Source organism: Ideonella alba (assembly GCF_018069875.1).
Classification (GTDB): Bacteria; Pseudomonadota; Gammaproteobacteria; order Burkholderiales; family Burkholderiaceae_C; genus Ideonella; species Ideonella alba.
In genome coordinates this window covers 56,226-113,022 of sequence record NZ_JAGQDF010000006.1, presented here as the reverse complement: position 1 = coordinate 113,022, position 56,797 = coordinate 56,226, and the positions used below count along the sequence as shown (strand labels likewise).

Below are 56,797 nucleotides of genomic sequence, written 5' to 3'. Positions count from 1 at the left end.
GCAGTTCGTCGCCTGAGTCCCGCTCAGCGCAGGTCGCCGTCCACGTAGTACCAGCGCGGCGCGCCCTCCAGGGCCGCGCGCTCGAAGCGGCTGGTCTCATGCAGGCGGTGCGCCCGCCCGCCCAGCTTGCTGCGCGCGACGAACTCCACCTCGGCATGGTCCGGCGCCGTGACACGGTGCCGGCGCACCTCCAGGCCCAGCCAGCGCAGCCCGGCCGGGTTTGGCGACAGGTCACCGGGCCGCGTGCGCGGATGCCAGGTGTCCCTCAGGTAGTCCAGCCGGTCCAGCACATAGGCGCTGTAGCGTGAACGCATCAGCGACTCGGCATCGGGGGCCTGCAGGTACAGCGGGCCAGCATGCCAGCGGCCACAGCAGTCGGCCAGCGGTCGGCCGCTGCCGCAGGGGCACGCGGTGGGGAGGGTGTCAGGCATCTCGGGCGGGGTGGGCGAAAAGTTGCGCTAGAATGCGAGGCTTCACCCAGACAGACCACGGGTGCATCGCTTACCAGGAGAGGTGGCAGAGTGGTCGAATGCGCCGGACTCGAAATCCGGTATACGGTTATACCGTATCGAGGGTTCGAATCCCTCCTTCTCCGCCAGATCAGGGCCTTCGCCACGCGAAGGCCCTTTTCATTTCCGGGCTGCCGGCGCGTCCCCCACGATCTAGTGGGGAGGCCCCCCGGCGGTGCCGTTACTGGCTCAGAATCCCCGCGAAAGAGGGAGCTGCACCATGCACCATGCCGCCACGACGGCGCACCGTTTGACCAGGCCGGCCCGTCGCCGGCCAGGGCTCGGGGCTCGGCCCGGGCCTGCACTGGCGCTCGCTGGCGCCCTGCTGGGCCTGTGCGTCGCGCAGGCGGGGCCGCTGCGGGATCTGTCGCAGACGCCGGAGTGGATGCCGCCGCGCCTGGATGGCCCGGTGGACTGGGGCCCGGGCCCGGGGTGGCCCAAGGCGTTGGGGATGCAGACGCCGGTGCTGCGGCCGTTTGCCGTGCCCATCGGGCCGCCGGACGCGCACCTCAAGGGGGTGTTCGGCCCGGCGTTCGCGTGGTCGCTGATTCCGCTGCACAGCGTGCTGCTGGCCGATGGGCGGGTGCTGTCCTTCGGCACCGGCCCGGATGGCCTGCAGGGCGCGTTGATGAACTATGCGGTCTGGGATCCGGCCCAGGGCACGGGGGAGACCTCGATGCAACTGCTGCCCAACAGCACCGGCACCGACATCTTCTGCGCCGGCCAGACCCTGTTGCCGGGCAGCGGCGACGTGCTGCTGGTGGGCGGCGACCGCACCGTCAAGGGCGTGCGCAACTACGGCAACAACGACGTCAACCGCTTCAGCCCGCTGAACAACAGCCTGACCAAGGAGTCGCCGATGGTCTGGCAGCGCTGGTACGCGACGCTGCTGACGAACACCAAGGGCGAGCAGGTGGCGCTGGGCGGCCTGATCGACCGCGCCTACAACTTCGACGACGGCACCTCCACCGTGGCCAGCCATGCCTCCACGCCCGAGGTCTACCTCAGTGGCGGCGGCTGGCGCACGCTGTTTGCGGCCACCAGCGAGCTGGCCTACGGCAGCATCAGCTCGTCGTGGAGCTACCCGCGCGCCTGGCTGGCACCGGACGGCCGGATTGCCATCCTCACGCCCAAGGGCGAGATCTACGCGCTGGACACCGAAGCGGGCGGCACGCTGGAGCGCACACTGGCCAGCGGCCTGGGGGCCGGTCGGCACATCCTGCCGGCGGTGATGTACCAGCCCGGCAAGGTGCTGAGCCTGCGCGTGGGTGGTGTGGCGAAGCTGGTGGATCTGAACGTGACTCCGCCGGTGGTCAGCGCCACGGCCAATCTGTCTCTCGAGCGCCAGTACGGCAATGCCACGGTGCTGCCCAATGGGCAGGTGTTCGTCAACGGCGGTTCGTCCACCGGCAACAGCCTGGCCGGTGCGGCCTATCACTCCGAAACCTGGGATCCGGCCACCGGCACCTGGACCACCACGGCCAGCGCGGCCAAGCCCCGGCTGTACCACTCCACCGCGATGCTGCTGCCCGACGCCACGGTGCTGACCAACGGCGGCGGGGCGCCCGGTCCGGTGAACAACCTCAATGGCGAGATCTACTACCCGCCCTACCTGTACCACCCCGACGGCAGCGGCCGCCCGGCGCGGCGCCCAGTGATCGCGTCGGCGCCTCAGGCAGGCACCTGGGGGCAGGCGCAGCAGCTCGAGATGGCCGATCCGAGGCCGGTGGCCCGGCTGACCCTGGTGCGCTTCGGCGCGGTGACCCACGCCTTCCACAGCGACCAGCGCTTCCAGGAACTCAGCTTCGCGCAGCGCGGCAAGCGGCTGAGCTACCAGCTGCCGGCCTCGGCCGCGGTGGCGCCGCCGGGCTTCTACATGCTGTTCGCGCTGGATGCGGCGGGCGTGCCGTCGATGGCCAAGGTGATCCGGATCGGCTGAGCAGGCCGGCGGCGTTCACCCGCGCCCGTTCCGCGCCCGCGCAACTGGGGATCGACAGCCCGCCGGACAGGCGCGATAGTCGCCGCTCTGTTGTCTGACCGGAGTCCGCCGATGCGTCGCCTTGCCGCCCCCACCTCCCTGCTGTCCGTCACCACGCTGGCCGCCTGTGCGCTGGCCAGCTCCAGCGCGCTGGCCGCCCAGGGCCTGCAGGTCGAGCTGCGGGCGCCCGCCCAGGTGATGCAGGGCGATGCCGAGGTGACGGTGGAGGTGGTGGTGCGCAACACCAGCGCCCAGCCACAGAAGCTGCTGCGCTGGCAACTGCCCGAGGGCACGCTGCACGGCCCGCTGTTCCGCGTGCGCGGCGCCGATGGCGCCGAGGCCGCCTACCACGGTCCGCTGGTCAAGCGGGCCGCGCCCCGGCCTGAAGACCAGGTGGTGCTGGCGCCGGGCGAGCAGCGCAGCTACCGGGTCGATCTGTCGCGCCACTACGCGCTGCCGGATGGCCGCTACTCGGTGGCCTACCTCGGACGCGCCCGCGCGCCGGGCCGGGCCGACCTGGCGTCCACGGAATCGCTGTCGCTGTGGCTCTCCGGCCGCAGCGAAGCGGTGCAGCGCGTGGTGCCGGAAGCGGCCACCAGCGGCCCGATCACCTTCACCGGCAACTGCACCGTCAGCGAGCAGAACGACCTGACCACCGCGGTGGGCAAGGCCACCGGCTACGCCAGCGAGTCGAAGAAGTACCTGAAGGTGATGACCACGCCGACCACGCGGTACACCACCTGGTTCGGCGCCTACACCGCCACGCGCTACGACACCGTGCGCACCCACTACAACAAGATCACGCAGGCGTTCAAGAAGAAGCCGCTGACGCTGGACTGCTCGTGCACCGACAACGGCGTCTACGCCTATGTCTACCCGAACGATCCGTACAAGATCTACCTGTGCGGCGCCTTCTGGGCGGCACCGATGACCGGCACCGACTCCAAGGCCGGCACGCTGATCCACGAGATGTCCCACTTCACCGTGGTGGCGGGCACCAATGACTGGGCCTACGGCCAGACGGCGGCCAAGGCCCTGGCGATCAGCAACCCCGATCGTGCGGTCGACAACGCCGACAGCCACGAGTACTTCGCCGAGAACACCCCGGCGCAGCCCTGATGAGGCGGCGGACGCTGGCGCTGCTGGTGGCAGGCATGGCCTGGGCGGCGGGCGCGCAGGCGGCCACGCTGGCCTGCAGCCTGCAGGTGCCGCCGCGCCAGGCCCTGGGCCATGCCGTGCTGCTGCAGTTCACGCTGACCAACACCGGCGCCGAGCCGCTGTGGGTGCTGCGCTGGAACACGCCCTGGGAGGGGCGCTGGATGGCGCCCTTTGCCACGCTGAGCCGCGACGGCCAGCCACTCGACTACCAGGGCGCGATGGTCAAGCGGGCGGCCCCGGACGCTTCAGCCTACCTGCACCTGGCGCCGGGCCAGGCGTTGCGCGCGGCGCTGCCGCTGTCGCCGGCCTTCGACCTGCGGCGCGCCGGCAGCTATCTGCTGCAGCCGGCGATCACGCTGGGCGACGTGCAGGTGCAGCAGGGGCGCGACGGGCCGCGCCTGGGCCAGCCGTGGAGCAGCGCCGAACTGGCTTGCGGCGAGGCCCGCTTCGAGCTGCTCGCGCCGCGCTGATCACTTGTAGCCCACACGGTCCAGCATCTGCTGGACCTTGGCCGAGTTGGTGCCGATCGTGGCCACGGGGATCACCTCGGCCTTGAACGGGCCCAGGGCCTTGAGCGCCGGGTTGTCGGCGCCCACGCCGTCCACCACGGCGTATTCGTTGTTGCCGTTGGCGAAGTAGGCCTGCGCCGAGGGGCTGGCCAGGTACTCCAGGAACTTGCGCGCGGCCTCGGGGTGCGGGGCGTTGCGGGCGACCGCGCCACCGGCGATGTTCACGTGGGTGCCCTTGCCGTCCTGGTCGGGGAAGACCACGCCGACCTTGTCCATCACGTCGCGATCGGCCGGGTTGGTCGAGCGCATCATGCGCGCCACGTAGTAGCTGTTCGACAGCGCGATCTGGCATTCGCCCGAGGCCACCGCCTTGATCTGGTCGGTGTCCCCGCCCTTGGGCGGGCGGGCCATGTTGTCGACCACGCCCTTGAGCCAGGTCTCGGTGGCCTGCGGGCCGATGTGCTCGAGCACCGCGCCGAACAGGCTCAGGTTGTAGGGGTGGGCACCCGAGCGGGTGCAGACCTTGCCCTTGTTCTTCGGGTCGGCCAGCTCGGCATAGGTGTCCGCATCGGCGCGCTGGACGCTGGCCTTGTTGTAGACGATGACCCGGGCGCGAGTGGAGAAGCCGAACCAGGACGGGCCGTCGCCCTTGTCGGCGCCGCGCAGCCGGGCCGGGATGGCCTTGTCCAGCACCGCTGACTTCAGCGGACGGAAAAGGCCGGCTTCTTCGGCGCGCCACAGCCGGGCGGCATCCACCAGCAGGATCACGTCGGCCGGGCTGGCCGCGCCCTCGGTGCGCAGGCGCTCAAGGATGCCGGCGTCGTCGGCATCGACGCGGTTGATCGTGATGCCGGTGGCGGCGGTGAAGTCCTTGTAGAGCGCCTCGTCGGTCTGGTAGTGGCGGGCGGAGTACAGGTTCAGCACTTTGTCCTGTGCGGCGGCGCCCAGGGGCAGCAGGCAGGCGGCGAGCAGGGCGGGCAGCAGGCGGGTCGGACGCATGGTCGGCTCACGGGAAGGTCAACGATGCACTGGAGTGTAATAGCAAACGCGAACAATTCGCAATCACATATTGATGCGGCTCCAGCAGCGTCCGGTCCGGCGCTCAGCAGCCGGTGGCGCCGCGGCCACGGCCCAGCAGCAGCACCGGCAGCAGGCCCACCGCCACGATGGCCAGCGAGGGCCAGGCCGCCTCGCCCAGGCGCTCGTCGCGCGCCAGCTGGTTGGCCACCACGGCCAGCGTGTCGTGGTTGAAGGGGCGCAGCACCAGCGTGGCGGGCAGTTCTTTCATGACATCGACGAAGACCAGCAGCCAGGCCGTGCCGGCGGCGCCGCGCAGCAGCGGCCAGTGCACCCGGCGCCAGGTGGCCCAGGGGCCGTGGCCCAGCAGGCGGGCGCTTTCGTCGAAGCTGGTCGGCAGCCGGGCGTAGCCGGCATCCACCGACTGCATCGCCACGGCAGAGAAGCGCACCAGGTAGGCGTACAGCAGGCCCGCCACGCCGGCCGTCAGCCAGCCGGCCAGTGGCCACTCGGGCCATCGCGCCTGCCAGGCCCCCAGCGGCCACAGCAGACCGATCACGATCACCGCGCCCGGCACCGCATAGCCCAGGCCCACACCGCGCGCCAGCGCGTCCAGCCAGCGGCCGGGCTGACGCCGCCGCGCGGCCGCCAGGGCCATGGCCAGCAGCACGGCCAGGCAGGCCGCTGCGGCCGCCAGCACAAAGCTGTTGACGGCCCAGCCGGCGAAGCGTGAGAGGTCGAGGCCCGGGGCGTCGGCATCACCCTCGGTGCTGGCCAGGCGCAGCAGCGCCAGCACCGGCAGCACGAAGCCCAGCAGCACCGGCAGCAGGCACACCGCCCAGGCGGCCGCGCAGCCGCGCCAGCCCAGCGCCAGCGGCCGGGCGTCGCCGCCATGCAGCGCGCCCTGGCGCGCGGCGGCGAAGCGCAGCCGCGCCTGGGCGCGCTGCTCCATCCACACCAGCAGCGCCACCAGCACCAGCAGGACCGTGGCCAGCTGGGCCGCGGCATCGCGGTCGCCCATCGACAGCCAGGCGCGGAAGATGCCGGTGGTGAAGGTGGACAGGCCGAAGTACGCGCCCACGCCATAGTCGGCCAGGGTTTCCATCAGCGCCAGCGCCACGCCGGCGGCCAGCGCCGGCCGGGCCATCGGCAGCGCCACCTGCGTGACGCGGCGCCACCAGCCGGCGCCCAGCAGGCGCGCGGCCTCCATCAGCGGCACGCAGCGCTCGGCCAGCGCGGCGCGCACCAGCAGGTAGGCGTACGGATACAGGCACAGCACGAACAGTGGCACCGCGCCGCCCAGGCTGCGGATGTCCGGCCACAGCGCGCCCTGCCAGCCAAAGGCGGCGCGCAGCGCGGTCTGCAGCGGGCCGCTGTACTGCAGGGTGTCGGTCCAGGCGTAGGCCAGCACATAGGCCGGCATGGCCATCGGCAGGAGCAGCGCCCACGACAGCCAGCGCCGTCCCGGGAACTCGAACAGCGTGACCACCGCCGCCGTGCTGCCGCCCACCAGCGCCACCCCCAGCGCCACCGCCGCCGACAGCAGCAGCGACTGACCCAGGTAGCCCGGCAGCACTGTGCTGGCCAGGTGCTGCCACAGCGCCAGTCCGTCGGCGTCCAGCGCCGCCCAGCGCGACACCAGCGCGGCCAGGGGCAGCAGCAGCAGAACGCAGACCAGGGCAAGGAGCAGGCGCATGCCAGTCATTCTAAGTAAGAATGATTGTCATTCTGGTACGATCATCGCATGGCACTGCTGCTTGAACACATCGTGGTGCGCTACCGCGGCTCTGCGGCCGCCGGCGGCGACCTCGACGCCGTGCGCGAGGTCTCGATGGGCCTGGCCGCCGGCGAGATCGGCGTGCTGGTCGGCCCCTCGGGCTGCGGCAAGACCTCGCTGCTGCGTGCCGTGGCGGGGCTGGAGCCGCTGGCCGGAGGGCGCATCCGCCTGGCGGGGGATATCGTCTCCGACCCGGCCGCCGGCCTGCACCGCCCGGCCGAGCAGCGCCGCGTCGGCATGGTGTTCCAGGACTACGCGCTGTTTCCGCACCTGGACGTGGCGGCCAATGTGGCCTTCGGCCTGCACGCGCTGGGCCGGGCCGAGCGCGCGCGGCGGGTGCAGGAGATGCTGTCGCTGGTGGGCCTGCCCGAGGTGGCCGGCAAGATGCCGCACCAGCTCTCCGGCGGCCAGCAGCAGCGCGTGGCGCTGGCGCGGGCGCTGGCCCCGGCGCCGCGCCTGTTGCTGCTGGACGAGGCCTTCTCGGCGCTGGACGTGGAACTGCGCGAGCGCCTGGCCCACGAGGTGCGCGCCATCCTCAAGGCCAGCGGCACCGCCGCGCTGGTGGTGACGCACGACCAGATGGAGGCCTTTGCGCTGGCCGACCGCCTGGGCGTGATGCAGGCCGGCCGGCTGGAGCAGTGGGACCGCCCCTACGACCTGTACCACCGCCCGGCCACGCGCTTCGTGGCCGACTTCATCGGCCACGGCGTGCTGGCGCCGGCCCGCATTGTCAGCACGCCGCAGGGGCCCCGCGTCGACACCCCCCTGGGCCTGCTGGCCGACGCCGACGAGTGCCCGCTGCCCGATGCCTACCCCGGCGGCGAGTGCCTGGTGCTGCTGCGCGCCGACGACATCGAGCACGACGACGCCGCCCCGGTGCGCGCGCGCATCCTGCGGCGCGACTTCCGCGGCGCCGAGTTCCTCTACACGCTGGCGCTGGCCGATGGCCTGGAGGTGCTGGCCCATGTGCCCTCGCACCACGACCATGCGCCGGGCGAGTGGATCGGCATCCGGCCGCGGGTCGAGCATGTGGTGACCTTCCCGCGCTGAGCGGTGCACCGCCGCTGGGCCAGCGCTTCACAGTTCTTCACGCACGGGCCAAGCGGGCCCAACGGCCGGGCCCCAGCATCGGGGCATTGCCTGCCTGGAGACCGCGATGACCTATGCTTCGGCCCACGCCTACCCCGCCCGTGTGCGCGCCCCGCTGCGGGCCGACGAGATGCTGCCTGCCCGCCTGCTCCTGATCGACGACGACAGCCGCCTGACCGCGATGGTCGGCGACTACCTGCGCGGCCACGGCTACGAGGTCGACACCGCTGCCTCGCTGGCCGAGGGCCGCGAGCGCCTGCGCCGCGTCGCCTACGACGCCCTGGTGCTGGACCTGATGCTGCCCGACGGCGACGGCCTGGACATGACCCGCGAGCTGCGCGCCGATGCCCGCACCCGCCGTCTGCCGCTGCTGATGCTGACCGCGCGCGGCGAGCCGATGGACCGCATCCTGGGCCTGGAGATCGGTGCCGACGACTACCTGCCCAAGCCCTTCGAGCCGCGCGAGCTGCTGGCCCGCATCAAGGCGCTGCTGCGGCGCGTCGCGCCCGAGGCCCAACCCGACGAGGTGCTGTCCTTCGGACGGCTGGAGATCGACCTGGGTGCGCGCGAAGCGCGGCTGGACGGCCAGCGCTGCGACCTCACCGGCCACCAGTTTGACCTGCTGGTGGTGCTGGCGCAGAGCGCCGGCCGGGTGCTCTCGCGCGACCAGATCATGGATGCGCTGAAGGGCCACCCGCTGGAGGCCTTCGATCGCTCGATCGACGTGCACGTCTCGCGCATCCGCGCGGTGATCGAGGAAGACCCGAAGAATCCCAAGCGGGTGCTGACGGTGCGCGGCACCGGCTACGTCTTCGCCCGCAAGCAGGACGGCGAATAGCCCCGCGCGCGTGAAGACGCTGTACCTGCGCATCTGGCTCACGGTGGTGGCCGCGCTGGCGCTGTTCGCGCTGGCCGGCGGCTGGATGGTGCAGCGCCACCTGGAGCAGGAGCGGGCGCAGTTCGAGCAGCGCATCCGCGAGCGCATGGCCAGCTGGGCCGAACTGATCGAGAACGCCTTGCCCGAGCCCGGCGCCCCCGATTCGGTCCAGGCGGCGATGCTGGCCGAGTGGTCGCAGCGCCTGCGCCTGCCGCTGGCGCTGGACGCCGCCGATGGACGGCGCATCGCCGCGTCCGAGAGCTTCGAGCGTCGCCAGGCGGCCAACCGCGGCGAGGTGCCGCGCAACGCGATCAGCACCCGGCTGGACGATGGCCGCACGCTGTGGCTGATCCGCCCCAACCTGGACCGCCTGCTGCGCGAAGCCTCGGGCGGCCGCGGCCCCAGGCCGCCGGAGCTGGGCGGCGGCGATGCGCCGCCGGACCTGGCCGATCCGGGCAGCGGACCCCCACGTGGCCCCGGCGGCGGCCCGGGTGGTGGCCCGGTGGGTGACCCGGGCGGCGACCCGCCCCTTCGCCTGGAGCCCCCGGAGGGACGTTTCGGTCCGCCCGGCCTGCCCGGAGAGGGCGACCTGGCCGATGGCCCGCGCGGCCCCCGGGGCGACCGCCATCCGGCGTGGTGGCGCCTGATGCTGCCGCGCGACTGGCCGGCCGGTGCCGCGCTGGCGGGGCTGCTGGCCGCGCTGTTCGTGGCCGTGGCGGCCGGCGCCTGGCCGGTGGTGCGCGGTCTCACCCGCCGCCTGGAGCGCCTGCGCCAGGGCGTCGAGGCCTTCGGCGGCGGTGCGCTGGACCAGCGCGTGCCGGTGCAGGGCCGCGATGAGGTGGCGGCGGTGGCGGCCAGCTTCAACCAGGCGGCCGACCGCATCCAGGCGCTGCTGCAGTCCAACCAGAGCCTGCTGGCCAATGCCAGCCATGAACTGCGCTCGCCGCTGGCGCGGCTGAAGATGGCGGTGTCGATGCTGGACGATGCGCCGCCGGCGATGCGCGAGAAGCTCGGCCGCGAGATCCACACCAACATCGCCGAGCTCGACGCGCTGGTCGAAGAGGTCCTGTTGTCCAGCCGCCTGGAGGCTGGCGCGCCGCAGGAGCTGGACGACAGCATCGACCTGGCGGCGCTGGCCGCGGAAGAGGCGGCGCGGGTGCAGGCCGAGGTGCAAGGCGCCGCGCTGCGCGTGCGCGGCAGCGAGCGCCTGCTGCGCCGGGGGCTGCGCAACCTGCTGGAAAACGCCCGCCGCTATGGCGGCGACGAGGTCACGCTGCTGCTGGCCGAGTCGCCCGAGGGCCCGCGCGTGCGCGTCTGCGACCGCGGCCCGGGCGTGCCTGAGGACCTGCGCGAACGCATCTTCGAGCCCTTCTACCGCCTGCCCGGTCATGCCGAGCGCGAGGGCGGTGTCGGCCTGGGCCTGGCGCTGGTGCGGCAGATCGCGCAGGCCCACCAGGGCAGCGTGCGCTGCGAGCCGCGTGAGGGCGGCGGCAGCTGCTTCGTGCTGACGCTGCCGGCGGCGCGCCGGCTGTGATCAGCCGCGCCGGCGCAGCACCCAGGCCTTGAACACCACCAGGAAGACGCTGCACAGCACCAGCGCCAGCGTTGACGCGGCCCAGAATCCCGGCGCACCGCGCAGCGTGTCAGGCACCCGGGTGCCATCGTCGAAGGCCAGCTGCGAGCCCAGGCCCAGCCCGATGCCCCACAGCGTGCCGGCGTAGATCACCATCGGCACCGTGGCCACGCGCCAGGCGCGCAGCACGAAGGCGGCCATGGTCTGCGCGGCATCGCAGACATGGAACACCACCAGCCAGGACAGCAGCGACAGCGCCACCGCCGCCACCGCGGCGTCGCCGGTGTACAGACCCACCACCTGCACCCGGCCCAGGTAGACCGCCGCGGCCAGCACGCCGGAGGTGATCAGGGCCAGCGCCATCGCATGCCAGCCCAGGCGGCGGGCGTCCGCCAGATCACCCGCCCCCACGCGCTGGGCCACCAGCGTGCTGCCGGCATTGGCCAGCGACAGCGGCAGCATGAACATCAGCGAGACCAGGTTGATGGCGATCTGGTGCCCCGCCACCGGCACCGTGCCCAGCCGGGCGATGAAGAAGGCCATGAACGAGAAGGCGCTGACCTCCACCAGCACCGCCATGCCCATCGGCACGCCCAGGCGCAGCAGGCCCAGGATGGCGGCGCGGCTGGGCGGGTGCAGGCCGCGGCCCCACAACGCGAAGCGGTCGTAGAAGCGGTCGCGGTGCAGCATCCAGGCCGCGGCGGCCAGCTGCAACCACATCGCCGCCGCCGTGGCCAGGCCGGCGCCGGTGACCCCCAGCGCGGGCAGGCCCAGTGCCGGCCAGCCAAAGACCAGCGCGGTGGACAGCGGCAGCTTCAGTCCCAGCCCGGCCAGTTGCAGCACCATCACCGCCTTGGGCCGCGACACCGCGGTGTTGAAGGCGCGGTAGACGGTGAACAGCAGCGAGGCCGGCAGCGCCAGCGCCAGCGCCAGCAGGTAGCCGCGCACCTTGGCTTCCATCTCGGGCGTGGCACGCGAGAGCGCCAGGAAGGGCTGAGGGAACAGCAGCAGCGTGCAGCCCAGCAGCGACAGGCCCAGGGCCAGCCAGATGCCCTGGTGCAGTTCGTCCCCGGCGGCCTCCAGCCGGCCGGCGCCGAAGAGCTGGCCCACCACCGGCGACACCGCCAGCACCGCGCCCATCAGGCCGACGAAGACCGTGATGTAGGCCGCGGCGCCCACGGCAAAGGCCCCCAGGTCCGCGGGCGAGTGGCGCGCCACCAGCAAGGTGTCGATGGTGCTGAAGGCCAGCACCGCGAGCTGGCCCACCAGCACCGGCCAGGCCAGCGGCACCAGGCGGCGGACGCTGTCGCTGAAGCGGATCATCGGGCGGTGCCGTCCAGGCTGTGCGGGTCCGGATGGTCACTGCCCGTGGCCAGGCGGGCGCGCTCGGCATAGCGGTTGAAGCGCCAGGCGGTGGCCTCCAGGCTGATGCGCCGCCAGACCGCGCGCTTCTCGCCCGGCGACATCTGCGGCCAGTGCTGCACCTCGTGTTCGGTGCGGCCGCAGCCCTTGCACAGCGCATCGCCCTGGGCGGTGGAGCAGATCGCGATGCAGGGCGCATCCGGGGTGCTGCGGTACCAGGCCAGCCAGGCCTCGCGCGCGGCGGCGGGCAGCGTGGCCTCGTCGGCCTCGGACTCGCGGTAGTAGACCATCAGCGCATACACCTCGGCCAGCGCACGCACCTCGGCGCAGGCCTGCAGGCCGTCGGGCGAGGGCTGGCGGGCGCGCCACCAGTTGATGGCGCGCTCGATGTCGGTGATGTGGATGCCGGCCATGGGCGAGGATGCAGACGAAAAAGCCGCCTCGGCGGGCGGCTTGGCGATGGTAGCGGGTTGGCTCGACCCGCGGTGCGCGGGGTGCTTTGTCAGTCGACCAGTCGGATCTCGACGCGGCGGGCCTGGTCGGCAGTGCCGTCACCGGTGGTGGACTCGGGCTTGCGCAGGCCGATGCGGGCGGCATCGACGCCGGCGGCCACCAGCGCGGCACGCACGGCCTTGGCGCGGTTCTTGGCCAGCTCGGCATTCTTGGCGGGGTCACCGCTGGCGTCGTGGAAGCCCGACAGCACCAGCTTCTTGCCCGCGGCCGCGGTGGCGGCCGCCTGGGCCTTGGTGATCTCGGCGGCGGCCTCGGCGGGCAGCTCGGCCGAGCCGACGGCGAAGAACAGCGTGCCGGCCAGCTCGCCGGTCAGCGGGCCGTCGATCAGCGCTTCGTCAGCGGCCACCGCGGGCGCCGGGGCCTGGGCGGCGGCGGACTTGTGCAGCTGGCGGATGCCCAGGCCGCCGATCAGCCCGAACAGCAGCAGCGCAATGATGCCGATGGTGGTCCAGACGCCAACACGGGCGCCGTCGTCGATGTCGTCGAGCATGGAAATCCTCCGGGGTTCTTCGTTCGGGTCAGCCCCGGATTCTAGGCGGGCCGGGCGCCACCTCGCTTACAGCGTCTTGGTGCACAGCTTGAAGTCGGCGTCGTCGGCGAAGGGTTTGATCTGGAAGCCCAGGCTGCGCATCAGGCGCAGCATGCCGTCGTTGTTGGCCAGCACCAGGCCCTCGATCTCGGCCAGGCCCTTGGTGCGGGCCACGTCCATGATGCTGAGCATCAGCCGCGAGCCCAGGCCCTGGCCGGCATAGGCGTCCGACACCACCAGCGAGAACTCGCAGCTGGTCTGGTCGGGGTTGGTGATGTAGCGCGACACGCCGATGATCTGCTCGGTTTCCACGAAGCTGCCGTCGTCCTGCAGCACGCGGTCGGTGTGCACGGCGACCAGGGCCATCTCGCGGTCGTAGTCGATCAGGGTGTAGCGCGCCAGCATCTTGGCCGGCAGCTCCTGCATCGAGCTGACGAAGCGGAAATAGCGGCTCTCGGGCGACAGGCCCTTGACCAGGGCCTGCAGCATCTCGGCGTCATCCGGCTGGATCGGGCGGATGGTGTAGAGGCCGCCGCCCTTCATCGGCCACTCGCGCTCCAGGCCGGCCGGGTAGGGCAGGATGGCCAGGTGGTGGAAGGCCTGGTTCTGCGGGCCGGCGTGCTCGATCACCACGCGCGCGTCCACCGCCACCGCACCGTCCTCGTCGACGATGATCGGGTTGATGTCCATCTCCTGCAGCTGGGGCAGGGCGCAGACCATCTCGGACAGGCGCAGCAGCACCTGCTCGAGCGACTCCATGTTCACCGGCGGCGCGCCGCGCCAGTGGCCCAGGGTCTCGGCCACGCGGGCGCGCTCGATCAGCCGCCGGGCCAGGAACTGGTTCAGCGGCGGCAGCTCCATCGCCTGGTCGTTGATCAGCTCGATCATCGTGCCACCGGCGCCGAAGGTGATCACCGGGCCGAAGGGGTCGTCGGTGGTCAGGCCGATGTAGAGCTCGCGGCCGCGCGGCTTGCCGCTCATCGGCTGGATCGTCACGCCATTGATGCGTGCGCCGGGCTTGGCCTTGGCCACGCGGGCCAGCATGTCGTTGAAGGTGTCGCGCACCTGGGTGGCGGTCATCACGCCCAGCGCCACGCCCTGCACGTCGGACTTGTGGCTGATGTCGGGCGAGTCGATCTTCAGCGCCACCGGGTAGCCCAGCTGGCTGGCGATCAGCATCGCCTCGTTGGCGGTGCGGGCCAGCATGGTGCGGGTGACCGGGATGTGGAAGGCGGCCAGCAGGGCCTTCGATTCCATCTCGGTCAGCACCCGGCGGCGCTCGGCCAGCACGCCCTCGATCAGCAGGCGTGCGCCTTCGGTGTCGGGCGTGGCCAGTGTGGACAACGGCGGCGGCGTCTGCGTCAGCAGCTGCTGGTTCTGGTAAAAGCTGGCGATGTTGCCGAAGGCGTCCACCGCCGCCTCGGGGGTGCGGAAGCTCGGCAGCGGCTTGGCATTGAGCAGTTCGCGCGCCGGACGCACGCTGTCGTCGCCCATCCAACAGGCCACCACCGGCTTGCCCAGCCGGGCCGAACCGTCGATCACCGCCTGGGCGATCACCACCGGGTCGGCGCCCGGGTAGCAGGCGGGTTTGGGGGCGTAGATGACCAGCACGCCGTCGACGTGGCTGTCCTTGCCGCAGGCCTCGACCGCGGCCCTGTAGTGGGCCTCGGTGGCGTCCTCGCCCAGGTCCAGCACCTGGTTCAGCGTGGCGTTGGGTGAGAGCAGCGGCGCCAGCGTGTTGCGGCTCTGCGGATCGAGCCGCGCCACTTCCAGACCGATGTCGTTGGCCCAGTCGGCGGCCAGCACACCCGGGCCGCCGCCGTTGGTGACGATGGCCAGGCGCTTGCCCACCGGCCGGTAGCGCGAGGCCAGGCAGCGCGCCGCCGAGAACAGCTGCGTGAAGGCCCGCACCCGCACCACGCCGGCGCGGCGCAGCGCGGCCTCGAACACATCATCGGCACCCACGATCGCGGCCGAGTGGGTCAGCGCCGCGGTGGTGCCCGCCGGCATGCGTCCGGCCTTCATCACCACCACCGGCTTGACCGAGGCCGCAGCGCGCAGCGCGCTCATGAAGCGCCGCGCGTGGGTGATGCCCTCCATGTAGACCAGGATGCTGTGCGTGCTGCCATCGGTGGCCAGGAAGTCCAGCACCTGGGCCAGGTCGACCGCGGTGTTGGCGCCCAGCGAGACCACGGTGGAGAAGCCCACGCCATTGCGCCGCGCCCAGTCCAGGATCGACGAGGTCAGCGCCCCCGACTGCGACACCAGCGCCAGCGGCCCCGGTGCCGCCAGCGGCCCGGCGGCACTGGCATTGAGCTTGAGCAGCGGCCGCTGGAAGCCCAGCGAATTGGGGCCCAGCAGGTGCACGCCATGGCGCTTGGCCACCGCGTGCAGGTTGGCGCAGGCCGGTGCCGGCAGGTTGGCCGACAGCACCAGCGCCGCGCGACAGCGGATGCGGCCGGCGATCTCCAGCGCGGCCTCGATCTGCTCGTGCGGCAGCGCGATCACCGCCAGATCGGCCCGGGTGTGCGCCAGGTCGGACAGCGTGCCGGTCATCTCGGTGTCGAGGAAGCTGATCTGGCCGCTGAAGCCATTGGTCGTCAGCTCGGCCAGCAGGGCGCGCGCCATGGGCGCCTGGCTGTCAAGATCCTCCGGGTTGCCGGCGAAGACGATGATCGAGCGGGGCGAGAAGAGCGGCGTGAGGAAATGCTGGTCCACGTCGGCGGCAGGGCGTTGAAGGGCCCTGGGAGACACGATCTGGCCAGCATACTCCGGTTAAGGGTTAACCAGAGGCCTGCCCGCGCGTGGCTTGCTGCTGGTCAAGTCAGCACGCCGTCGGCCAGCCAGCGGTGCAGGCTGGCGGCCACCCGTGCCGGCGCCGCGTCGGCGGCGTCCGGGCTGTGGGCGGCGGCCACCGTGCACAGTGCGCCGATGCTGGTGCCCTCGGCCAGGGTGTGCAGCAGCTGGGCCTCGTCCTCGTCGACGATGCGCCAGTGGCGCGCCAGGCCCTGGCGCCAGACCAGCACCTGGTGAGGGCGCGCCGCCGGCTGCGCGGTCTGCGCCTGCTCATCGGCCTGCAGCGCCTGCCACAGCGGCGTGATGTCCCAGTCCAGCGCCAGCAGCCGGGCGGCCGGGTGCAGGCGCAGCGGCAGCGTGGCCCAGGCCTCGGGCGGCTGCGACTGCAGCGTCTGGGCATCCAGCGCTGGCGCGTCCGGGTCGTCCAGCACCTGGCCCAGCGTCCACTCGAAGCGGGCCAGGTCGGCCAGGGCGGCCGCGTGTGGCATCCCGCCCATGGCGATGGCCTCGGCCAGGCCGTCGCCGAACCAGCGGATCGAGGCGCGCTGACTGGGATGGGCCGCCAGGTAGTCGGCCGCCAGCGCGTCGAAAGCCTCATCGCCCAGCACCCGGTGCAGCACCGGGTGGTTGTCGCGCAGCGCAGCGCTCATCCGGGCGCGGTAGGCATGACGGTAGACGCCCAGCAGCGGCGCGCGGCCACGCAGCGGGCGCAGCAGCGCCAGCGCGGGCGCGGGATCGTCGCCCGTCAGGCCGCGGGTGAAGGCCCGAAGCATGGGCTCGAGTGATCCACTCATGGGGTGACCGGTTCCAACAGGGCGTCGCGGGCCACGCGGCGGGCGGTGTCCAGCTCGGACAGCAGCGCAGGCAGCGGCGGGATGTGGTCATCACGCTCGATCATCACCGGCACCTCTCCCAGCTGGCGCACGGTGTGGGCGTAGAGCGCCCAGACGGGCTCGCTGACCGGGTGGTCGTGGGTGTCGATCGGGCCGTCCTCGGTCATCTGATGGCCGGCCAGGTGCAACTGGGTGACGCGCGCGGCGGGCATGGCGTCGATGAAGGCCCGGGGGTCAAAGCCATGGTGCTGGGCGCTGACCCAGACGTTGTTGACGTCAAGGAGGATCTCGCAGTCGGCGCGACGGGCCACCTCGGCCAGAAAGCTCGCCTCGTCCATCTCGTCGGCCTGCCAGCCCACGTAGCTGGACACGTTCTCCAGCAGCAGGCGCCGTCCCAGCAGGTCCTGGGCCTGCGCGATCCGGTCCACCACATGGCGCAGCATGGCCTCGGTGTAGGGCAGTGGCAGCAGATCATGCAGGTAGCGGTGGTCGACGCGGCCCCAGCAGAGGTGGTCGGACACGCGGCAGGGCTGGACACGGTCGATCAGGGCGCGCAACTCGCGCAGGTAGCCACGGTCCAGCGGATCGGCGCTGCCAATCGCCAGCGAGACGCCGTGCATCGCGATCGGGATGTCGCGCCGGATCGCATCCAGGTGGGCCAGCGGGCGGCCTCCCGGCACCAGGTAGTTCTCCGAGATGATCTCCAGCCAGTCCAGCCCCCACTCGCGGGGCGGACGGGCACGGAAGTCAGCATAGTGCTCGGTGCGCAGGCCGAGGCCGAAACCGCTGCCCATGGTCAACGGCTTACTTGGCCGCCATCGGCTTGCCGCCGGCCTTGGTGCATGCCTCGGCCGACTTGGCCTGGGTCCAGCCCTGGCCCTTGCAGCCGTTCATGCCCTTGCACTCGTTCGTGGCGGTTTTGCACTCGGAGTGGCCCTTGCAGCTGTTGGCGCCGGCACACTGCACGCCCTTGTCGCTGGCGGCCTGGGCCGTGGCGGGGGCGCCCATGGCGAACAACGCGGCACAGGTGGCGGCCAGCGCAACGGCCGACGTGGTCTTGGTGACTTGCATGCGAATCTCCTGAAGGAAGTGAAGGGATGCCAGACATCGCCTGACACCTCTTCAGTCGCACGGGAATGCACTTGATTACAAGGGTTTTCCCTTGAGTTGTCCCTCACGCTGGCTGCGTCCTCAGTGGCTGGCTTCTGCCCACAGCGGCCGTAGGCCGCTGTGGGCAGAGCCCTATTCCGTTGAGCTCCCCCCAGCCCCCCTCCAAGAAGGGGGCTCCAGCATGAGCTTCGGGCCGGCCTGCCGGCCGGCGTGGCGCTGGCACGCTTGGCGCACCACCTTTTGTGGTTCTGACTGGAGCCACCCTCTTGGAGGGGGGCTGGGGGGAGCCCAACGTTCGGGGCCTTGGCCCACAGCGGCCAACGGCCGCTGTGGGCAGCAAACCGCCGCCCAAGCCCGCAGATGCCCCCCCAAACCCCGGCTTTTCGCGGCTAAGCAGGCCTCAAGTTCCCGGGATCATCGTGTCATCCCCCTGAATGGGAGCAGTACACCATGATCCGATCACTCTGGATTTCGAAGACCGGGATGGAAGCCCAGCAGACGCAGCTGGACCACATCTCCAACAACCTCGCCAATGCCGCGACGAATGGCTACAAGCGTTCGCATGCGGTGTTCGAGGACCTGATGTACCAGAACCTGCGCCAGAGCGGCGCCGCCAGTTCCGAGCAGACCCAGTTGCCCACCGGCCTGCAGGTCGGCCTGGGCACGCGGGCGGTAGCCTCGGCGCGGGACTTCTCGCAGGGCAACCTGCAGCAGAGCTCCAACAACCTGGACGTGGCCATCAACGGCAACGGCTTCCTGCTGGTCACGCTGCCCGACGGTGGCACCGGCTACACGCGCGACGGTGCGCTGAAGATGGATGCCCAGGGCCAGATCGTCAACAACTCGGGCTACGTCGTCCAGCCCGGCATCACCATCCCGGCGAACGCGCAGAGCGTGTCGATCAGCCCCAGCGGCCAGGTCAGCGTGACGCTGCCGGGCCAGGCCACACCGCAGGTGCTGGGCCAGTTCTCGATGGCCTCGTTCGCCAACCCGGGCGGCCTGGAGCCGCGCGGCCAGAACCTCTTCACCGAGACCGCCGCGTCGGGCACGCCCAATGCCGCGGTGCCCGGCACCAACGGCCTGGGCACGCTGCAGCAGGGCTACCTCGAGACCAGCAACGTCAACATGGTCGAGGAGCTGGTGACGATGATCCAGACCCAGCGCAGCTACGAGCTGAACTCCAAGGCCATCTCCACCTCCGACCAGATGCTCCAGCGTCTGGCGCAACTCTGAGGCCTGCCATGATGCGTCGCCTGGCTGCCGCGTCGATCGCCACCATCGTCATGCTGGCGCTGGCCGCTTGTGGCGGCGGCGATGTCGACCAGCCGGTGGGCCGCATCCAGGCCCAGCAGATGCCCGTGGCCGCGACCGCGGTCGAGACCGGCCGCGCGCTGGACCTGGCGATCGAGGGCGATGGCCAGTTCGTCTGGCGCACCGGCAGCGGCCAGACCGTCTACAGCCGCGAGGCCAGCCTGGGCCTGGGTGCCGACGGCCTGGTCAACCGCAGCGGCGCGCGCCTGATGGGCCTGGCGCCCGGCAGCAGCGATGCCGCCGCGCTGGTGCCGCTGACGGTGCCGGAGCTGATGTCCTCGCATGCCACCACGGGGCTGTCCCTTGAGTTCAACCTCGACTCGCGCCTGAGCGTCACCGACCTCGGATTCACGCCGCGCATCGACTTCGCCAACGCCGGAACCTACAACCACGCCACCTCGGCCGAGGTTTTCGACGGCAACGGTGTGTCGGTGGCACTGGTCGTCTATTTCCAGAAGCGTGCCGACGACCAGTGGAACGTCTATGTCAACGCCAATGGCGCGACGGTCGCTGGCACCGCAGACGACCCGCAGCCCGTTGTCACCTTGAGCTTCCTGCCCGACGGCAGCACGCCGTCGCCCAGCTCGACCACGCTGAACGTCCCGTCTTCGGTCAATGCCCAGGGAATGACCACGCAGCCCATCGCAGGGCTTGCCCTGGATCTGTCGCGTGCGACCCAATATGGCTCGTTCTTCTCGGTGACCGACGTGCGTCAGGACGGCTACGCCGCGGGTCGCCTGGTCAGCCTGCTCGTCGAAAGCGGCGGCGGCCTGACGGCCGAGTATTCGAACGGCCAGCGCGCCGACCGGGGTCGGATCATGCTGGCCCGCTTCGCCGGCACCGAGCGCTTCATGCCCACCCCCCAGGGCTGGCAGCAGGTGTCGGGCGCTGCGCCGGTCATCACGGCGCCGGGCCTGGGCCTGAACGGCACCTTGCGCACCGGCGCGCTCGAGACCGACGCCCAGCTGCGCAGCCACACCGGCCATTGATTCCTGCAGGACACACGACCATGTCGATCACCCTCACCCGCCTCCTGCCCGCGCTGACGCTGGCGGCCCTGGCCGGTTGCACCACCATCTACCCGACCCCCCAGGTCGACTTCGCCCACGCCACCGCCCCCGCGGCACCGGCCAGCGGCCCGAGCGCGTTCCCCGAGCTGCAGCCGCTGCCGTACACCGCCCCGGTCGCGATGGGCGGCAATGGCGCGATCTACCAGGCCGCGGCCTACCGTCCGCTGTTCGAGGACTACCGCGCGCGCATGGTGGGCGACACGCTGACGATCAACATCGTCGAGAACGTCAGCGCCACCCAGACCGCCAACAGCACCGTGGGCAAGACCGGCAAGGTCGAGTCCAGCGCCTCGTCGCTGAGCGGTCTGTCGGCGCTGGGGCTGTCGCGTCTGGGCATCTCGGGCAGCAGCGCCAACAACTTCGAAGGCAAAGGCACCACCGCCACCACCAACCAGTTCAGCGGCACGATCACCGCCACCGTGGTGGGCGTGCTGCCCAATGGTCACCTGCTGGTGGCCGGCGAGAAGCAGGTGGGTGTCAACCAGCGCGTCGATGTGCTGCGCTTCACCGGCCAGGTCGATCCGCGTGCCATCGCGCCGGGCAACACCGTGCAGAGCGCGCAGATCGCCAATGTCCGCATCGAGAACCGCGGTCGCGGTGCGATCGAGGATGCCCAGGGCATGAACTGGCTGGGCCGCTTTTTCCTGAACCTGCTGCCGATCTGATGAGCCTCGTGATGAACGCGCCCGACCGTACCGAACGACTGCTGCGCCTGGCCGCCATGCTGGCGGCCGTGATGGCCAGTGCCGCCCTGTGGTGGCCCTGGCCCGCACAGGCCAGCCAGCGCATCAAGGAAGTCGCCTCGGTGCAGGGCGTGCGACCCAACCAGCTGATGGGCTACGGCCTGGTGATCGGCCTGGACGGCACCGGCGACCAGACCACCCAGACGCCGTTCACCGCGCAAAGCGTCAACTCGATGCTGCAGCAGATGGGCGTGACCGTGCCGGCCGGCGCCCAGATGCAGTTGAAGAACGTGGCGGCGGTGCTGGTCACGGCCACGCTGCCGCCCTTCGCCCAGCCGGGCCAGCAGATCGATGTGAGTGTGTCGTCGATCGGCAATGCCAAGAGCCTGCGCGGCGGCAGCCTGGTCGCCACCGCGCTCAAGGGTGCCGACGGGCAGATCTATGCGATGGCCCAGGGCGGCCTGATCGTGGGTGGCGCGGGCGCGTCGGCCGGCGGCGCCAAGGTGCAGATCAACCACCTGGGCGGCGGTCGCATCCCGCAGGGCGCCACGGTGGAGCGCGCCGTGCCCACGCCGCTGCTGGTGGGCGAGTTCGTGCAGCTGGACCTCAGCTCGGGCGACTTCGCCACCGCCAATGCCGTGGCCAAGGCGATCAACGGCGCCAAGGGCGAGGGCACGGCCCAGGCCATCGACGGCCGCGTCGTGCGCGTGCGCGCACCGCAGGACAGCGCCCAGCGCGTGGCCTTCCTGGCCGAGGTCGAGAACCTGCCGCTGACGCTGGAGAAGCCCGCCGCCAAGGTGGTGCTCAACCCGCGCACCGGCTCGATCGTGATGAACCAGAGCGTCACGCTGGCGCCCTGCGCCGTGGCGCACGGCAGCCTGGCGGTGACGATCAGCTCGACCCCGCAGGTCAGCCAGCCGGGCGCGCTGTCGGGCGGTCAGACCGTGGTCACCGAGAAGAACGACATCCAGGTCACCCAGCAGGGCGGCCAGGTCATCAACGTGCCCGCCAGCGCGCAGCTGGCCGACGTGGTCAAGGCGCTCAACGCGCTGGGTGCCACGCCCCAGGACCTGCTGGCCATCCTGCAGGCGATGAAGTCGGCCGGCGCGCTGCAGGCCGAGCTCGAGGTCATCTGAGGCAAGCGCCATGGCCGCCATCCCCACCACCTTCCAGAACGCCGCGCGCACCGGATTCGGTGATGCCCGGGGCGTTGAATCGCTGCGCCGGCAGGCCGCAGCTGACCCGAAGACCGCGGTGCGCGAGGCCGCCAAGCAGTTCGAATCGCTGTTCATGCAGGAACTGCTGAAGACCATGCGCCAGGCCTCCGAGCCCGGCCAGGACGGCAGCTTCGACAACGAAGGCAGCAAGCTCGGCCGCGAGATGCTGGATGCGCAGTGGGCGGCCAAGGTGGCCGGCCGCCCGGGCGGCCTGAGCGATGTGATCGCCCGCCAGCTTGAGCGCAACATGGGCCTGCAGCCCGGTCCGATTCCCAAGCCCGACACCACCTCCACGCCCATCGGCGCGGCCCAGCCCAGCGGCATCCCCACGCAATCGGCGGCCGACTTCGTCGCCCGCCACACCGCCTCGGCCCAGGCCGCCGAGGCCAGCACCGGCATCCCGGCCACCTTCATGGTGGCGCAGGCCGCCCATGAGAGCGGCTGGGGCAAGAAAGAGATGAAGGCCGCCGATGGCAGCAACACCTTCAACCTTTTCGGCATCAAGGCCAGCCCGAACTGGAAGGGCGCCACCGCCGACGTGGTGACCACCGAGTACATCAACGGCACGCCGCGCAAGGTGGTGCAGAAGTTCCGCGCCTACAGAAGCTACGCCGAGTCCTTCGCCGACTACGCCAGCCTGATGAAGAACAGCCCGCGCTATGCCAAGGTCGTGGCCGCCGGTGCCGATGCCAAGGGCTTCGCCCAGGGCCTGCAGAACGCCGGCTACGCCACCGACCCCGCCTACGCCAGCAAGCTGGGCAAGGTGATCAACACCACGCTGCGCCTGCAGCGCAGCCTGAGCGCCTGAAGGAGAACCTGGCATGTCGACCTCCGGATTGATGGCCATCGGCCTGCGCGCCATGCTGGCCAACAGCGCCGCCTTGCAGGTCACCGGCCACAACATCGCCAACGCCGGTGTCCAGGGCTATTCGCGCCAGTCGGCGATCCTGGCCACCAACACCGGCCAGTTCACCGGTGCGGGCTTCTTCGGCAAGGGCTCGAACGTGGTGGACGTGCGCCGCGCCCACGACCAGTTCCTCACCGCCCAGGCGCATGCCGCGGCATCGCTGTCGAGCATGGACGGCATGCGCTCGGTCCAGCTGCAGCAGCTGGAAGATGTGTTCCCGCCCGGTACCGCCGGCATCGGCTATGCGATGGGTGAGTTCCTGAACGCCGCCGCCGACCTGGCCAGCGTGCCGGCCGACGGTTCCGCGCGCCAGGTCTACCTGGCCCGTGCCGCCGACGTGGCGGCGCGCTTCTCCAGCGCGGCCGGCCGCATCGAGGTGCTGCAGGACGGCGTGCGCTCCGACCTGGCCAGCTCCGCCGAGACCGTCAATGGCCTGGCCCAGGACATTGCCACGCTGAACGACCGCATCGCCTCGGTCTGGTCGCTGGGCCAACGCCCCAACGACCTGCTCGACCAGCGCGACGAGCTGGTGCACCAGCTCAGCCAGTACCTGCAGGTCAGCACCATCGAAGCCGACGACGGCACGCTGGGCGTGTTCATTGCCGGCGGTCAGCGCCTGGTGCTGGGCACCGAGGCCTCAAAGCTCAGCGTCGGCCCGGACCCCGCTGATCCCAGCCGCGCGGCCCTGTCCCTGGTGTCTGCCGGCGAAACGCTGCCGATCGACGACCAGATGGTCACCGGCGGCTCGATCGCCGGCCTGCTGCGCTACCAGAACCACGACCTGGTGGACATGCGCAACCAGCTGGGCCAGATGGCCACGGTGTTCGCCGCCAAGATGAACGACCAGCAGGCCATGGGCCTGGACCTGGGCGACCCGCCCGGGGCCGGCGCGGCGCTGTTCGGCATCACCGCACCGACCGTGGTGCCCAACCGCAACAACGCGCGCGACGGCAATGGCGACCTGATCGCCACCGTCAACGTCGACATCGCCGACGCCACGCTGCTGCAGGCCAGCGATTACGAGCTGACCAACGACCCCGACAACCCGGGCCAGTTCCTGCTGAAGCGGCTGACCGACGGCCTGACCCGCAGCATTGTCGACGGCGACACGGTGGACGGCTTCACCGTCAGCGTGCCGCCGCCCGGTCTGCAGGCCGGCGACCGCTTCCTGCTGCAGCCGGTCGGCCATGCCGCCACCGGCATGGCCCGTGTGCTGGACGACCCGGACGGCATTGCCGCGGCAGCGCCGGTGACCGCCACCATGGGCGACGCCAACACCGGCACCGCCACCGTCGCCTCGCTGAAGGTGGTCAGCACCGGCATCGACCCCAACCTGAGCGTGGCGATCAGCTTCAATGACGACACCGGGAACTACGACTACAGCATCACCGACGCCAGTGGCACGGTGGTCGACAGCGGCAGCGGCGCCTGGGTGGCCGGCCAGCCGATCGCCTTCAACGGCTTTGAGCTGCGCCTGAACGGCGTGCCCAAGACCGGGGACACGATCAGCATCGCCAAGACCCAGTTCCCCGCCACCAACAACGGCAACGCGCTGCAGGTGGCGGCGCTGCGCGACGAGCGCTTCGTCGGCCGCACGATGCGCCAGGACGGCAGCATCGCCGAAGGCGCCACCCTCACCGACGCCTACGCCAACACCATGTCGGACATCGGCGTGCGGGTGCAGAGCGCCAAGACCGCCGCGCAGATCTCCGAATCGGCCTACACCCAGGCGACCGATGCCGTGACCTCCAAGGTCGGCGTCAACCTGGACGAAGAGGCCGCGATGCTGCTGCAGTTCCAGCAAAGCTACCAGGCAGCCGCCAAGGTGCTGCAGGTGGCGCAGCAGGTGTTCGACACCATGCTGCAGCTCGGCCAGTGACCGAGTGACCTTCCAGGAGTCCATCCATGTTCCGCGTCGCCACCCTGAATGCCTACGACAAGGTGATCAACACGCTGCAGAAGCGCCAGCAGGACCTGGTCGAGGCGCAGCAGCAGCTCACCAGCGGCAAGCGGGTGCTGCACGCCAGCGACGACCCGGTCGCCGCGGCGCGGGCCGAGCGGGCGCGCGCGCTGCAGCAGCGCTCCGAGGCCAACCAGCGCGCGGTGGACGCCAGCAAGAATTCGATGACGCTGACCGAGTCGGCACTGGGCGATGCCGGCGAGCTGTTGCAGCAGGCGCGTGAGCTGGTGGTGGCCGCCGGCAACGCCAGCTACAGCGATGCCCAGCGCCAGGACGTGGCCAAGCAGCTGGCCGAGATCCGCAAGCAGCTGATGAGCGTGGCCAACCGCGGCAATGGCGCCGGCGGCTTCGTCTTCTCGGGCCAGGGCACCAGCCAGCCGCCGTTCCTGGATGCCCCGGGCGGCGTGGCCTACACCGGCACCGGCGGCCAGGTGGAAGTGGCCTCGGATGAGCAACTGCCACTGACCTTCGACGGCCGCCAGGTCTGGATGGGCGCACGCACCGGCAACGGCGTCTTCGAGACCCGCAACCTGGGCAGCAGCAGCGCCTGGATCGACGCCGGCCGGGTGACCGATCCGGCCCAGATCACCGGCTCCACCTACAGCGTCAGCTTCAGCGTGGTCGGCGGTGTCACCACCTACAGCGTCTTCCAGGACGGCAATCCCACGGCGCTCAGTGGCCAGCCCTACACCTCGGGCCAGGCGATCACGATCGACGGCATGTCCTTCGCCGTCAACGGCACGCCGGCCGATGCCGATGCCTTCGAGATCACGCCCTCGGCCGTCGGCCTGTCGGTGTTCGATGCGCTGGACCGGGTGGTCAATGCGCTGAAGACGCCGAACCAGACCCCCACCCAGGTCACCCAGGCCGTGCAGACCGGCCTGCGCGACGTGGATCAGAGCCTGGGCCAGCTGCAATCGTCACGCAGCCTGGCCGGCGAGACGCTCAACCGCATCGAGGGCGTGCAGGCCCGGGTCACCGACCTGAAGCTGTTCGCCAAGACCACCGAGTCCGACGCCGAAGACCTGGACGAGACCCAGGCGATCTCGGACTTTGCCAACCAGCAGACCGGCTACCAGGTGGCCTTGCAAACCTACGCGACTCTGCAGAAGATGTCGCTGTTCCAGTACATCAACAGCTGAGCGGCCGACCGGCCTTGACCTGCGCGGGCCGGTTCGTCGTCCACCCAACCCTGTTCAGCCATGTCTGCCCCTGTGCTCGACCACCTGATCCTGGCGGGCAGCGCGCTGTTCGACGCGCGCCGCCAGCCGTCCATCGCCCGCCTGACCGTGCACCCGCTGCCTGGCGGCCCGGCGCCGGACCCCGAGGCACTGGCCGCGCTGCTGGCCGGGACCTGGCCCGCCGAGGCCGGCCCGATCGCCCTGAACCTGACCAGCGAGACCTGGCTGCGTGCCCTTCTGGACTGGCTGGAGCGTGCCGGCGTGCAGGCGCACTGGCTGGTGGAGCTGCCAGCCTTCATGCTGGCCGATGCGGCCACCACCGACCGTCTGGCCACCTTGTCCTCGCACGGCCAGGGTCTGGTGCTCAAGGGCCGGCCGCTGGCACCGCTGGCGCCCGAGCAACTGCGCAGCTTCAAGCTGGCGGTGATCGATGTCGACGAGGAACGCCGCGTGCCGGGTGAGGCCGCGCCAGCGGTGCCTGCACGGTCGCTGCCCTTTGCCCAGTCGGGCGTGCACACACCGGCCGAGGCCTCCGCCGCGTTCAAGCGCGGCGCCACCGCGGTGGTGGGCTGGCCGCTGGGCGACCCGCCGGTCGGCGGCACGCAGCGGCGCGACTTCCCCGGCGCGGTGAGCACCGTGGCCGAGCTGATGCAGCGCCTGGACCGCGAGGAGCCGGTGGGCCGCCTCGACGAGGTGCTGCGCCGCGACCCGGCGCTGGCCTTCCGGCTGATCCGCTACATCAATTCGCCGGGCTTCGGCCTGTCGGTCGAGATCACCTCCTTCCAGCACGCCATCATGGTGCTGGGCTACCAGCGCCTCAAGCGCTGGCTGGCGCTGCTGCTGACCAGCACCGTCGACAGCCCCGACCTGCAGCCGATGATGCATCTGGCCGTGCGCCGTGGCCTGCTGATGGAGGAGCTGGCGCGCCTGCAGGGCGACGAGACCCTGCGCAACGAGGCCTTCATCTGCGGCGTGTTCTCGCTGCTCGACCGCATGCTGGTCCAGCCCTTCACCCAGCTGCTGTCCAAGCTGCCGGTGCCCGAGCGCGTGGCCCTGGCACTGCTGGATGGCGCGGGCGCCCATGCCCCGGGTCTGGCACTGGCCCAGGCGGTGGAGGCCGGGCTGCCCTATGACATCGAGGCGGCGATGGAGTCGCTGCTGCTGACGCCTGGCGAGTACAACGAGGCGGTGCTGAAGTCGCTGGCCGCGGCGCGACAGCTGCAGGGCTGAGGCGCGCTGCCCGCACAGGCGGGCGACGCGTACACTCGTCGCAGCCCTGCTGCGCGACATGAGTTCCATCCTCCGCTCCTCCTCCATTCCCCTGGGCGCCGCGCGCGCCCCCCGGCCCTGTGCCGACACCGATGTCGAGGCCCTGCTGGAACTCAGCCCGCAGGCGCTGCTGATGTTCGACGAGCGGGGCCAGGTGCTGCGCAGCAACCCACCCCTGCGCCGTCTCGCCGGGCACGCCACCGAGCGCGTGGACCAGCTGCCGCCGGTCCTGCAACAGCTGCTGGGCTGGCCTGGCGACCTGCCACGCCCCGGTGCCCCGCGCGAGCTCGACGGCTTCGTCGACGGCCAGGACGGCCTGCGCCACCGGCTGCGCGCCCGCATCACCGCGCTGGCCCCGATGGAGCAGGGCGCGCGCTGGCTGGCGTCGTTTGACGACCGCAGCATCGAGGACGAGCGCGACCTCTCCAGGCTGGAGATCGCCGCGCTGATGGGCGACGCCGAGGTCGGCCTGGCCTCCTGGGACGCCGCCCGCGGCTGGGTGCCGCGGCCGGCCACCTCGGCGCGCCGGGCGGTTGGCGCCGCCGCAGGCGCGCCCTCGGCGGCGATCACCTCGGTCAGCAAGGAGCTGGTCGAGCCGGATTCACTGCCCGAGTACGAGCGCCTGCAGCGCGCGCTGCGCCAGCGCGAACGGGTGGAGGTGCGCTACGCGGTGCAGCATCCGCAGACCGGGCAGCGCTGGTTGATGTCGCGCGTCGAGCCCGGCGAGCTGTCACCGGGGCGCGCCGCCTTCAGCGTGATGACGCTGGACGTCAGCCAGGAGGAGGGCGCGCGCCGGCGCAACGAGCAGTTGCTGCGCGAGCTGACCGCCATCCTCGACGAGAACCCGGCCGGCATAGCCTACTTCCTGGGCCCGGGCCTGGTGCGCTGCAACCGCCGCTTCGAGCTGCTGCTGGGCCTGCCCGAAGGCAGCGCCCGCGGCGCCACGCTGGGCGAGCTGCTGCTGCGCGGCGGCGTTGCGCCCGAGGTGGTCGACGCCACGCTGGCGGCCTTCGTGCGTGACGACCGCTGCGCCACCGAGTTCAGCCCTGGCGAGATCGGCGGCAGCGGGCGCTGGTACGCGCTGGCGCTGCGCCGCTCGGGCGACATCGGCCGCGGCGCCGACGAGACCGTGGCGGTGCTGACCGACATCACCGAGCTGCGCCAGCGCGAGGCCGAGATGGCGGCGCTGGCGCGCGAGCGCGAGCTGATGTTCAGCCTGTCCGACGTGGGCATCGTCTACCAGCGCGACGGCCGCATCGAGCGCGCCAACCAGGCGATGGAAGAGCTCAGCGGCCACGACCAGGCCAGCCTGCAGGGCATGCCGCTGTCCGAGCTGTTCGCCGACGAGGCCAGCTACCTGGCGCACAGCGCCAGCGAGCGGCGCGACCTGGCCACCTCGGGCCGCCACAGCGCCGAGCGGCAGCTGCGCCGGCGCGATGGCCGCAGCCTGTGGGTGCTGTCCAGCCAGCGCCTGGTCGACACCGCCAACCCGCGCGCCGGCAGCATCTGCTCCTTTGTCAGCGTGGACGACCGTCGGCGCGCCCGCGAGCAGGTACTGCTGCAGGCCGACCGCACGCGCGCCATCCTCGATTCGGTGCTGGTGGGCATCGTCAGCGTCGACGACCGCGGCATCGAGTGGATGAACCGCTCGGCGCGGCGCATGTTCGGCGGCGAGCTGGCCGATTTCGTCGGCCAGCAGATCGGCACCGTGGCCACCGCCGAGCCCGACCACCCGCTGCGCCGCACCGACTGGCTGACCACGCTGGAAGAAGGCCAGGCCGAGACCTTCGACTGCCGCCTGAAGGCACGCGATGGCCGCGAGTTCTGGGTGGTGGGCAATGTGGTGGTGACCGGCCGCGAGTCGCAGCAGCGCCAGCTGACCTTCGCGCTGATGGACATCGACAGCCGGCGCGAGGCCGAGGTGCAGATCGCCCGTGCCCGCGCCAGCCTGCAGCGCATCATTGAAACCGCACCGCTGGCCATTGCGCTGTTCGAGGCCGACAGCCACAAGGTGGTGCAGCTCAACCAGATGATGTCCGAGTTCGCCGGCCAGCCGCTGGCGCGGATGCAGGACCAGCCGCCGCTGCGCTGGCTGCCGGCCGATCTGGCCGAGCCGCTGGTGGCCGACCTGGACCGCGCCGCGCGCACCCACGCCAGCGTGCACCGCGAGCTGCTGCTGCCGGCGGCGCCGGGCCAGGCGCCGCGGGTCTGGGATGTGCGCATCGTGGCGCTGGACGCCCGCGGCGAGGTGCCCGAGCAACTGCTGCTGGTGGCCGGCGACGTCACCGAGCAGCGCGCCGCCGACCAGGCGCGGCTGGAGGCCGCCATCGCCCAGCGCGAGATGCTGGTCAAGGAAGTCCACCACCGCATCAAGAACAACCTGCAGGGCGTGGCCGGCCTGCTGCAGCAGAACGCCCAGCGCCACCCCGAGGCGGCTGCGGCCATCGCCGAGGCGGTCAGCCAGGTCCACGCGATCGCCCAGGTGCACGGCCTGCAGGTCGGCATCAGCGGCCCCTTGCGGGTGCGCAACGTGGTGGAGGCGATCTGCGGCTCGGTGCAGCGCATGTTCGGTCGGCCGATCAGCGTGACCATCGACGGCGCGGCGCCGCACCGCTTCGCGCTCAGCGAGGCCGATTCCATCCCGATCGCGCTGACCGTCAACGAGCTGCTGACCAATGCCATCAAGCACAGCGGCGCCGGCGGCGCGCTGGGCTGCCAGGTGCACTTCGGCGAGCAGGAGGTGTCGATCGCGGTGGTCAACGACGGCCGGCTGCCCGAGGGCTTCCAGCTCGCGGCGGTGCCCACCGGCATCTCGGGCCTGGGCCTGGTGCGGGCGCTGCTGCCGCGCAAGGGCGCCGCCCTGGCGCTGGAGCAGCAGGGCGGCAGCGTGGTGGCCGCGCTGCGCCTGCAGCCGCCGGCGGTGTCGCTGCTGGCGCCGCTCTGAGCGGCCCCACGGGCGGCGCGGTTTGGGCGAGAATCCGCAGATGACAGCTGAGGTGATGCAGGGCAGCAAGGGCAAGGTGCTGGTGGTCGACGACGACCGCCTGGTGCTGGCCACCGTCACCCACGGCCTGTCGCAGGCCGGCTTCGAGGTGATCGACGCCGACAACGGCGATGACGCGATCCTGCTGGCCCGCGAACACCGCCCCGACCTGGCCCTGCTTGACATCCGCATGGAGGGCAAGACCGGCTTCGATGTGGCCGACTACCTGCGCGAGTCGCTGGGCACGCCCTTCATGTTCCTGTCGGCCTTTGCCGACAGCGCCACCGTGCAGCGGGTGCGCGAACTCGGCGCGGTGGCCTACCTGGTCAAGCCGCTGGACGTGGCGCAGATCGTGCCCACGGTGGAGGCGGCGGTGTCGAATGTGCGCCGCGGCGGCGCCCCGCGGCCGGTGCCGGCCGGTCCGGCGGCAGCCCCGGTGGCGACGCCGGTGGTCCCGGTCGTGGCCGCCCCCGCCGCGCCGCGTGATCTGCTGTCCGACCCGCTGCCGCTGGCGGTGGGGGTGCTGATGCACCGCTACTCGATCACCCGCCACCAGGCGCTGGAGCGCCTGCAGCGCCTGGCCGACGCCGACGGGCGGTCGCTGGCCATGCACGCCGCGGCGCTGGTCGACGCGGCCGAGCTGCTGGCCCGGCACGCCGACTGAGGGCGGGCAGGCGTCCGTGCCACGGCCTGCGGGCCTGGCGCCGCCGTCATCACGGCATCGGCTGCTTGCCTCCCATGTCCAGGCTCCCCGCTTCACGCAAGAACCTGTTGACACTTCACATCTAGCCGCCGATCGTGAAGTAGAAGCGGGCCCCCTGGCCCACCTCCGACTCGGCCCAGATGTCACCGCCATGGCGCCGCAGGATGCGCTTGACCGAGGCCAGGCCCACGCCGGTGCCCTGGAAGTCCTTGGGGCTGTGCAGGCGCTGGAACACGCCGAACAGGCGGTCGGCGAAGCGCATGTCGAAGCCGGCGCCGCGGTCGGCGACCACGTACACCGCCTGGCCGTCACGCGATTCGCGGCGGAACTCGATGTGGGTGGTCGGCGCCTGGCTGCTGTACTTCCAGGCGTTGCCGATGAGGTTGTCCATCGCGATGCGCAGCAGCGTGGGGTCGCCATCGACCACGATGCCCGACTCGATCTGCAGCTCGGTGACGCGCTCCGGATGCTCGCGCTTGAGGTCGTCCAGGATGTAGGTCACCAGCTGCGACAGGTCGACCGGGCGGCGCTGCAGCGGCTGCGACTGCAGGCGTGACAGCGCCAGCAAGGCGTCGATCATCGCGTTCATGCGGGCCGCAGCGGCCAGCACGCGGTCAAGGTGGTCGTTGCCGATGCGGTCGAGGAAGCGGCCGTAGTCCTCCTTCAGGATGCGGGCAAAACCATCGACCACGCGGATCGGCGCGCGCAGGTCGTGCGAGACCGAATAGGTGAAGGACTCGTGCTCGGCCGCGCTGACCGTGGCCTCGGTGGCCCGCGCGGCGCCGCGCAGCAGCATCACCTGGCCATGCTCGAAGCCGTGCACGTCCAGCGTCCAGTCACCGGCGGCGCAGGACGCGCCGGGATCCAGCTGCGCGGCGGCGTCGGCCAGCGGTGCGGGCAGCGCCTGGCGCACGCTGGGCCAGTCGCGGCCGCGGGCCGCCGCCGGCTCCAGCTGCAGCAGCTTGGCGGCTTCGTCGCTGAGCGCCTCGACCGCCCAGCCCTGGGCGCCTTCGCGCAGCACCAGCGCGGCCACGCCCAGGCCGGGCAGCAGGCTGGCCAGCGCGGCCTGGTCGAAGGCGCGCTGCTCCAGCTGCGACAGCGGCCTGGCACAGCCCAGGTAGCCGGCAAAGCAGCCATCGGCACCGTAGCGCGGCACGGCCCGCAGCGACCAGGGTTCGGGGTGCTCGCCATCCTGGCGCATGACCCGCACATCCAGCAGCGCGGCATGGCTGTCCAGCCGGGCCTCCAGGGCGCCCGGGTGGTCGAGCCGGAAGCGCTGGCCCAGGGTCAGGCCGGCGGGCAGGGTCTCGGCCCAGTCGGCCGAGGGCGCTTCGGGCGGCGGCCGCCACAGTGTCAGGTGGTGGCTGGGGTCGGTTTCCCAGTACCAGGCGTCGATCAGCTGTTCGGTGCGCTGCAGCGCCTGGCGCTGCTCGCTGAGCTGACGCTCGGCGTGCTGGCGGCCCCACAGCAGGCCGGCCAGCCCGCAGGCAGCGCCAAAGGCCAGCATCGGCAGCCAGGCCCAGGGACCGCTGGGGTCACCCACCCGCGCCTCGCTGCCGCCCCAGGGCGCCCAGGGCCACAGCAGGCCCGCCAGGACCAGGGCGACAGCCGCCCAGGTCAGCGACCTGCCGGGCAGTGCGGTGGGGCGCGGCGGCGGACTCATGCGACCGATTGTAAAGAGCCTGCGTGAGGCGCTGACAGTCCGCTGCCCGGTCCGGTCCTGCGTAAAACGACCGTCAGGCCGCCCATTTCCAGGTTGACCCGGGCCCGGGCTGGACGCATGCTTGCCATGTATATTGCCCGCTGATGTCGACCTCCTTGCCCCCTTTGTCCGCAGCCCTGGATGCCGCAAGCGCGCCCCCGTTGCGCCACGAGGCGCTGGCGGTGCTGCGGTCGCTCGATCCGGCCGGCGGCTCGATGTTCGTGCTGCGCGTGCTCAAGACCTACCTCGGCTCGCTCGACCGCTACCTGCCCGAGATCCAGGCCGCCCGCGGTCGCGGTGACACCGCGGCGTTGCGCATGGTGGTCCACTCGCTGAAGTCCTCCTCGCTGCAGATCGGTGCCGAGCCCTTCGGCCAGCTGTGCGCCGAGATCGAGCGCGATCTGGTCGCCCACGGCCTGGACAGCCCCGGCATGGACCAGAGGCTGGCCGTGCTGGCCGCTGATGCCGAGGGGATTCGTCGCCGCGTCGAATGGACCTTGGCTGCGGAGGCCGCGCGGTGAGCCAGCGCCATCAGATCCCCGGCATCCACCCGCCGGACCGGCCGCGGGTGCTGCTGGTCGACGACGACGAGGTCAACCTGATGCTGACGCGCGCCGCGCTGTCGGCCGAGTTCGACATCGTCGAGGCCACCAATGGCAATGACGCTTTGCGCATGGTCAGCGGCTGGGTGCCCGACCTGGTCGTGCTCGACGCGATCATGCCGGGCCTGGACGGCTTCGACACCTGCCGCGAGATGCGCAGCTACTACGGCTTCGAGCATGTCCCGGTGCTGATGCTGACCGGCCTGGAGGACGACGCCTCGGTGCAGCGTGCGTTCCAGGCGGGGGCCACCGATTTCTTCGTCAAGTCCAACCAGTGGAGCCTGCTGACCCAGCGGCTGCACTACATGCTGCGCACCGCCCGCACCAACCGCGAGTTGGAGCGCAGCAAGTCCAACCTCGCCCGCGCCCAGTACCTGGCGCGCATGGGCAGCTTCGACTGGTGGTACAGCCCCGACCTGCCGCTGGGCAGCGGCCTGGAGCTGTCCGAGCAGGCCTTGCGGGTGTTCGGCTACGGCCCCGAGGAACACCTGTCGCTGCGCGAGATCCTGCACATGCTGGACACCGCCGACCGGGTGGCGTTGTTCCGCCAGCTGCGCCTGGTGCTGCGCAACGTCAATGTCATCGCCAACGACATCCCGATGCACCTGCCGGACGGGCGCGACCGGGTGATCCACGTCGAGGCCGAACCCGAGTTCGGCGACCTGGGCCAGTGCATCGGCTACCGCGGCATCGTCCAGGACGTGACCGACCGCCGGCATGCCGAGGACAGCATCCGCCGCCTGGCCAGCACCGACGCGCTGACCACGCTGCCCAACCGCCGCCAGCTGATGATCCGCGCCGAGCGTGCGCTCGAGGTGGCCCGCGACCGCGGCCACCTGGTGGCGCTGCTGATGATCGACCTGGACCGGTTCAAGAACATCAACGACACCCTGGGCCACTTTGCCGGCGACGAGTTGCTGATCGAGGTCTCGGCCCGCCTGCGCGCCTGCGTGCGCCACTGCGACCAGTTCAATGACCTGGTGGTGGTCGAGACCGTGGGCAACCGCTCGCACCGCCAGCTCGAGGGCGTGGCCCGGCTGGGCGGCGACGAGTTCGTGGCGCTGCTGCCCGAGGTCCATGACGTGTCCGATGCCGAGCGGGTCGGCCGCCGCATCCTCGATGCGCTGCGCGAGCCGCTGTATGTCTCGGGCCAGGAGTGCTTCGCCACCGCCAGCATCGGCATCGCACTCTACCCGCGCGACGGCGAGAACGTCACCGACCTGATGCGCAACGCCGACGTGGCGATGTACGCCGCCAAGACCGCCGGCCGCAACAACTGCGTCACCTACGGTCCCAGCCTGGCCGGCCGCGGCCCCGAGATGCTGGAGCTGGAGACTGCGCTGCACAAGGCGATCGAGCGCGACGAGCTGCGCCTGTACTACCAGCCCAAGATCGACGTGGCCAAGGGCTGCGTCGTCGGGGTCGAGGCGCTGATGCGCTGGCAGCGGCCGGATCGCCTGGTCTCGCCGGCCGATTTCATCCCGCTGGCCGAGGAAACCGGCCTGATCGTGCCGATGACCGAATGGGCGCTGCGCGAGGCCACCCGCCAGGTGCGCGCCTGGCAGGACGAGTACGGCTACCTGGGCGGCGTCGCGGTGAACATGCCCAGCCGCATGTTCCACCGCAGCGACCTGCTGGAGCTGGTGACCAGCTCGGTCGGGGTTCACGGGCTGCGACCCGACCGCCTGCTCCTCGAGCTGACGGAAGGCACCCTGATGACCAACATCGACGCCATCCTGCCGACGCTGCGGGAGCTCAACGAGCTGGGCGTGCGGATCTCGGTCGATGACTTCGGCACCGGCTACTCCTCGCTGGCCTACCTGACCACGCTGCCCATCTCCGAACTCAAGATCGACCGCTCCTTCGTGCAGAACCTGGGTGTCACGCACAAGGGCAAGGCGGTCATCACCACCATCGTCGCGCTGGCGCGCGCGCTGGGGCTGAGCGTCATCGCCGAAGGCGTCGAGACCCAGGCCCAGGCCCACATCCTGCACCGCCAGGGCTGCACGACGATGCAGGGCTACCTGTTCAGCCGGCCGGTCGATGGGGCCTCGCTGGGCCCCTGGCTGCGCGACTTCCAGCTCGCCCCGATGGCCGAGGTGCCCGAGGACGACGAAGGCCAGACCGTCTCGGCCTGATCCCGCGCACTGCGCTTCCTGACCCCCTGCCGATGGCCGCCGCCGAGCCCCTGACCCCGGCCCAGATCGCCAAGGCCGCGCTGCGCCGCCTGGCCCTGGCCAAGCTGGAACCCACCCCCGAAAACTATGCCAAGGCCTGGGCCGAGGAGTCCGGCGAGGCCGCCGGCACGCTGCCGCCACGGGCCCGCGGCCTGATGGAGCGCCTGGCCGCGCGCGCCTGCGAGGACCCTGCCGCGCGCACCGAACTGGGCCGGGCGCTGGGTCGCTCGCAATGGGACGAGGCGCTGCGCCTGCTGGATCGCCAGGGCGACAGCGCGCTGGCCCAGGCGCGCGCCTGGGCGCAGCTGGTCGAGCGCCTGGCACGCGGCCTGGAGCGCGGCGGCAAGCACTGGACGCTGGCGCGCAAGAAGGACAGCCTGCAGCGCGTGCTGGAGTCCTCCAGCAGCGACAGCGCGCGCCTGCTGCACCGCCTGCGCCAGCTGGTCAGCGCCTGGGACAGCGACGAGCCGCTGCCCGCCGAGGCCGGCGACGACACCGCTGCCGATGCGCCGTCGGCCGATGAGCTCCCCCCGGTGGCGCACAGCAGCGAGCCCGCTGCCGCCGACGCCACCCGTCCGGGCACCGAGCCCGACCACTGGCCGCGTCTGGTCGAGCCGCTGCACGGCGCGCTGCTGGTGGCCCTGCCCGACGATTCACCGCGCGCCCGCGCGCTGGCCGATGAACTGGCCGGTCTGGCCGACCGCATTGCCGCCGAAGGCCCCAGCCCGGCGCTGGCCGCCGAGATCGGCGAAGCCTGCCAGCGCGCCCGCCGTCTGCTGGCGCACCGCCACCACCTGCTGGACCAGGTGCACCGCCTGAGCCGCGAACTGGCCGGCGGCCTGGCCGAACTGGCCGAAGACGACAGCTGGGTCCAGGGCCAGCTGCAGAGTCTGCAACTGACGCTGGACGAAGCCCCCAGTGCGCGTGCGGTGCAGGCCGCCAGCGGCCTGCTGGCACGCACCCGCGAGCGCCAGCGCAGCCTGCGCGGCGAACGCGACCTGGCGCGCCAGGCGCTGAAGGACCTGATCCAGCGCATGCTGGCCGAGCTGGGTGAGCTCGACGAGCACACCGGCCGCTTCCAGGACGGCATGCTGCGCTACGCCCAGACGATCGAGCGGGCCGACTCGCTGGAAAGCCTGGCCGGCGTGGTGCGCGAGATGGTTGACGAAAGCCGCAGCGTCCACGCCCTGGTCAGCAGCACGCGCGGCCGGCTGCATGACGAGCATGCGCGCGCCACGCTGCTGGAAACCAAGGTGCGTGAGCTGGAACAGGAGCTGCGCCGCCTGTCCGACGAGGTGGCCACCGACCAGCTCACCCAGGTGGCCAACCGCCGCGGCCTGGTGGCCCAGTTCGAGCAGGAGCAGTCGCGCCTGCAGCGCGACGGTGGCGAGCTGGCCGTGGGGCTGCTGGACATCGACAACTTCAAGCGCCTGAACGACAGCCTGGGCCACGCCGCTGGCGACCAGGCCCTGGTGGCGCTGGCGCGGCACGTGCGCGCCTCGCTGCGACCGGTGGATGGCATGGCGCGCTTCGGTGGCGAGGAGTTCGTCGTGCTGCTGCCCGGCACCGCGGTGGACGAGGCCGCCCGGGTGCTGACCCGCCTGCAGCGCGAACTCAGCGCCAGCCTGTTCATGCACGACGGCCAGGAGGTGTTCGTGACCTTCTCCGCCGGCGTCACCGCCTACCGCCCCGGCGAGGCGCTTGAAGCGGCGCTGGAGCGCGCCGACGAGGCCCTCTACGAGGCCAAGCGCACCGGCAAGAACCGCACCTGCATCGCCTGAGACCACGCGCCAGCCGGGCCGGTGCTGACGGGCGACGGACGGGCAGGGCCAAGAGGCACCCCGGCCGCCGGTGCCGGTCGCCGGGGCTGGCACACTTGATGCGAACAGGGTTATGGACCAGCGGTCAAGATGCGTGAGCCGCTGCCGACTGCACCCCAGGAGGTCCCCATGCCCCGTCCTTTCCTGCCCGCCATGATGTCCGTCGTGATGGCCGCGCTGCTCGGCCTGGCAGCGCCCGGGGCCCGGGCCGGGGAGACGATCGAGCAGGTGCTGCTGCGCTCCCAGGCCCAGCGCCTGGCCGAACGGGGCCCGGCGCTGAACCCATCCCCCGAGTCGGTGCAGAACCTGCGCACCAGTTTCGAGCGCCTGAAGGCCCTGGCGCCCCAATTGGCTGACGTGGAGCTGGTGCTGGTGGGCGGCGACCTGTACGCCGAGAGCCTGTTCGGCCGCCGTGCGGTGGCGGTCAGCCCGGCCGTGGGCGAACTGCCCGAGCGCGAGCGCCTGCTGATGCTGGCCCACGAACTGGGCCACCAGGCGCTGGGCCACTGGAACGCGCTGGCGGGCCTGTACCACCAGCACGTGCCGGCCGCGGTGCGCCGCGAACTGACCGACCCGGTGGCTGGCGTGCTGGGCCAGGAGGGCAGCGCGCTGAGCTGGCGCCACGAGTTCGAGGCCGACGCCTGGGGCTACCGCCTGGCGCGGCCGCTGGAGCTGGGAGTCGAGGATGCGGTGGGGCTGCTGCTGCGCCAGGGCCTGATGATCGACTCACCCACCCACCCCGGCACACGCCGGCGCCTGCTGCAGCTGCGCATGCTCGAGAACGAGCTGACCGGTCAGCCGGTGCCCGAGCAGTTCCGCCTGATGCAGGTCAGCTGGCGCGGGGACGGCGCCGGCTCGGGGCGCTGAGCGCGGCTCAGCCCACGTTGAAGAACTGCACCGCCGACGCCAGTCGGCCCGACTGTGCCTTCAGGCTCTCGGCGGCGGCTGCCGACTCCTCGGCCAGCGCGGCGTTCTGCTGGGTGGTCTGATCCAGCGAGGTGACCGAGGCCGAGACCTGGGCAATGCCGCTGGACTGTTCCTGGGCCGAATGGCCCATCTCCTGGATCAGGTCGGCCACGCGGCGCACCTCGGCGACGATGTTGCCCACTCGCTGACCGGCTTCGGTCACCAGCTCGGCGCCGGCGTCGACCCGCTCGGTGCTGGCCGAGATCAGTGCCTTGATCTCCTTGGCCGCGTCGGCCGAGCGCTGCGCCAGTGAGCGCACTTCGGCGGCCACCACCGCGAAGCCGCGGCCCTGCTCGCCGGCGCGCGCGGCTTCCACCGCCGCGTTCAGTGCCAGGATGTTGGTCTGGAAGGCAATGCCGTCGATCACGCCGATGATCTCGCCGATCTTGGCCGAGCTGCGCGAGATCTCGGACATGGTCTCGATGACCCGGCCCATCACCTCGCTGCCGCTGCTGGCCGCATCGCTGACCGAACCAGCCAGGCCGGTGGCGGTGTGGGCCGCTTCGGCGTTCTGCTGTACCGCGCGGGTCATCTGCTCCATCGCCGAGGCCGTCTGCTGCAGGTTCGAGGCCTGCTGCTCGGTGCGGCGCGACAGGTCGGCGTTGCCGCTGGCGATCTCGGTGGAGCCGGTGGCGATGGAATCGCTGGCCACGCGCACCTCGCGCACCACCTGGCCCATCTGCTGCTGCATGCGGGCCATCGCGGCCAGCACGCTGTGCTCGGCGTGGGCGCCGCGGTCGTGGGCCGTGGACAGGTCGCCGCCGGCCATCCGGGTCAGGCACTCGCGCAGTTCCTCGGGTTCGGCGCCCAGCGTGCGGCGCACGTTCTGGCGCAGCAAGTAGCCCATCAGCGCGGCCAGGGCGGCGGCTCCCAGGGCCAGGGCCAGCATGATCACACGCTCGACCTCGGTGGTCTGCTCGGTGTCTGCCACGAAGCTGCGGGTGCGGGTGGCGGTCAGGGTCATGTAGTCGTGGATCGCGCCGCCCAGCTGGGTCAGCGTGGGGGTGCAGACCGCATCGATGCGGGCGATCGCGGCGTCGCGCTGGCCGTCCTGCAGCATCTTGACGATCTCGGCGGCCACCGGCGCGTAGCGCGCCTCGACGCTGGCGATCGCGGCGACCTTCTCGCGCGCCTCGGGCGACACGCCCGGCAACTGGATGGCCCGTTGCAGCTCGGCCAGCGCGTCGGTCGTGTCCTTCTGCCGGCGCTGGAACTCGTCGACCTGCTGCTGTCGCTGGCTGGCGTCGGACAGCAGGGCCAGGTTGCGCACGGCAATCGCCCGCGCCAGTGCCGACTCCTGCAGCCGGTTGGCCACCTCCAGGCGGTGGTAGATGCCCTGGGTGAACTGCTCCAGCCGGCCGCCCAGGTCACCCAGGAAGAAGAAGGCGCAGGCGCCCAGCAGGATCACGCAGGCGTTGACAACCAGCAGATTGGCCAGCAAGCGGGAGCGAAAGGTCGAGAAACGCATGGTGGGCCTCGGGCAGGCATGGGGGTGGGTGTATCGCCCGATCTTCCTGCCATCGCGGCCGTGGCCATGGTCGGAGATGGTGGGGAATGGCTGCCTTGTTAAGGCGCCAGCCCGGGCCCCGCCACGGCGCACAGACGCCCAGCCCCTCGCCGGCGTTACCGGGAATGCCCCGGAAATGCCACTCTTTTCCCCCGTCACTTGATCGACAGACAGGGCCGCAAGCCCGGGAAGATGCGACCCGAACCTTCCCTAGAGTCGAACCACCTACCCACCCACCCACCGGGCGTCGGCCTGTCGGCCGCCCGCCTTCACCCGTCCGCCCCATGAACCCGTCAGCATCTTCCGACGCGCGCATCGCCGACTTCTTCAAATACCACGGTGTCTGGGCACCCGGGGTACGCCTGTTTCGGCGCCTTGGCTTCCGCGCCAAGGCCCTGGTGATCTCCAGCGCGTTCATCGTGCCGATCGTCGTGCTGGCCTTCAACTACTTCGGCGACAAGGCGCAGAGCATTGCGTTCTCGGCGAAGGAGCAGGTCGGTCTGGACTACGCCCGCAGCGCCCTGGCGCTGATCGACGCGCTGCAGCAGCGGCAGACTGGCGCGGGCGAGGCCTCTGGCGACATCGACCGCACGTTCTCGGCGCTGGAGGTGCAGCAGCGGACCCACGCGGCGTCGCTGGGCACCCAGGCCGCGTTCGACAGCCTGGCTGGCGCGGTACGCCAGGCGCCGGCCGGCGATCCAGCCGCCACCGAAGCGGCGGTGTCGGCCGCGGTGGCGTTGATCGGCCAGGCCGCCGACGGCTCGAACCTGACGCTGGACCCGGACATCGACACCTACTACCTGATGAACGTGTCGATGTTCCGCGCCGCGCCGATGAGCGACAGCATCGTCCAGCTGATGGCGGTGCTGGCCCAGCCGATGCCGCCCGACGGGCGCAGTGCGGCCGAGCAGCGCCTGCTGATTGAGCGCCTGGCGGAACTGCGCAGCCAGGCGGTGGGCGTGCGGGCCGACCTGGCCAAGGCCCGGGCCTACAACAGCCAACTGAGCCTGGGCGACGACGGTGCCGGGCTGCTGGCCAGCGTCGAGCAGATCGCCCGCATTGTCGATGGCCAGATCGGGCCGCAGGCGTCGGCCTCTGGCACCGGTGACTTCCGGGTCGCTGCGGGGTCCGCCTTGCGCGCCAGCCGCGAACTGCGCCAGCATGCGATGGACGAACTCGGCCGCCTGCTGGAGGTGCGGGTGCTCGCCAGCGAGCGGGCCCGCAACGCCACCGCGGCGCTGATGGGCGTGTCGCTGCTGATGGTGGTGTATCTGTTCACCGCTTTTCGCAAGGTGCTCGACGGCGGCCTGCGCGAGGTGGCCTTCCACATCAACGCGATGCGTGACGGCGACCTGACCACCCAGCCCAACCCCTGGGGCGCCGACGAGGCCGCGCAGCTGATGAAAACGCTGCTGCAGATGCAGTCCAGCCTGCGCGAGATCGTTTCGCAGGTGCGCTCGGCCACCGACAGCATCGTCGAGGCCAGTGCCGAGATTTCCTCCGGCTCCCAGGACCTGTCGGCACGCACCGAACGCTCGGCGGCCAGCCTGCAGGAATCGGCATCGGCGATGGAGCAGATCGCCGCCACCGTGCAGCACACCGCGCTGACCGCCCGCGAGGCCTCGGCCCTGGCCGAGCGCAACGCGCAGTCGGCCCAGCAGGGCTACCAGGTGGTGGGCTCGATGATCGACACCATGGACCAGATCCAGCAGTCCTCGGCCCGCATCAGCGACATCATCGGCTCGATCGACGGCATCGCCTTCCAGACCAGCATCCTGGCGCTCAATGCCGCTGTCGAGGCCAACCGCGCCGGCGAGGCCGGACGCGGCTTCGCGGTGGTGGCCGCCGAGGTGCGCCGGCTGGCTCAGCGCTCGGCCGAGGCGGCGCGCGAGGTCAAGCTGCTCGTCATCGACAGCACGGAACAGGTCAGCAAGGGCTCGGAGAAGGTCACGCAGTCCGGCCGGGCGATCGAGCAGATCATGCAGGAGTCGCGCCGCATCAACGAACTGCTTGGCCAGATCGCGCGCGGCGCCAGTGAGCAGGCGGGCGGCGTGCGGCAAAGCACCACGGCGGTCCAGGAGATGGACTCGGCCACGCAGCAGAACGCCGCATTGGTGGAACAGACCGCGGCCGCGGCGGCCTCTCTGGCCGACCAGGCGCGCCGCATGGCGCAGCGCGTGCAGCAGTTCAAGCTGGCCTGATCCGCAGCCCCTTCGTCGGTGGCGTCGGGCGTGCCGCAGGCTTGAAGCTGTCGGCGGACGGGCCGTGCCGGGCATGCGCTATGGAAGGCGTGGGATTCGAACCCACGGAGGGCTTGCGCCCTCGCCAGTTTTCAAGTTCTCAGTAGAAATCAACTAGATCAATAGGTTAGGGCACTTTCGTCTCCGCAACATGCTGGAGACAGTTGTTTGAGAACGCCCGGTGAATCGCCGTTTCGGCTTGCAGTTGCGGAGATCCTTTCGAAGGGTGCTTAACTCGCTGCAGTCGCGCGGCGGCGCCCGATGCCCGGTCGGCTGCGACAAACTTCGTGGCGTTGCTGGACTGCTTCGTCCCGCGCTCTACATTGGCCGGCAGACTCGGCAGCAGTCTGCATGTCCTTCGTCGCCTAGACACTGGTTCAGCCGAACCTCTGAAGCACGGGAAGCTGGCATCAGCGAAGCCAAGCTGTTCCATAGGTGCGGGTAACTGGTCACCGCGACAGCGCCAGTCCTCCCCTGGCGCGTACGGTCGCGACTGCCGAGAAATGTCCGACTCGAGCGGACCGGTCTTCGTGAAATCTGCCCATGGCGCCCGGGTGCGGCGGCTGCCAGTCGGCAGCGGCACACCGGGCGTCCGGAGGACCGGACCGTGGCAGATCCTGACCGTGATCCCGACGACCACCGCCGGCCGCGTCAGCCCTCGCCAGAGCGCCTGAAGTTCGAGCGCCGCCTGGAAAACTGCCGGGGCCAGGGCTTCCGGCACGGCCGCTGGCAAACGTGGCGCGATGCGAGCCTGTGGAAAGTTGGCACGCCGGCGAAGCAGGCATTTGGCGGCGCGGCCGCGTGCGCCAGCCGAGTTCAAGGCGATGCGTCGCTGCTGAGGGCGCGGGTTACGGCGCTTGCCCATGCGCTGCTGGCCTTCTGGGTGTTGACCGCCTCGCTGCTCGCAGGGTGGCTGGCGTCTGCCCGCCAGGCGGCCCGCACTGTCGTCGGCGGCGCGCTCGGCGCCCTGCGTCGTGCCCCGTGGCGGCGCGGTTGGCAGTTGGGCGCACTGGCCACCGCCAGCGGCCTGGCGATGGCGTCGGTGCTTGCCAGTTCCGGCTATGCGGAGCATCCCCCAGTCTGGGTGCTGCAGCGGCTGGCCGAGCGCGCAGGCCATGGCGTCTTCGACGCCGAAGGTCGCCTGCTGGGCGCCACGTTCGACAGCGTGGCGCTGCCCGGTGGCGGCGAGGTGGACCACTCCAGCTATGGCCATGTACCGGCGCACGCCCCGCTGCCTGCGTTGTACGTCCGCCTGCTTCTGGAACTGGAGCACAAGAGCCACTTCGAGGCGTGGCGCAACTGGTGCGGCACGGACTTGTTGTCCCTGGGCCAGCGCATGCTCACTGGCACCGGCGGCGGCAGCACCTTCGCCCACCAGTTGGCTAAGCAGTTGCTGGAGCCTGACGTGCGCCGCAGCGACTTCGGTCCCGAGGCCTTGGTGCAAAAGGCGCGCGAATGGGGCACGGGCTGTGCCCTGCACCGCGCGCTCGGCGGACCGAAGGGCGTGCTGCGGGCCTTTGTTGACACCGCGCCGGTCGCCCAGGTGCGCGGCACCACCCGCGGCCCGGTCAGCGGCGCGCAGGTACTGTTCGGCGTGCCGCTGCAGCAGGCTACGCCTGCGATGCTGGCGGTGCTGGCTTCACTCGTGCAGAGGCCTCTATCGGTAGTGCCTGAGGTTGCCTTCAGCCGTGGCTGCGAGGCGCTGCGCGCCACAAAAGGCGCCGACGCCCAGGCGCTGCCGCCCACCGAGAAACTGGCCAAGACCCAGTGTCACACGCTGGCACGCGCCCGTGTGGCGCTTCGTGCCCAATTGCCGGCCGGGGCGGAGCTGGATGCGGCGCTGGACCAGATCGCCAGCTGGTAGCGCACCGGCCTGCGGCCCCAGGACAGCTTCGATCCGGTGCCAGCACGTCGCCTGGTCAATGTGTCGGAGCGCGGTCGCGAGTTGCTCGGTGGTCCGTTGCTGCAGCATGTCGCCGCTCTGGCCGATGACGCCAACTTGGCCGGCGGAAGCCCTCTGATGCTGAGCTTGGTCGCGTCGGACCAACTGGACTTTCGCACCCGGCTGCGGGCCGTGCTGGGCCGGCTCGACGCCGACCCTCGCCTGGGCGAGCTGCTGTGCGTGACCCTGCTGCCAGGCGCCGCACCGCGCCACTGCATGGGCTTGCCGGACGGCAGCGCCCAGGCCGAACTGGTGCTGGTGCGTACCCGGGTGGACGACGGCGGTGTCGTGCAGCTGCATCAGAGCACGCTGCAGGCCTACCGCCAGCCGCGCCAGATCGGCAGCCTGGCCAAGATGGTGGTGCTACTGGCCGCGGCGCGCCGAAGCCTGGGTCCTGACACCCTGGTCTGCCCGCGTGCCGCCCAGGCCGACGGCCGCAAGCTGCGCCGCGAAACCCGACCGCACCTGGGCTTCAGGGCCTGCACGCCGGCCCAGCACATCACCCTGGCCGAAGCCACGGCGACCAGTGACAACCTCGCGTTCTTCGACCTGGCGAGGCGCCTGGGCGAACCCGCCCTGGCGCAGGCGGCGCAAGCCCTGGAACTGCCGCTGGACCTGCAGACCGACGGCGGCAGCCTGGCCTTCCGCTTGTCGTTCGGCACGGCGGTGGCCACGCCGGCCGACCTATTGCGCATGGGACAGGCGCTGTTTGCCGTGGCCTATGGCGTGCGGGCCAGCGCTGCGGCGCCGCAGTTACTGCAGGTGCAGCCTCCGCAGCCCGCCGGCGCCTGGCAGGCCGTGGCGGCGATGCTGCCGCAGCCTGGGCAACAACGGATGCTGCGCGAACTACTGGAGGCCCCGGTGGCCCACCCGAGCGGCACCCTCGCGGCGCTGTCGGGCACGGGCGTGGCAGCAGGCAAGACCGGTACGGTCAGCAGCCCGGTCACTGGCCCCGGCCAGACGCGGCCCTACCAGCAGGCCCGCCTGAGCCTGACCTACCAACCGGCTGATCGCAGTGTGGCCCTGGTCGTCGTGGCCGGCAGCGAGCCTCAGCCCCTGGGCCAACCCGGGCTGCCTGCCCAGCTGATCCAGCCGATCCGCGAGACCGTGCTCGCTGGTCTCCCGCCTCGCGGCCACCTGCCACCTTCCGGCTCCTCTCCCAACCCCTGAAAGGACGTTTGCCATGTCGACGCAAGAACCCGATCGCCAAGCCAGTCAGTCTGCTGGCCACACCGCCAACGGCGCGCAGTCGCCTGCCGGACCGTTGGACCCGCAAGCACAGTCTGCGCAGGCCGGGCAGGCCACCCCGTCCGGGCAGCTCGGTCAGTGCTCGGTGCCGCACGACGCTACGGCTGCCACCGCCGCCCCGAGTGGTGAGCCGGCGCCGGCCAGTTTCACGCTTGCGCGTGTTGTCGAGGGCGTTGCGTTGGCGGTGCTGCTGGGTGCCATCGCCCGTGCACTGGAGCCCTTCTTCGGCTGGTGGGTGGCGGTGCCCCTGGGTGTGGTACTGACCTTCAGCTTTAGCCAGTTGGTGCACATCGCGCTGCGCCCGGGCAAGTGGCACGCACGCTTGCTGGCCGGCGCTTCGGCCGTTGCGCTGGCCTGCATCACCAGCAGCCTCACCTATTCGACGATCTACGCCACCACCGCTGCGACCGAATCGGCCCGGCGCGACTTCGCGGCCAAGCGTGAGCGCACACAGGCCGAACTGCAGCGCGTGGTGACCACAGGCGAGTCGGCACAGAAGGCGATGGTGGACTGGGCCCAGAACGCCCAGGCCAAGAGCGAGGCCGAGGCGTCCGGCGGCAACACTTGCCCTGGACGTGAGTCGAATGCAAAGCCCGGGCCGATCAGCACCTGGCGCGCCGACGACGCACAGGTGGCGCGCACCCTAGCCGGTCAGCTGCAGCAGCACACGCAGGCAGCCCGCGAAGCCACCAACGCGGTGCTGTCGATGCCCGAGGCCGACGACTTCGCCCAGGTCAAGCTGGCCTATGCAGTGCTCAACCGTGCGATCGAGGCCACGGTGCCACTCACCAGAGGTGGTTGGGCTGGGCCGGCGGTCACCTCGTTAGGCGACCGCAAGAGCAGTCAGATACTCTACCCGGGCGGCGCGGCGATCAGTTGCGGGGACAGAGCGCGCCTGGACCTGATCGATGTCGCCAGCCGGCAGCTGGCGCAGCTCGACCAGACCGCGCCGCTGCCTCGCCTGGCCCCTGTGATCGACTTGAGTCAGCCCAAGGAAGTCACCACCCGTGGAATCGTCCGCGGGCTGAACCTGATGGCCTCGATGATGACCGGTGGCTGGAAGGGCCAGTTCAAGGATGACCCGTTGATGGCGGAGGCCCTGAAGCAGGGCGCGTTCACGCGCGAGACTTCGGGCTTCTTCCTGGCCCTGCTGGCCGAGTTCAGCGTGCTCTTTACCGCCATGCTACGGCGCGACGCAGGCAAGGCGCCGTTCACGCTCAGCCTGCCTGCCTGGCTGCAGGCCCAGCGCCAGCGGCAGCCGCAGCCCAACCGGCTGTAGCGGTTGGTGCGCGCCGGCGCGGCGATTCTGAGCAACCTGTTCTATGCCCAGCCGATGGCAATGGGCGTGGCGGCCAAGCCGGCCGGCGCGGCTGTGGCCGCCGGCGCCATGGTGTTCGACGCGCCGGAAAGCAGCCAGTTCGGTGCAGTGACCTTGGCCCCGGATCCAAGCTTTCGCGCACGAGAGACGGAGTGGGCGGAGGCGCTGCTGCCGTACCACCACAGCTGGGGCGACGAGATGGACTACCTGCTTCTTCCGCGCTTGCCTGAGACACGTGGCGCACGCAAGATCGCCCGGTCGCTGGCGACGCACAACCTGCTGCGTTGCAAGACGCCCAGCGCAAACTGGCGAGACGTGGATCGGACGCCGTTCGCGATGGATGTGCGCGACCAACTGGGCGACCGCTGTGAGCAGCTGGTCTACGAGGTCTACACCGTGCGTGCCGACTACGCGCAGACGTTGCGCCTGGCCCTAATTGAAGGCGACCGCGAAGGCGGGCCGGTACCGCAGCATGCGAGTGTTGCCATCTAGCACCCGCTGGCGCCAAGGCAAGGTGCACGTCCCGGGAGCGCAGCCGTGCAGCGGCGGTACCTCTGCCTTCCAGCCGCGGCAGCTGAAGCCGCCTGCGCGGCAGCGGAGGTCGGTTACTGGGCTGTGTCGCTTTCGCGCGAGGTAGCAGGTGCTCGGGCCAGGCCTGGCACGGCGACCACGCCGTGCGGCCTACCGCGCGTGCTCTCGCCGGCTTGCTGGGTCAGGTCGCGGTCGATGGCACGCTGTTCGACAGCCAGCAACGCGGCCAGGCTGCGTTCGCCGACATCTTGCTCACGCGCTGTCCGCGTTGCCGCCAGGGCCAGCTGGCGTGAGCGCTCGTCGGCTCAGGCATGAAACTGGTCGTGGAGCAGGATGCCTTGATGATCAGCCCGCGGGCGCTGGGCGGCGACCCGGCGATCAGCAACCGCCATGCCGTTCTGTAGCGGATGGTCCCGAGGCTACGTTTCACGGACCGTTCCAGCTTCAGCGCCAGCCATCGCTATAAGGGTCAGTGCTGGGAGCTGGTAGCCGCCGCTGGCGTGGTGGTGCTGTAACCCAGCGGGCGCCAGCGCCTGGGCAACACAGAGTTCGTGCTGACCAGCGCACGAGTCGCGCATTCGCCTGGCCCGCCTGGCCGCTTGGCGCCCAACTGGAAAGGTGGTGCGACGGATGCGCATCGAAGCTGGTGTGCAGCAACCCGTTGTGCTGCGGCTGCACGGCTGCGTGCAGGCGTTCGTGAAGCGGTACCTGGGCGTCGCGCCGGACCCCCCTGGTTACATCCCAAGTCAGCCTGGTACCCGATAGCCACTGGAGCGACCGATCTAGCAGTCGCCAACTCGATGAGGCGCGCAACCACGTGCGGGTGTGCCCCGGCCTGGCTGGCATGCTGCGCGAGCTGGTGCGGGCCGAGGCACGGTTTGCTGAAGAGTCTCGACTCCCTGGATGCGGCCGTGGTGCTGACGCACGGAGCCTTCCACGCCCACAGCGCCTGCCCGGGGGCTTGAGGTGGATGCGCAGGTTGAAGGGGGCGTGGCCAACCTCTGGGTCCACCGGCTATTGATGGTGCAGCCGGGCAGCGGCCTGGTCGGGGCGACACTGCTCGACATGCTGAGCGATCCCGACGACGATCACGCCAAAGGCTTCCGCCGTGCGCGCGATGGCAATGAGCAATCCAAGGGCTTCGGAGTCTTCCTGGAGCGGCTGCTGGATTCAAAGAGCTTACGGCGGCATGTAAGGCAGGCGGCCCCGCTGTCGGGTATCGGCGCGAGCTTCTCTAACGGCTACTCGTCGTTCCTTCCACTGGCATTGCCGCGTGCGGCTGGCCTGCCACCCACCAGCCTGTCGCCTGCAGCGCCAGCAAGGCCACCGCCGAATCTTGCGGAGCTAGGGCGCGGGCATCGCGCATTGCGCGGTCCATGCAGACTGCGTCGCGCGCCCGCACACAATCCCGGACCGCGTCGCGCGCCTGCCAAAGGCGGCTGCGAGCGGCCAGCAGCACGGCGGCCCCAGGATGTTGGGCCAGGCCGCTGTCCAGCGTCAGTGCTGCCTCAGTGCGTTCCACCGCGGCAGGTAGCCGGCGATGCCGGAGGTCGACTGCCGCCCGGTCCAGCAACATTGCAGCGCGCTGGCGTTGCTGCTGCACCAGGCCCTGCAGGCGCTGGCGACGCTCCGCATCGGCGGGGGTGGCGATAGCCCAGCCTCGCAGCGCAATCTCTGCTGCCTGCAGCCGGCCGGCGTGCAGATCGGCCAGTATGGCGGCGGCGCCGGCGGCCAGAGTTGGCGTCTGCCCGGTTGGCGCGTCTGCGGCGGTGGACAGCGTTGCAGAGGAAATCAGCAACGCAGCCAGGGCAGCGGCCAGTACGGTTGGCCGGGTGGGGAAGGTAAGGGCGAGCTGCATGACATCAGTCCTGTTGGCGGGTAACGGCGTTCGGCCGGGATTGAGTGGCCGCATGAACCATTGGCCGCAGCGGCGACTTGTCGTGCATATGGCGGAAGTAGGCGCCGAGGGCGTCCAGCATCTTCATGCCGCGGGGGTTGCGGCAGCTTTGCACCGTATTGAAGAGCTGCTGGCCGGCGTGGCGGCCGTCGCTGGAGCCGATGGCCACCGCATTGCGCACCTCGCGCTTGGTGGCCTGGAAGGCGCGCAACCCCTGCTCGATCCAGCCCGACAGATTGCGCTCGGCCGCGCCGTCGCGTGCCTGTCCGGCAGATTCAGCCAGCGTGCGGCCTACCTTGGGCACCGCCTGCAGCGACCTTTCCAGCACCTGACTGCGCACCGGCGCGAGGTAGGTTTCCAACGCCGCGTCGAAGCTGACGGTCCGAACGCCCACCTCCCAGCGTGAACAGATGTCGATCACGCCCAGCGTGAAGCCGGCCACGTGGCGCCGGTTGTCGATTGTGTCAGGGATGCGGTCGAAGTCGCCGAAGTAGATGGCCCGCCACAGCGGCTCCAGCCGGGCGCCGGCCAGCGGAAACTCGCGGTCCTGCAGCCGGGCCAGCAACGCAGGCGCGTCGGGAACGCCCAGGTCCACCGCCCGCTGCGCCGCAGCCTGGGCGCTCGCCAAGATGTCCAGGTCCAGCGTCGTAGTGTCGGCATCGGGTGCGCCGGCATCGGCATCAAGCTGGCGGGCCAGGCCCAGCCAGGCACTGGCGTCGCCGGCCAGGGCCGCGGCCGCCCACAGTTCAGACGCCAGTTCGCTGCGCACCTGGCTGCGGTAGCGCGCAGCCAGCGCGGCCGCATCCGGGTCGGTGGCTTCGGCCAGCGCGCTGCGGCATAGGTCTTCCAGCGCCGCGTCCGGGTCGGCTTGGCCGCGCTCCAGCGCATCCAAGGCCTTGTGACAGGCGGCGGCTGGGTGGATCTGCTGTTCCAGGCGCTGCACCGCCGCCTCGATCTCCGGCGCCTCGAATCGCCCATCCGGCGCTGCCGGCGCTGCTGTGACTGCCGTCGGCTGGATACCCGCTGCGGCTGCGTCCGTAACGGGCGGGGTGGCTGCATCGGTAGTGCCCGGCCCGACCGGGCTGCAGGCGGCCAGCAGCAGCACGGCCCCGGCGCAAGCCCGCGCCGAGGTCCAGGCCACGGCACGGGCCACGGAGCGCGCCAGGCTGTGGGCATCGCGCCCTGTGAGAAGGGTCGCGTTCATGCACCACCCCGCTGGCCGGACACGCCTGGCAGCGGTGTCACCGGCACGTCGTCGGAGAACACCTGGGTGTTGCCGCAGCTCTGCGCCATCACCACGGTGGCCCAGACCACCAGGCCCCGGAAGACCCACTTGAAGAGGAAGCCCATCGCACGCTCCTTGTTGAAGAAAGATGGAAGCGATTGAAGCCCGGGTGCGCGTCACGGGGCCGACAAAAGCCGGCAACAGCACCGAGCGGGTGCTGCCGGGTTTTGTCGGCGGTACCGGCACCAGGACCGTCAGCATCCGCAGCACCTCCCTCCACCTCACCCCAGGAGCTGCCGATGACCTATCCATCCAACGGGCCTGCGCGCCACCGTGCCCGACCGATCCTGGCCGGCTGGCTGGCTGCGCTACTGCTGGCCAGCAACGTGCCTACGGCGGCGCTGGCGGCACGCGGGCCATTGGCCAGGCCGCCTGCCACGCAACCGGCCAAGCCGGCGCCGCGCCCGGCCACGCCACCGCCGCGGGCCCCTCAGCCTGCCCAGCAGGCCAAGGCCCGTGCGCCGGTCATCAACCAGGTGGACACCTCGCGCCATGCCCGCCGCGAAGCCATGCGCCAGGCAGGCATTCCCACCAGCCAGCAGCCGGTCAAGCAGCTCCACACGCCCGCCGGCCGCCAGTTGCACTACGAGCTGCCTAAGCCTGGCGGTGCCAAGAAGCCGATGGTGGTGACCCACCAGACCACCGACCGCGTGCCCGGCCATGGCCCACACTGGGAGGCCGGCCGTGCCAAGCAGCTCCAGCGCACCGACCCGCTGGGCCGCACGCCTGTGACCAACGACAAGGCCAAGGTGAACCATGCCCGCTGACAACCTTCCCACCTCGGCCGCACCGTCGGCCGGTGCCCGCATCGCCTGGGCCACCCAGTCGCGACGCGCCCATGGCCAGCTGTCGCGCCTGCTGGCGCCGCACCCACTGCGCCTGCTCGGCCTGGCCGAAGGCCTGTTCATTCGTCAGCAGGTGCTGGAACACTACCGCGTGGCGACCCATGCCGGCCACATGCTGACGCAGGATCTGCCGCACTGGGATGCCCTCGCACCTGCGCTGCATCAAGCCCTGCAGGCCGTGCCGGGCTTGCAGGCGCCGACCGCGGCCGCCGATGCGGACTGGACCCTGCTGGTGCAGGACGCCGACACGCGCGGCGTCTACACCCTGTCGGCCAACGGCTTCGCCGACCGCGCCGCGGCCCTGCTGCGCTGGGACGGCAACAGCCTGCTGCTGGCGGCACCTGGCCTCCGCAGTGGCGTGCTGCTGGACTGCGAGGTAAGCGATCAGGGCAGTGTCACGCTCCAGCTCGAACGCTGGTCGGCCGACGGCTGGCCAGGCTGACGCCACCGTTCCCTACCTTGGCGCCAGGGCCGGCAAGCCCATGGTGCCCGGGCGCCGGAAAGTGTCGGCGCCACACCGCCTGACCGCGCTGCAATGCATCGCATCGGCCAGCCCACCCGGCAACGGGCAAGGCCGGCTGATGCCCCGCCTGACTGCTGTCTGGCGCCTTGCTCGGTCCCATCACCAAGGAGTTCACCATGCCGCGTTCCACCCTGTTCCCACGTCCGGCCTTGTTCTTGATGCCCGCGGTCCTGGGCGGTGCCACTGGCCTGGCCATGGCGGCCGGCCAGCCGACGGCCGCCCCGACAGCGCCGTCCCCAGGTATGTCGGCCCCTGTGCCGCCGGCCGCTCGTATAGCCGCCGTGGTGCCGCCTGCGTCGGCCCCGTCGGCCCAGCGTTGGGTGGCGCTGGATGTCGGCCATGTGCCTGGCGGCGGCAGCCGCTCGGCCAGCGGCGCGCCCGAGCACAACTTCAACCTGCGTTTCGCGTCCGCGCTGGAAGGGCGGCTGCGCGAGCAAGGCATCGCGGTGCGCCGGCTGCCCACTAGCTTGTCTCTGGCCGACCGCGCTCAACGCGCCCGCGGCGCCGTGCTGGTGGTGTCGGTGCACCATGATGCGGCTCGCTCGGCAGCGGCACCGCCTGCAGCTGGCGCAGGGGCGCGCAGGGCGCCTACGGTGTCCACTGGCAGCGGCTACAAGCTGCGCGTCGGCAGGGCCGAGCCCATGGCCTGCGCCCGTACGGTGGCCACGCAGTTGCAGACCGCCGGCCGGCACTTCAGCACTTCGGGTGCGGGCGCCTGGGCCGACAAGGCCTTCGGCGTGCACGCGGGTCGCGAAGACGCGCTGCTGCAGCAAGCTATCGTGCCAGTGCTGCAACTCAGCCTGGCCGACATCGCCAACCCGGCCGAAGAGCGCCTGGCTGCGAACGACGGCTGGGTCGCGCAGCAGGCCAGCGCAGTGGCCAAGGGCCTGGCAGGCTGCCTGCTACGCCCGGCCAGCCCGCCGGCGCCGGCCAAGCGGGTCGATCCGACTGCTGCCCGTGCGCCGGCCACCTTGCCGGTGGTTGCACCGGCTGCCGGTGCGTCAGCGCCGCGTCGTAGCTGATGCAGGAATGCCGAACCTGTGCCTGGCTGGTCCGGGCACGGGGTTGGCCATTGCAAGCGCCGCCGGGCGCGCAGTGCCTTCGCCCTCGCGTCGATCGTCACGTTAAGCGCCATCGCCATGTCCGCTCCCACCCTCACCAGCGCGCTCACCCGGGTGGCCGTGTGTTTCCTGTTGCTGCTGGCTGCGGCCTTGGGGCTGGCCTGGCTGGGCACCTGACGCCTGATCCCGCACCCGATCACTTGGGCGTTATGCTCAGCCAACAGCTAGAAAGGCTAGCTAGTCCGGACAAAGCTCGGGAGTTGGTGTGTTTCACTTAGGTCTGCTCCCGGATCCCATGGATGGCCTTGCCGATGACCTTACCCGCGGTGGACCTGCTGCCGCGAACGCCCGCAACCGCGGTTAGGACCCAGGGCCAGTGAGGCCTGACGCGCAACGTGGGCCGCGCCGGCAAGCTGGCGGTCACCCACCACGACATGCCTCAGGCGGTGGTGCGGTCGGTCGAGGAATACGTCTCAGTCGCCACCGCGCTGCGGCAGGCGGCCGAATGTGGCGACTCGCTGCCGGACACGCTACGCCGCCATTTCGACGACCGCCTGGCGGCCTTGCAGGCAACCGACGTGCAGCAGCCACTTTGTTCTGATTTGGTTCTGCGGCCTGTCGTCGCCCGAGCAGCACTTGGCATGCTTGCGCCTGCAGGTGGCCTGTGACGGCCATGCAGTGCCTGATGACGCAGTGCGTTCCCGTTGGCACAGCGCCCGCACCAACCTTGTGGCCCTGCTGTCCGACTTGGCGCATGCCGTGGTGAATGACGACAGCCGCGACGCCGCGCCCAGCACGCCGGCGCCCGATCAGGTGCCGCTGGCGGAGTGGATGACGGACCCGCATGTCGTCCGACTGCTGTATCCACACCCGGTGCGCGACTGCGACGAGCTACACATCACGCCGGACTGGGGCAAGCATGTGCGGGAGGTGCTGTTGCAGTTGGATTCGGCAGCGCCTGCCTGATCGCGCCCGGGGTCCCTTTCGTGGTGATGCCATCGATGGAGGCGCCGACCGTCCGGCGGACTCCGCCGTCGGTTAGGCGCCTGGCGCCCACCACAGTTCGGCCACTACGCCGGCGGCCGGATGCTGGCGCAGGCGTGCCGCATCGGCCTGCGACAAGCGACGGTTCAACCTGATCGTCCAACTGCCGGTCGAGGGCCGCGTGCCGCCCGCCTGGCCACGCAGGCGCAGGCCCAAGCCGTCGGCGCCGCGCACCGCCAGCACCAAGGGCTGGCCCGGCTCGGGCGGGCGGCGCAGGCCAGCCAGTTGCAAGGTCACGTCTGCCTGCAGGGTGTCGTCATCGCCGAGCGTCAGCAGGTAGCCACCCAATTCGGTGGTTTGCCCACTGTGCGCCGGGCCGGAAAACTGGCCAATCGCCTGCCATCCTTCAGCCGTTGGGGCTGCCGCTGCCGCCGCGAGGGCCTGTATCGCTTGTTCCGACCGCAGGGCGGGCCGCAGCACTGTCCAGCCGTCGTCGGACGGGCGTGGCCGAAAGTGCTGCAGCAGCGGATCCGGCTGCGATGCATGCGGCTCGTCGACGTCTGCGCTGTCGGCTGGATCGGCGCCTCCAAACGTGGCGGCCAGTTCGCCCGGCGCAAACGCGGCGCTGAACCAGTCGGACCACACAGCCAGGGCATGGCTGGCGGCAGCCACGCGTGGCTGCGTGGCCGGTGGCAGCATGGCCGCGGTGCCGTCCACCTCTGCATCGACATCTATCTCTGCACGATTGTCGGCGCTGGCGGCCAGCCCCTCCCAGACCTCGGCCGTTGTGAGCGGCAGGTCGGCATCGGCTTGGTCGCGTTCAGCCGCCCAGCGCAGCCAGGCGTCGGCGAGAGACGGCTCGGGTTGCTGCAGCCGAGGCAGCAATGCACTGAAAGGGGGCGTCTGCTCGCTGGCACGCAGCGCATTGGCGGGCGGCGGTTCTAGCAGGTTGGGCAGTGCTCGCCGCAAGGCCTGGCCGGCCTCGGGCAGCAGGCCGGGTTCGCAGACTAGGGTCAGGTCGGCCGCGCCCTGGTTCAGCAGGTCGATCACCCGTTGGTCCAGCAGTTCGGCGTGCACCACCTGCACGAGTCGCTCGCTGACGCGCCATCGCATCAGCGGGCCGCGCGGCGCGGCCACGAAGGCGCGTGCCGCCTTCAGCCAGTCCGGGCTGTGGCCGGCCAGAAGCCAGACGGCACGGCGGTGCAGCAACGGATGGTCGGCGGGTTGGGGAAGTGGGTCGCATGGGGTCATGGCAATCGGTGTTGGGGGTGACGGGCTGCTCGCACCGGAGCGGCTCAGGCCTTCAGGTTGGCGGGTTCGCCGGCCAGTTTGCTGGAAGGCAGGTTGTCGGCTGCGCGGCACAGCGCGTGGCGGGCGCGCAGCAGGAAGCCGGTGTGCTGCCACAGCCGATGCAGGTACATCGGCCTGGTCAGCACCTGCAGGTACGGGTCAGTGGCATCGGGGTCCAGGCGTCTGGCCTTGCGCAGGCTTTCCTTCTGGGCGTCCAGGTGCACATGCAGGCCGTCCAGCAGTTCGCTGTCCTTGGTGTCCAGCAACTGCAACTGAGGCGCCAGCAGCCCGCAGGTGATGACATGCGCGGTATCGCGCGCCAGCCAGGCCGTGGCAGTCAGCCAGGCGTGGTGCTCGGTGCCCAGCGCGTTCTGTGCGGTCAGCAGCAGGCTGTCAGGCGACCCGAACCAGCCGGGCCGGAATGGGCGCGGCAGGCCGGCCGCCTGCGCCGCCGCACGTCGGGTCAGGCCGACGACCGGAAACCCGTCGTGGCCTGCGTCGAGTTGGCGCGACAGTTCCGACGCGATGGCTGCGGCGTTGTCGCCCAGACTGTCGTCGTCGATGTGTAGGGCCATAGCCTGCAGCAGCCGGGTGGCCGAGCGCATCAGCAGGCCCACCAGCACAGGGGTTTTGCCGGTGGTCACCGTGGCGCGCACCGCCAGGTGCACGCACAACAGGTTGGCGTAGAACACCGCGCGCAGTTGGTGCGGTACCTCGGGCGACTTCAGCGTCTCGCGCAAGTTGACGATTTCGGTGTGGCTGCTCGCCGTGTCGTCCGATTGCGCCGTATCCAGTGGCGCCCCGAAGCGGTGGTGCGCCAAGGGATTGAGCCACGCGTCGTCCTGGCCATCTGATGCGGCGAGTTCCTTGCGGGCTTCACGCGCCTTCCGGGCGTCGCGTTCCTCCTTCTTCTGCTGGGCTTCCAGCAACCTGTCCTCCATGTCCAGCAGGCTGCGCAGCAGGCTCTTCAGATTGACGTCGGGAGGCAGGCCATCTGGCTGGCGCTGCATCCACTCCGACACCGTGCGGCGGAACTCCGGCAGGATCTGCGTGCCGGGAGTGCGCGCCAGGTCCTGCAAGTGGTCCAGCAAGGCCCCATCGTCGGGCAGCGCCGGGCCGAGGCCCGGGATGCCAGTGTGCAGCGTGGGCGGCACCAGGCCACCGGCCGGCGCAGGCCGATCAGCCAGGTCCCCCAGGTCGATGACGACGCCGAGTACCGATTCCGTGACGGCAGATTTGCGCCTGCGGCCGGGCGGCGTGGCTGGCTCTGGGCGCGGGCTGAGCATTGCCATCCAGCTGTCCATGCGTCCTCCTTGGGTAGGTTGAAGTGACCTCACGGGGTCGGGCCACTGCATTCATCCGCATCTTCTCCCAGCCTCGGCGGGCGAGTCCGACTTTTTCCGGAAGGGCGCCTCGGCATGCCTGCCGGCTTTTGTCGGCATGGCGCGGCGGGCGCGGGATCGAATGGCGCCGTGTTCAACCCCTTCGCCCCTTGTGCGACCGCCACCATGACACACGCTTCCGCGACCGTTCACGCCTGCGCGCGGGCCCTCGCCGACGCGCGCCCGGCTGAGAAGCCGCTGACGCCGCTGCCGTCGACCACGCCCGGCACCACGAATGCCACGTCGTCCGTGCTGCTCAAGCTGACGCAGCGGGCCATCGAGCGCGGCCGCCCGGCGCGCCTGCGCGCTAGGGCCGAAGCGCAGGCGCTGCAGGCCCGCAACGCGCACCACAGATCAAGCTGCATGCACCACCTGCCGGAAAGAGTCGGTGCGCCGCAGGCCCGGTGCCGGATTCTTCGGCCCATGCCCAAGGAGATCGCCATGCCCGTAGCCACCGCGTTTGCCCCGAATGCCCGCCTGTCCCGCCGCCACTGGCTGCAGTGCGCCGCGTTGTCGGCCCTAGCCGTGCCCGCCTGCGAGGCGATCGCCCTCGACCTGCCCCG

Annotated in this window: 49 protein-coding genes and 1 tRNA gene (2 of these 50 only partly in view); 33 read left to right on the top strand and 17 right to left on the bottom strand. The window is 71.1% G+C overall.

Annotated features, from left to right (window positions below; translation table 11 throughout):
- Positions 1 to 16, top strand: partial view of a hypothetical protein gene (locus tag KAK07_RS12105; protein WP_210854623.1) — the 3' end only. The gene continues 365 nt to the left of window position 1, outside the view; 16 of the gene's 381 nt are visible here — the last part of the coding sequence; its start codon lies off the left edge, out of view; it ends in the stop codon at positions 14 to 16.
- A gap of 7 nt (positions 17 to 23) precedes the next feature.
- On the opposite strand, the gene KAK07_RS12100 is transcribed toward KAK07_RS12105, so the two are convergent.
- Positions 24 to 431 (bottom strand): YchJ family protein, encoded by a 408-nt coding sequence (locus tag KAK07_RS12100; protein WP_210861002.1) that lies wholly within the window; start codon positions 429 to 431, stop codon positions 24 to 26.
- A gap of 76 nt (positions 432 to 507) precedes the next feature.
- Between KAK07_RS12100 and KAK07_RS12095 the strand changes: the two genes are divergently transcribed.
- The 4 genes from KAK07_RS12095 (at position 508) to KAK07_RS12080 (ending at position 4,115) form a co-directional block, all read left to right on the top strand.
- Positions 508 to 598 (top strand) — tRNA-Ser (locus KAK07_RS12095).
- A 296-nt stretch (positions 599 to 894) separates the two neighbouring features.
- Positions 895 to 2,448 (top strand): galactose oxidase early set domain-containing protein, encoded by a 1,554-nt coding sequence (locus KAK07_RS12090; protein WP_210861000.1) that lies wholly within the window; start codon positions 895 to 897, stop codon positions 2,446 to 2,448.
- A gap of 111 nt (positions 2,449 to 2,559) precedes the next feature.
- Positions 2,560 to 3,606 carry a M35 family metallo-endopeptidase gene (locus KAK07_RS12085; RefSeq protein WP_210860998.1) on the top strand — a complete coding sequence of 349 codons (1,047 nt, stop codon included), beginning with the start codon at positions 2,560 to 2,562 and terminating at the stop codon, positions 3,604 to 3,606.
- Entirely contained in the window at positions 3,606 to 4,115 is a 510-nt protein-coding gene (locus KAK07_RS12080; protein WP_210854619.1) for a hypothetical protein, read from the top strand. Before KAK07_RS12085 ends, KAK07_RS12080 begins: the two co-directional genes overlap by 1 nt.
- On the opposite strand, the gene KAK07_RS12075 is transcribed toward KAK07_RS12080, so the two are convergent.
- Positions 4,116 to 5,153: an extracellular solute-binding protein gene (locus KAK07_RS12075; protein WP_210854618.1), complete on the bottom strand. Its 1,038-nt coding sequence runs from the start codon at positions 5,151 to 5,153 to the stop codon at positions 4,116 to 4,118.
- Between the two features lie 103 nt (positions 5,154 to 5,256).
- The gene (locus KAK07_RS12070; protein WP_210854617.1) at positions 5,257 to 6,867 is read right to left on the bottom strand and encodes an ABC transporter permease; all 1,611 of its coding nucleotides are present in this window, start codon (positions 6,865 to 6,867) and stop codon (positions 5,257 to 5,259) included.
- A 48-nt stretch (positions 6,868 to 6,915) separates the two neighbouring features.
- On the opposite strand from KAK07_RS12070, the gene KAK07_RS12065 reads away from it, so the two are divergent.
- The 3 genes from KAK07_RS12065 (at position 6,916) to KAK07_RS12055 (ending at position 10,448) form a co-directional block, all read left to right on the top strand.
- Complete coding sequence (locus tag KAK07_RS12065) at positions 6,916 to 7,998, top strand: ABC transporter ATP-binding protein (protein ID WP_210854616.1); 1,083 nt, start codon at positions 6,916 to 6,918, stop codon at positions 7,996 to 7,998.
- Positions 7,999 to 8,170: 172 nt separating this feature from the next.
- Positions 8,171 to 8,875 carry a response regulator gene (locus KAK07_RS12060; RefSeq protein ID WP_210854721.1) on the top strand — a complete coding sequence of 235 codons (705 nt, stop codon included), beginning with the start codon at positions 8,171 to 8,173 and terminating at the stop codon, positions 8,873 to 8,875.
- Between the two features lie 10 nt (positions 8,876 to 8,885).
- A complete protein-coding gene (locus KAK07_RS12055) occupies positions 8,886 to 10,448 on the top strand; it encodes a sensor histidine kinase (RefSeq protein ID WP_310738604.1) in 1,563 nt (520 codons plus the stop codon).
- Here the strand turns inward: KAK07_RS12055 and KAK07_RS12050 are convergent, their stop codons facing one another.
- The 7 genes from KAK07_RS12050 to bufA2 all read right to left on the bottom strand — a co-directional run bounded on the left by KAK07_RS12050 (position 10,449) and on the right by bufA2 (position 17,591).
- Positions 10,449 to 11,810, bottom strand: coding sequence for an MATE family efflux transporter (locus KAK07_RS12050; RefSeq protein ID WP_210854615.1), 1,362 nt, complete (start codon positions 11,808 to 11,810; stop codon positions 10,449 to 10,451).
- A complete protein-coding gene (locus KAK07_RS12045) occupies positions 11,807 to 12,262 on the bottom strand; it encodes a DUF3717 domain-containing protein (protein ID WP_210854614.1) in 456 nt (151 codons plus the stop codon). The genes KAK07_RS12050 and KAK07_RS12045 overlap by 4 nt, the downstream gene beginning before the upstream one ends.
- A gap of 89 nt (positions 12,263 to 12,351) precedes the next feature.
- A complete protein-coding gene (locus KAK07_RS12040; RefSeq protein WP_210854613.1) occupies positions 12,352 to 12,852 on the bottom strand; it encodes an OmpA family protein in 501 nt (166 codons plus the stop codon).
- Positions 12,853 to 12,918: 66 nt separating this feature from the next.
- A complete protein-coding gene (locus KAK07_RS12035) occupies positions 12,919 to 15,609 on the bottom strand; it encodes a bifunctional acetate--CoA ligase family protein/GNAT family N-acetyltransferase (protein WP_210854612.1) in 2,691 nt (896 codons plus the stop codon).
- Positions 15,610 to 15,710: 101 nt separating this feature from the next.
- Positions 15,711 to 16,481, bottom strand: a complete 771-nt coding sequence (locus tag KAK07_RS12030; protein ID WP_210854611.1) for an HvfC/BufC N-terminal domain-containing protein — start codon at positions 16,479 to 16,481, stop codon at positions 15,711 to 15,713.
- Complete coding sequence (gene bufB, locus KAK07_RS12025; RefSeq protein WP_210854610.1) at positions 16,478 to 17,314, bottom strand: MNIO family bufferin maturase; 837 nt, start codon at positions 17,312 to 17,314, stop codon at positions 16,478 to 16,480. The genes KAK07_RS12030 and bufB overlap by 4 nt, the downstream gene beginning before the upstream one ends.
- A gap of 10 nt (positions 17,315 to 17,324) precedes the next feature.
- Positions 17,325 to 17,591 carry a BufA2 family periplasmic bufferin-type metallophore gene (gene bufA2 / locus KAK07_RS12020; RefSeq protein WP_210854609.1) on the bottom strand — a complete coding sequence of 89 codons (267 nt, stop codon included), beginning with the start codon at positions 17,589 to 17,591 and terminating at the stop codon, positions 17,325 to 17,327.
- Between the two features lie 489 nt (positions 17,592 to 18,080).
- On the opposite strand from bufA2, the gene flgG reads away from it, so the two are divergent.
- Genes flgG through KAK07_RS11970 form a run of 10 tightly spaced genes read left to right on the top strand, consistent with a single transcriptional unit; the run spans position 18,081 to position 30,875 of the window.
- The gene (gene flgG, locus KAK07_RS12015) at positions 18,081 to 18,863 is read left to right on the top strand and encodes a flagellar basal-body rod protein FlgG (protein ID WP_210857123.1); all 783 of its coding nucleotides are present in this window, start codon (positions 18,081 to 18,083) and stop codon (positions 18,861 to 18,863) included.
- Between the two features lie 8 nt (positions 18,864 to 18,871).
- Positions 18,872 to 19,930 (top strand): flagellar hook-basal body complex protein, encoded by a 1,059-nt coding sequence (locus KAK07_RS12010; protein WP_210857122.1) that lies wholly within the window; start codon positions 18,872 to 18,874, stop codon positions 19,928 to 19,930.
- Between the two features lie 20 nt (positions 19,931 to 19,950).
- Complete coding sequence (locus KAK07_RS12005; protein WP_210857121.1) at positions 19,951 to 20,676, top strand: flagellar basal body L-ring protein FlgH; 726 nt, start codon at positions 19,951 to 19,953, stop codon at positions 20,674 to 20,676.
- An 11-nt stretch (positions 20,677 to 20,687) separates the two neighbouring features.
- Positions 20,688 to 21,830, top strand: a complete 1,143-nt coding sequence (locus KAK07_RS12000; RefSeq protein ID WP_210857120.1) for a flagellar basal body P-ring protein FlgI — start codon at positions 20,688 to 20,690, stop codon at positions 21,828 to 21,830.
- Positions 21,831 to 21,840: 10 nt separating this feature from the next.
- Positions 21,841 to 22,719: a flagellar assembly peptidoglycan hydrolase FlgJ gene (flgJ, locus tag KAK07_RS11995; RefSeq protein ID WP_210857119.1), complete on the top strand. Its 879-nt coding sequence runs from the start codon at positions 21,841 to 21,843 to the stop codon at positions 22,717 to 22,719.
- A gap of 13 nt (positions 22,720 to 22,732) precedes the next feature.
- Positions 22,733 to 24,697: a flagellar hook-associated protein FlgK gene (gene flgK, locus KAK07_RS11990; protein ID WP_247661380.1), complete on the top strand. Its 1,965-nt coding sequence runs from the start codon at positions 22,733 to 22,735 to the stop codon at positions 24,695 to 24,697.
- 26 nt (positions 24,698 to 24,723) lie between these two features.
- Positions 24,724 to 25,920: a flagellar hook-associated protein FlgL gene (flgL, locus tag KAK07_RS11985; protein ID WP_210857118.1), complete on the top strand. Its 1,197-nt coding sequence runs from the start codon at positions 24,724 to 24,726 to the stop codon at positions 25,918 to 25,920.
- Between the two features lie 60 nt (positions 25,921 to 25,980).
- Positions 25,981 to 27,189: an EAL and HDOD domain-containing protein gene (locus KAK07_RS11980; RefSeq protein ID WP_210860996.1), complete on the top strand. Its 1,209-nt coding sequence runs from the start codon at positions 25,981 to 25,983 to the stop codon at positions 27,187 to 27,189.
- Between the two features lie 58 nt (positions 27,190 to 27,247).
- Positions 27,248 to 30,172, top strand: coding sequence for a PAS domain S-box protein (locus KAK07_RS11975; RefSeq protein ID WP_210860994.1), 2,925 nt, complete (start codon positions 27,248 to 27,250; stop codon positions 30,170 to 30,172).
- A gap of 40 nt (positions 30,173 to 30,212) precedes the next feature.
- Entirely contained in the window at positions 30,213 to 30,875 is a 663-nt protein-coding gene (locus KAK07_RS11970) for a response regulator (protein WP_247661379.1), read from the top strand.
- Between the two features lie 121 nt (positions 30,876 to 30,996).
- Here KAK07_RS11970 and KAK07_RS11965 read toward each other — a convergent pair whose 3' ends face one another.
- Positions 30,997 to 32,577 carry a sensor histidine kinase gene (locus KAK07_RS11965; protein WP_210857115.1) on the bottom strand — a complete coding sequence of 527 codons (1,581 nt, stop codon included), beginning with the start codon at positions 32,575 to 32,577 and terminating at the stop codon, positions 30,997 to 30,999.
- Positions 32,578 to 32,720: 143 nt separating this feature from the next.
- Here KAK07_RS11965 and KAK07_RS11960 point away from each other — a divergent pair, with 143 nt between their 5' ends.
- The 4 genes from KAK07_RS11960 to KAK07_RS11945 all read left to right on the top strand — a co-directional run bounded on the left by KAK07_RS11960 (position 32,721) and on the right by KAK07_RS11945 (position 38,082).
- Positions 32,721 to 33,137, top strand: a complete 417-nt coding sequence (locus tag KAK07_RS11960; RefSeq protein ID WP_210857114.1) for an Hpt domain-containing protein — start codon at positions 32,721 to 32,723, stop codon at positions 33,135 to 33,137.
- On the top strand, positions 33,134 to 35,356 hold the full coding sequence (locus tag KAK07_RS11955; protein WP_310738718.1) for a putative bifunctional diguanylate cyclase/phosphodiesterase: 2,223 nt from the start codon (positions 33,134 to 33,136) through the stop codon (positions 35,354 to 35,356). Before KAK07_RS11960 ends, KAK07_RS11955 begins: the two co-directional genes overlap by 4 nt.
- A 32-nt stretch (positions 35,357 to 35,388) precedes the next feature.
- Complete coding sequence (locus KAK07_RS11950; protein ID WP_210860992.1) at positions 35,389 to 37,176, top strand: GGDEF domain-containing protein; 1,788 nt, start codon at positions 35,389 to 35,391, stop codon at positions 37,174 to 37,176.
- A 168-nt stretch (positions 37,177 to 37,344) separates the two neighbouring features.
- Positions 37,345 to 38,082 carry a M48 family metalloprotease gene (locus tag KAK07_RS11945; RefSeq protein WP_210860990.1) on the top strand — a complete coding sequence of 246 codons (738 nt, stop codon included), beginning with the start codon at positions 37,345 to 37,347 and terminating at the stop codon, positions 38,080 to 38,082.
- Positions 38,083 to 38,089: 7 nt separating this feature from the next.
- On the opposite strand, the gene KAK07_RS11940 is transcribed toward KAK07_RS11945, so the two are convergent.
- On the bottom strand, positions 38,090 to 39,649 hold the full coding sequence (locus KAK07_RS11940; RefSeq protein WP_210860988.1) for a methyl-accepting chemotaxis protein: 1,560 nt from the start codon (positions 39,647 to 39,649) through the stop codon (positions 38,090 to 38,092).
- A 323-nt stretch (positions 39,650 to 39,972) separates the two neighbouring features.
- On the opposite strand from KAK07_RS11940, the gene KAK07_RS11935 reads away from it, so the two are divergent.
- The 5 genes from KAK07_RS11935 (at position 39,973) to KAK07_RS11915 (ending at position 46,928) form a co-directional block, all read left to right on the top strand.
- A complete protein-coding gene (locus KAK07_RS11935; RefSeq protein WP_210860986.1) occupies positions 39,973 to 41,889 on the top strand; it encodes a methyl-accepting chemotaxis protein in 1,917 nt (638 codons plus the stop codon).
- 646 nt (positions 41,890 to 42,535) lie between these two features.
- Positions 42,536 to 43,792, top strand: coding sequence for a transglycosylase domain-containing protein (locus KAK07_RS25775; RefSeq protein WP_210860984.1), 1,257 nt, complete (start codon positions 42,536 to 42,538; stop codon positions 43,790 to 43,792).
- A gap of 156 nt (positions 43,793 to 43,948) precedes the next feature.
- The gene (locus KAK07_RS11925; RefSeq protein WP_210860982.1) at positions 43,949 to 45,040 is read left to right on the top strand and encodes a penicillin-binding transpeptidase domain-containing protein; all 1,092 of its coding nucleotides are present in this window, start codon (positions 43,949 to 43,951) and stop codon (positions 45,038 to 45,040) included.
- A gap of 13 nt (positions 45,041 to 45,053) precedes the next feature.
- Positions 45,054 to 46,397, top strand: coding sequence for a hypothetical protein (locus tag KAK07_RS11920; protein WP_210860980.1), 1,344 nt, complete (start codon positions 45,054 to 45,056; stop codon positions 46,395 to 46,397).
- A gap of 3 nt (positions 46,398 to 46,400) precedes the next feature.
- The gene (locus tag KAK07_RS11915) at positions 46,401 to 46,928 is read left to right on the top strand and encodes a hypothetical protein (RefSeq protein WP_210860978.1); all 528 of its coding nucleotides are present in this window, start codon (positions 46,401 to 46,403) and stop codon (positions 46,926 to 46,928) included.
- A gap of 1,273 nt (positions 46,929 to 48,201) precedes the next feature.
- Here KAK07_RS11915 and KAK07_RS11910 read toward each other — a convergent pair.
- The 3 genes from KAK07_RS11910 to KAK07_RS11900 form a co-directional block, all read right to left on the bottom strand.
- Positions 48,202 to 48,825 carry a hypothetical protein gene (locus KAK07_RS11910; RefSeq protein WP_210860976.1) on the bottom strand — a complete coding sequence of 208 codons (624 nt, stop codon included), beginning with the start codon at positions 48,823 to 48,825 and terminating at the stop codon, positions 48,202 to 48,204.
- Positions 48,826 to 48,829: 4 nt separating this feature from the next.
- A complete protein-coding gene (locus tag KAK07_RS11905; RefSeq protein WP_210860974.1) occupies positions 48,830 to 49,969 on the bottom strand; it encodes a hypothetical protein in 1,140 nt (379 codons plus the stop codon).
- A 95-nt stretch (positions 49,970 to 50,064) separates the two neighbouring features.
- Positions 50,065 to 50,214, bottom strand: a complete 150-nt coding sequence (locus tag KAK07_RS11900; RefSeq protein WP_210860973.1) for a hypothetical protein — start codon at positions 50,212 to 50,214, stop codon at positions 50,065 to 50,067.
- Positions 50,215 to 50,388: 174 nt separating this feature from the next.
- On the opposite strand from KAK07_RS11900, the gene KAK07_RS11895 reads away from it, so the two are divergent.
- The 5 genes from KAK07_RS11895 (at position 50,389) to KAK07_RS11875 (ending at position 53,544) form a co-directional block, all read left to right on the top strand.
- Positions 50,389 to 50,916: a hypothetical protein gene (locus KAK07_RS11895; RefSeq protein WP_210860971.1), complete on the top strand. Its 528-nt coding sequence runs from the start codon at positions 50,389 to 50,391 to the stop codon at positions 50,914 to 50,916.
- Positions 50,906 to 51,436 (top strand): hypothetical protein, encoded by a 531-nt coding sequence (locus tag KAK07_RS11890; protein ID WP_210860969.1) that lies wholly within the window; start codon positions 50,906 to 50,908, stop codon positions 51,434 to 51,436. The genes KAK07_RS11895 and KAK07_RS11890 overlap by 11 nt, the downstream gene beginning before the upstream one ends.
- A 197-nt stretch (positions 51,437 to 51,633) precedes the next feature.
- Positions 51,634 to 52,539, top strand: a complete 906-nt coding sequence (locus KAK07_RS11885; protein WP_210860967.1) for an N-acetylmuramoyl-L-alanine amidase — start codon at positions 51,634 to 51,636, stop codon at positions 52,537 to 52,539.
- A gap of 434 nt (positions 52,540 to 52,973) precedes the next feature.
- Positions 52,974 to 53,246, top strand: a complete 273-nt coding sequence (locus tag KAK07_RS11880; RefSeq protein ID WP_210860965.1) for a hypothetical protein — start codon at positions 52,974 to 52,976, stop codon at positions 53,244 to 53,246.
- Positions 53,247 to 53,307: 61 nt separating this feature from the next.
- Positions 53,308 to 53,544: a hypothetical protein gene (locus KAK07_RS11875; protein ID WP_210860963.1), complete on the top strand. Its 237-nt coding sequence runs from the start codon at positions 53,308 to 53,310 to the stop codon at positions 53,542 to 53,544.
- A 72-nt stretch (positions 53,545 to 53,616) separates the two neighbouring features.
- Here KAK07_RS11875 and KAK07_RS11870 read toward each other — a convergent pair whose 3' ends face one another.
- A complete protein-coding gene (locus KAK07_RS11870) occupies positions 53,617 to 54,771 on the bottom strand; it encodes a hypothetical protein (RefSeq protein ID WP_210860961.1) in 1,155 nt (384 codons plus the stop codon).
- Positions 54,772 to 54,857: 86 nt separating this feature from the next.
- Entirely contained in the window at positions 54,858 to 56,156 is a 1,299-nt protein-coding gene (locus tag KAK07_RS11865; RefSeq protein WP_210860959.1) for a hypothetical protein, read from the bottom strand.
- A gap of 168 nt (positions 56,157 to 56,324) precedes the next feature.
- Between KAK07_RS11865 and KAK07_RS11860 the strand changes: the two genes are divergently transcribed.
- Positions 56,325 to 56,797, top strand: the 5' portion of a protein-coding gene (locus KAK07_RS11860) for a hypothetical protein (RefSeq protein WP_210860957.1). It continues 217 nt past the right edge of the window; 473 of the gene's 690 nt are visible here — the first part of the coding sequence; the start codon lies at positions 56,325 to 56,327; its stop codon lies off the right edge, out of view.

Bases quoted from the DNA above. Each gene is read 5' to 3' on its own strand.
- KAK07_RS12100 (WP_210861002.1), bottom strand. From the start codon at position 431: ATGCCTGACACCCTCCCCACCGCGTGCCCCTGCGGCAGCGGCCGACCG.
- KAK07_RS12090 (WP_210861000.1), top strand. From the start codon at position 895: ATGCCGCCGCGCCTGGATGGCCCGGTGGACTGGGGCCCGGGCCCGGGG.
- KAK07_RS12085 (WP_210860998.1), top strand. From the start codon at position 2,560: ATGCGTCGCCTTGCCGCCCCCACCTCCCTGCTGTCCGTCACCACGCTG.
- KAK07_RS12080 (WP_210854619.1), top strand. From the start codon at position 3,606: ATGAGGCGGCGGACGCTGGCGCTGCTGGTGGCAGGCATGGCCTGGGCG.
- KAK07_RS12075 (WP_210854618.1), bottom strand. From the start codon at position 5,153: ATGCGTCCGACCCGCCTGCTGCCCGCCCTGCTCGCCGCCTGCCTGCTG.
- KAK07_RS12070 (WP_210854617.1), bottom strand. From the start codon at position 6,867: ATGCGCCTGCTCCTTGCCCTGGTCTGCGTTCTGCTGCTGCTGCCCCTG.
- KAK07_RS12065 (WP_210854616.1), top strand. From the start codon at position 6,916: ATGGCACTGCTGCTTGAACACATCGTGGTGCGCTACCGCGGCTCTGCG.
- KAK07_RS12050 (WP_210854615.1), bottom strand. From the start codon at position 11,810: ATGATCCGCTTCAGCGACAGCGTCCGCCGCCTGGTGCCGCTGGCCTGG.
- KAK07_RS12045 (WP_210854614.1), bottom strand. From the start codon at position 12,262: ATGGCCGGCATCCACATCACCGACATCGAGCGCGCCATCAACTGGTGG.
- KAK07_RS12040 (WP_210854613.1), bottom strand. From the start codon at position 12,852: ATGCTCGACGACATCGACGACGGCGCCCGTGTTGGCGTCTGGACCACC.
- KAK07_RS12030 (WP_210854611.1), bottom strand. From the start codon at position 16,481: ATGAGTGGATCACTCGAGCCCATGCTTCGGGCCTTCACCCGCGGCCTG.
- bufB (WP_210854610.1), bottom strand. From the start codon at position 17,314: ATGGGCAGCGGTTTCGGCCTCGGCCTGCGCACCGAGCACTATGCTGAC.
- bufA2 (WP_210854609.1), bottom strand. From the start codon at position 17,591: ATGCAAGTCACCAAGACCACGTCGGCCGTTGCGCTGGCCGCCACCTGT.
- flgG (WP_210857123.1), top strand. From the start codon at position 18,081: ATGATCCGATCACTCTGGATTTCGAAGACCGGGATGGAAGCCCAGCAG.
- KAK07_RS12010 (WP_210857122.1), top strand. From the start codon at position 18,872: ATGATGCGTCGCCTGGCTGCCGCGTCGATCGCCACCATCGTCATGCTG.
- KAK07_RS12005 (WP_210857121.1), top strand. From the start codon at position 19,951: ATGTCGATCACCCTCACCCGCCTCCTGCCCGCGCTGACGCTGGCGGCC.
- KAK07_RS12000 (WP_210857120.1), top strand. From the start codon at position 20,688: ATGAACGCGCCCGACCGTACCGAACGACTGCTGCGCCTGGCCGCCATG.
- flgJ (WP_210857119.1), top strand. From the start codon at position 21,841: ATGGCCGCCATCCCCACCACCTTCCAGAACGCCGCGCGCACCGGATTC.
- flgK (WP_247661380.1), top strand. From the start codon at position 22,733: ATGTCGACCTCCGGATTGATGGCCATCGGCCTGCGCGCCATGCTGGCC.
- flgL (WP_210857118.1), top strand. From the start codon at position 24,724: ATGTTCCGCGTCGCCACCCTGAATGCCTACGACAAGGTGATCAACACG.
- KAK07_RS11980 (WP_210860996.1), top strand. From the start codon at position 25,981: ATGTCTGCCCCTGTGCTCGACCACCTGATCCTGGCGGGCAGCGCGCTG.
- KAK07_RS11975 (WP_210860994.1), top strand. From the start codon at position 27,248: ATGAGTTCCATCCTCCGCTCCTCCTCCATTCCCCTGGGCGCCGCGCGC.
- KAK07_RS11970 (WP_247661379.1), top strand. From the start codon at position 30,213: ATGACAGCTGAGGTGATGCAGGGCAGCAAGGGCAAGGTGCTGGTGGTC.
- KAK07_RS11965 (WP_210857115.1), bottom strand. From the start codon at position 32,577: ATGAGTCCGCCGCCGCGCCCCACCGCACTGCCCGGCAGGTCGCTGACC.
- KAK07_RS11960 (WP_210857114.1), top strand. From the start codon at position 32,721: ATGTCGACCTCCTTGCCCCCTTTGTCCGCAGCCCTGGATGCCGCAAGC.
- KAK07_RS11950 (WP_210860992.1), top strand. From the start codon at position 35,389: ATGGCCGCCGCCGAGCCCCTGACCCCGGCCCAGATCGCCAAGGCCGCG.
- KAK07_RS11945 (WP_210860990.1), top strand. From the start codon at position 37,345: ATGCCCCGTCCTTTCCTGCCCGCCATGATGTCCGTCGTGATGGCCGCG.
- KAK07_RS11940 (WP_210860988.1), bottom strand. From the start codon at position 39,649: ATGCGTTTCTCGACCTTTCGCTCCCGCTTGCTGGCCAATCTGCTGGTT.
- KAK07_RS11935 (WP_210860986.1), top strand. From the start codon at position 39,973: ATGAACCCGTCAGCATCTTCCGACGCGCGCATCGCCGACTTCTTCAAA.
- KAK07_RS11925 (WP_210860982.1), top strand. From the start codon at position 43,949: ATGCTGAGCTTGGTCGCGTCGGACCAACTGGACTTTCGCACCCGGCTG.
- KAK07_RS11920 (WP_210860980.1), top strand. From the start codon at position 45,054: ATGTCGACGCAAGAACCCGATCGCCAAGCCAGTCAGTCTGCTGGCCAC.
- KAK07_RS11910 (WP_210860976.1), bottom strand. From the start codon at position 48,825: ATGCAGCTCGCCCTTACCTTCCCCACCCGGCCAACCGTACTGGCCGCT.
- KAK07_RS11900 (WP_210860973.1), bottom strand. From the start codon at position 50,214: ATGGGCTTCCTCTTCAAGTGGGTCTTCCGGGGCCTGGTGGTCTGGGCC.
- KAK07_RS11895 (WP_210860971.1), top strand. From the start codon at position 50,389: ATGACCTATCCATCCAACGGGCCTGCGCGCCACCGTGCCCGACCGATC.
- KAK07_RS11890 (WP_210860969.1), top strand. From the start codon at position 50,906: ATGCCCGCTGACAACCTTCCCACCTCGGCCGCACCGTCGGCCGGTGCC.
- KAK07_RS11885 (WP_210860967.1), top strand. From the start codon at position 51,634: ATGCCGCGTTCCACCCTGTTCCCACGTCCGGCCTTGTTCTTGATGCCC.
- KAK07_RS11865 (WP_210860959.1), bottom strand. From the start codon at position 56,156: ATGGACAGCTGGATGGCAATGCTCAGCCCGCGCCCAGAGCCAGCCACG.